Below are 57,671 nucleotides of genomic sequence, written 5' to 3'. Positions count from 1 at the left end.
GAGCTGGCGGCCACGGTGGCGCACGAGATCAAAAATCCCCTGGCGGGAGTCAGCGGGGCCGTCCAGGTGCTCCGGGACACGATGCCGGCGGACGATCCGCGCCGGGACATCGTGGGGGAGATTCTGGAGCAGATCGGCCGGCTGGACCGCATCGTCCGGGATCTTCTGGTCTTCGCCCGGCCGGCCGTTCCGCTGCGGCAGGAGATCGATCTCGAAGGCTCGCTGGCGCGCGCCTGGGCGGCGGCGGAGCCGCGGGGGGCCGCCCAAGGAATCCGGTTTTCCGTCGAGGGGGCGGAGGGGGTGCGCGTGTCGGCCGACGCGCGGCTTCTGGAACAGGTGTGGATCAACCTCTTCCAGAACGCCGTCGAGGCGATGCCGGACGGGGGCGAGCTTCAGGTGCGCGTCCGGCCGGAGCGGGATTGGCTCCGAGTGGAGGTTCAGGATTCCGGAAGCGGCGTCGATCCGGCGCATGTGCGCGACGTCTTCCGGCCGTTCTTCACGACCAAGACGCGCGGAACGGGATTGGGGCTGGCGATCAGCCGGAAGATCGTGGAGGCGCACGGGGGGACGATCGATTTGGAGAGCGTTCCCGGGAGGGGCACGAAGGTGACCGTGGAGATTCCCCGATGAGCCACATTCTGGTGATCGACGACGAGAAACTCATCCGCTGGTCGCTTCGCGAGCGCCTGACGCGCGAGGGACACGCCGTCGCGGAAGCCGAAGACGGCCGGTCGGCGGCCGCCGCGCTGGAGCGCCAGCCGCCGGACCTGGTGCTTCTGGATCTGAAGCTTCCCGATACGGACGGTCTGACGATCCTGCGGAACCTTCAGGCGGAGCGTCCCGATCTTCCGGTCGTTCTCATCACCGCCTATTCGACGGTGGAGACCGCGGTGGCCGCCATGAAACTCGGCGCGTACGATTACATCGCCAAGCCGTTCAACATGGACGAGCTGGCCTTGACGGTGAAGCGCGCGCTGGAGGCGTCGACGCTGCGGCGGATGGTCGCCGAACAGGCGCGCGAGCGCAAGGCTCAATTCGGCGCGCACACCCTTGTGGGGCGATCGAAGGCCATGCAGGAGATCGCGGCGCTCGTCCGCAAGGTGGCGGCCAGCCAGGCGACGACGGTTCTCGTCCGCGGAGAAAGCGGCACGGGCAAGGACGTCGTCGCCAAGGCGATTCATTACGAATCCTCGCGGGCGGACCGACCCTTCATGAACATCACCTGCACGGCTCTGCAGGACACGCTCCTGGAGAGCGAGCTTTTCGGTCACGAGAAAGGCGCCTTCACGGACGCCAAGGCCCAGAAGAAGGGGCTTTTCGAGCTGGCCGACGGAGGCACCGTCTTTCTCGACGAAATCGGAGACATGTCCGCCACGCTTCAGGCCAAGCTTCTGCGCGTCCTCGAAGAGAAGACCTTTCGGCGCATCGGGGGGACGCAGGACATCCGGGTCGATGTGCGGGTCATCGCCGCCACGAACCGCAACCTGGAGAAGGCGATCGAGGAAAAAAGTTTCCGGGAAGATCTGTACTACCGCCTCAACGTGATTACCCTGGACCTTCCGCCCTTGCGGGAGCGGCGGGAGGACATTGCGCCGCTCGTCGAGCACTTCCTGAGGCACTTCGGGACGGATTTCCGGCGCGGGACCCTGCGCGTGACGCCGGAGGCGTTGCGGAAGCTCGAGGCGTACGACTGGCCGGGGAACGTGCGCGAGCTGCGCAACGTCGTCGAGCGCGCGGTTCTTCTGGGTTCGGGCCCGGACATCGGCGAAGACGACGTCGTCGTCGGACGGGGAGCCGCCTCACCGGAGACCGGCCGGCGGGCATTCGTTCTGCCGCCCAAGGGGATTCGATTCGACGATCTGGAGCGGGATCTGGTGGTCCAGGCTCTCGAGCGCACCGGTGGAAATCAGACGCGGGCGGGCGAGTTGCTCGGAATGACGCGGGACCAGATTCACTACCGGATGGTGAAGTTCGGCTTGGTGAAGGGGGAGGCCCCCTCGACGTCCTGAGGGCGTCCCCCGGGGCGCGGAATTTCACGCCTACCGGGCGATCTTTTCCGCGACCCGGGAGGCGAAGGCTGCCGGACGCCGCGTGGCCGGCCGATTGCTTCTGTTCCCTTTGTGAACGGCACGGCGACCGCCCTTCCGCGGAACGAGCACGAAGATCTTCGGGCTCTCTTGGATTGGTTGGAAGCGGCCCTGCAGCCCCTGGACCTCCGGGAGCTGCGATGGGCGATGGGGGCGCTCGAGATCGCCCTCGATCGCCATCGTCGGACGGCATGCGAAACGGTTTCGCCCGCGGGGCGGAGTCTGTCCCTTCCGGAAGCGTATGCGGAGGCGATCCGGACGCTTCTGGAGGTGGTGCGCCGCGAGGGGGAAGTCTCGGTTCTTCCGCTTGTTCACGCCTGTCGCGCGTTCATCGCCTGCTGTCGCCGGCATGTCCGCGAGGAGGAGCGGCGTTTTCCGGCCGCCGTGAAGGCGGCGACGTTCAGGCCGGAGGGCGGGGAATTCCAGGGGCTCTTGTAGGGGAGGCACGATATGTTCGTTCGCGACTGGATGTCGGCTCCCGTGGTGACGGTGTTGGGAGGCGTTTCGGCCCCGGAGGCGCTCGATCTCATGGATTGCCGAAGAGTGCGGCGGCTTCCGGTGGTCGAGGGCGGAAGGCTCGTGGGGATCGTGACGCGCAGCGACCTGCAGGCGGCCCTGGGGCCGGCGGCGGCGCGCGGCCGCGGGCTGCGGGTAAGCGACGTGATGACGCCGGATCCGGTGACCGTCGAGCGGGACGAGACGCTCGAGGGGGCGGCTCAGCTCATGTTGCGGCGGAAGATCTCCGGCCTTCCGGTGGTCGCCGGCGGCCGGGTCGTCGGGATCATCACGGAATCCGATCTTTTCCGCGCCCTTTGCGGAATGCTGGGAATCGGCCAGCGGGGCGCCCGCCTGACGATGACGGTGGGAGACGAGGCGGATCTTCTCGAGGCGCTGCGTCGCCGGTTGCGGGGACTGGCGCTGCGGAGCCTGGTCACGGTCCGGGACGAAGGTCGCCGGAGGTGGAACGTCGTGCTCCGGGTGCGGGGACGCGCGCCGGCGGGGGCGGCGACGGACGTTCGGGATTCCGCGTCGCAGGGCGAAAGGGACTCTTATCCCCCGCGGTAAGGGCTCCGGCTCAGACCGGATCCGGCGGACGCGGTCCGCAGGGCTCTTCGCCGCGCCTCCACGGCGCGCGCACGGAGGGGGCGGCTCCGGAGCTGGGCCGTCGAGCGCACCACGAGGAGGGGCACCCGGCTTTTCCGCAGGATCGCCTCCGTGATGCTTCCGTAGCGCCAGCGGTTCAGACCGGTCCGCCCGTGCGTCGCCAGGGCGATCAGATCGGCCGCGCGGCTTTCGGCAAAACGGAGGATTTCGTTCACCGGGTCGCCGAAGAGAACCGCCAGCTCCACGCTCAGGCCGCGGCGCTCGAGAGCCTTCTGCCGGGAGAACAGCGTCCGGGCGGCGGTTTCCACGGGCAGTTCTTCGGGATCCGTGGGAGAGACCACCGTGACGAAGGAAACCCGGGCGCCGGCCGCCTGGGCCAGATCCGCCACCGGCTCCAGAACGGCCGCGGAGCGATGCGATCCGTCCAGGGGAACCACGATCGTCCGGGGCGCGGACGGCGGCGGGGAGCCCTCGGGCGAAGGGGCGGTCACGAAGACCGGCACGGGGGTACGCCGCAGGATCTCCTCCGCCACGCTTCCCAGGACGATGCGCCGAAGCCCCTTCTTGCGACGGCTCGAAAGCGCCAGGAGGCCGTAACGCCCCTTCTCGAGAGCCTCCAGGATCTTATCGGCGGGCTTTCCGCACGCGACCGCCGTCTCGACGAACACTCCTTTCTGTCGAAGCGGGCGCGCCAGCGATTCGAGGTAGGAGCGGGCCTGGGCCTCGTCGCCGACCGAGGCGCGGGGAAGGACGCGCAGAAGCGTGACATCGGCGTCGATGAGCTTCAAGAGGGAGCTTACATGCGAAAGGACCGATTCCGACGGCCGGGTTCCATCCAAGGCCACGAGCATCTTTTGCGGCATGGAGCGCTCTCCCAAAATGGGTTCGAGGGGGAATTCGCAAGCGGCGGGCCACGCCGCCGGCTCGGCCGGCGCTTCGAAGGGAAGCGGGGCGGGTGCGGATTTTTGCGCGGCGGCGCGGACTTTTTCGGACGCGAAGGACCGAGGGCAGTGGGTCGGTTCCGGTCGGCGGGTCTAGTGCTTGCGGTCGAGGAAAGTCAGGATCGACAGAACGACCGTAAGCGCCGTCAGGACGAGGAAGGCGGCCCACGTCGGAAGGCTCATGCATCACCTCTCGGATGTGTTCTCAAAGGATCTCAGCAAGACCGATGCCGGGCGAAAATCGGCGGCTGCGGCACGGTTCTTGCGAAGAAAAAGCCGGCGGTATGGCCCGGAGGGGCCGGGAGAAGATGCGGATGAAAACGGCGACGATGGCCCGGGACCTTATGACGCGGCCGGTGTTTACGCTTCCGGCGAGCGCTTCGGTACCGGAGGCGGCGCGGCTCCTTTTGTCCTGGAGGGTCAGCGGGGCTCCGGTGGTGGACCGGCACGGGCGGGCGATCGGGGTGTTCAGCCTCAAGGATCTGGCCCGCTATGTGCGGGATCGGGCGGATGGACTGATTCCCCAGGAAGACATTACGCTGGAGCGCCGCGCCTCGGCGAGAACGCGCTGGCCTTGGGAGCTTCTGGAAGGGGCCGTCGTGAGCGATCTTATGACGTACGGCATGGTGACGGCCTTTCCGGAATCGCCGATCCGGGACGTGGTCCACAGCATGATGGCGCTGGGAATTCACCGCGTGATCGTGGTGGGGGACGGCGGGAGGGTGGAAGGGATCATCACGTCCATGGACGTTCTGCGCTGGCTGGACGACCGCCTGCGCCAGGAGGGGGCGGAGGCGGAGCCTTCGACCCATCGGAGCTGAGGACGGGGACATGAAGCGGACGCTTCTGGAGCTCATGGGGGTGCACGAGAGTCTCCGCGAGCGTTTTGCGGAGCATCGGGACCTCGTGGTCGGCCTGGAATTCGGGAAGGCGCTGGAGAGTCTGGAGGTCTTCGAGCGGGAACTCGTGGACCACATGAGGGCGGAGGAGAAACACATTCTCCCGCTTTATGAGCGGCGGGTCGGGCGCATTCCCGGCGGGGATCCGCAGTTCTTCCATCTGGAGCACAGGAATCTGCTGCGGAACCTCTCCGCGCTCAAGGAGGCCTTGGGCCGGCTGGCGGGCGATCGCGGCGCGGGGCGGCGTCAGGCGCATGAGTTTCTGCACCGGGAGGCGCTGTTCCTGCACCTCCTCGAACATCATGACGGGCGGGAGAAGAATATACTGTATCCCAGTCTTGATCGGGTCCTCACCGACGGCGAGCGGGAAGCGTTGCTGGCCGTCTGCGGGGCGCAGGCAAAAAGGGGGAGTTCCGGCCCATGATCCGTGAGAGGAAGCTTTGGATCGGACTTGGAGTTGTTCTGGCCGGGTCGTTCGCCGTTCTGGGCTACTACGGCCGGGAGATCTACCGCGAGGCGCCGCCGATTCCCGGGCGGGTGATCACCGCCGACGGCCGGGTTCTCATGACGGGGGAGGACATCCGGAACGGTCAGAATGTCTGGCAGTCGCTCGGGGGGCATCAACTCGGGAGCATCTGGGGGCATGGGGCCTATGTGGCTCCGGACTGGTCGGCGGACTGGCTGCACCGGGAGGCGGTGGCGTTGGCGAACCTGTGGGCGGGAGGGGACTATCGCGGACTGGATTCGGAGAAACAGGCGGCGCTGAAGGCGAGGCTGCGGAGGGAGCTCCGGACGAACACGTATGATCCGATCCGCGGGGAACTTCGCGTGTCGCCGGACCGGGCCCGCGCGATCGAGGAGGTCGGTCGTCACTACGCGGGGCTTTTCGGGGACGATCCCGCCTTCGAATCCTTGCGCGACGCCTACGCGCTTCCCCGGGGAAGCCTGCGGGATGCCGAGCGGATGAGGGCGCTCAACGCCTTTTTCTTCTGGACGGCGTGGTCGTGCGTCACCGAACGTCCCGGGAAGGCGATCACGTACACGAACAATTGGCCGCCGGACGAGCTCGTGGGCAACGCGCCGGGCGGCCAGGTGGTCGTGTGGTCGGTCATCAGCTTTGTGCTGCTGCTGGCGGGGATCGGGGGTCTGGCCTGGTACCATGCGGTGCTCAGCCGAAAACCCGAGGAGCCTTGCGAGCATCCCCGCCGGGATCCTCTTTTGGCGCTCGACCCGACCCCCTCGATGAAGGCCACGCTCAAGTATTTCTGGGTGGTGGCGGCGCTCATTGTGGTGCAGGTGGGCCTGGGGGCCGTCACGGCGCACTACGGCGTCGAAGGCTCGGGCTTCTACGGCCTGCCCTTGGCGGAGTGGCTGCCGTACAGCGTGGCCCGGACGTGGCACACTCAGCTGGGCATCTTCTGGATCGCGACGGCGTGGCTGGCGACGGGGCTTTTTGTGGCGCCGGCGGTTTCGGGTCATGAGCCTTGGGGCCAGCGCGCCGGCGTCAATTTTCTTTTCGTCTGCCTGCTCGTCATCGTGGGCGGGTCGCTGGCCGGCCAATGGCTCGGCGTCCGGCAGAAGCTCGGTTTGGAGACGAACTTCTGGTTCGGTCACCAGGGGTACGAATACATCGATCTGGGGCGGTTCTGGCAGACGTTCCTTTTGGTGGGTCTTTTCCTGTGGCTGGGGCTCATGATCCGGGCGCTGGCGCCCGCGCTGCGGAGACCGGGGGAGCATCGATCGCTCCTGGCGCTCTTTCTTCTGGCCTCGGCCGCCATCGCTCTTTTTTACGCCGCCGGGATGATGTGGGGCCGGCGGACGCACCTGGCGGTCGTGGAGTACTGGCGGTGGTGGGTGGTCCATCTGTGGGTGGAGGGCTTCTTCGAGGTCTTCGCCACGGTGGTGATCGCGTTCCTCTTCACGCGGATGGGACTCCTGCGCGTGAAGGCGGCGACCTCGGCGGTCCTTTTTTCGACCATCGTGTTTCTGGCCGGGGGCATCATCGGAACGTTCCACCACCTCTATTTCACGGGGACTCCGACGGCGGTTCTGGCGCTCGGAGCCGTGTTCAGCGCGCTCGAGGTCGTTCCTCTCGTTCTGATCGGATTCGAAGCGTATGAGAATCTGAGCCTGAGCCGGGCCCGCCCCTGGGTGCGGGCGTACCGCTGGCCGATTTACTGCTTCGTGGCGGTCGCCTTCTGGAATCTCGTGGGAGCCGGATTGTTCGGATTTCTCATCAATCCGCCGATCGCGCTCTACTACATGCAGGGGCTGAATACCACGCCGGTGCACGGACATACGGCCCTCTTCGGAGTGTACGGGATGCTCGGAATCGGTCTCATGCTGTTCTGTCTGAGGGGGCTGGCGGGCCGCGCCGTCTGGAAGACCAAGGTTCTGGCGTTCTCGTTCTGGGCGATCAACCTCGGTCTGGCGCTGATGGTCCTTCTGAGTCTCCTGCCGGTCGGACTTCTGCAGACGTGGGCCAGCGTCGAGCACGGCATGTGGTACGCGCGGTCGGCGGAATTCCTTCAGACGGATACAATGAACACCCTGCGCTGGCTGCGCGTGGTGGGAGACACGATTTTCGCGGCGGGGGTTCTGGCGCTCGGGTGGTTCGTGCTGGGATTGAAGACCGGCTGGTCCGTAGGCAAGGATTCGGAAGAGGCCTTCCAGGAGCCGTAGGGAAGGGGCGCCTCCCGGGGGAGCGCCGGTCCGGGCTCGGGCCGAGTCTAGCCCTTCCGCGTGCCGACCGCGCCGGCGGGCCGCGCCGAACCGATCCACGCGCAGCGGGCGTTGCCCACCAGGAGAGGAATGGACGCCCCCCGGAGGACCTTTTCCGTCACGCTTCCCAGAGCCCAGCGGGAGGGGCCCGAGCGTCCGTGGGTGGTCATGGCGATCAGATCCGCGCGCTCCGAGTGAGCCGTTTCGAGGATTTCGGAGGCCGCGTCCCCCTTCCGGAGGAGGGGTTCGACGGCGATTCCGTGCCCGCGGAGCTCGTGGTACGCGCGCGCGAGAGAGGGAACCGGAACGCTGTACGAGCCGCCTTCCGGCAGAACGTGCACGAGCCGGACTTCAAGACCCTCATGGAGCCGCGCGACATCCACGATTGCCGGGAGGATTGCGAGGGACGCCTCTTCATGGATGGGAACGAGAACCGTCCGGACCGGTCCTGAATCCTCCGCGGGAGCGCCCTGGTCGTCGAACGACCGGGTCACCCACACGGGAACCGGGCTGGCGCGGAGCACTTTCTCGGTGACGCTTCCGAGGATCCAGCGGGCGATGCCGCTGCGCCCGTGCGTGGTCATAACGATGAGGCTCGCCCGTTCGTCGTCCGCCGCGGAGAGGAGCGTTTCAGCCGCGGGCCCTCGGCGTACCACCCGGCGGACCCGCGCTCCCTCGTCGGACAGCGAGCGTTCTACGCCGGCGAGGTAGCGATCGGCCTCCTCCTCGAGGGATTCCGCAAGAGTGTAGAAATCGCCGGCGACCGCGGGCGGTTCCACCGCTCGGATCAGAACGGCTTCCGCGTCGGCACGGCGCAGGATCCGGCGGACCTGCCCGAGCGCCTTTTCGGCCAGAGGGGATCCGTCGAGGGGGACCAGGATTCTTTCGAAAAGCGACATGGCGTCTTCCTTAGGCTGCATCGACTCTCTTCCCGCAAAGAGCGGGCCAAAGGCGGTTCCGGCGAAAACGGCCGAAAGGCGGCGTAATTTTGCGCGGGCGGCGGGGAAAACTCGGCGCGGGAGCGGGGAAAACTCGGCGCGGGAGCGGGGATTGCCGATCGTCGACGAGACCCTTTGGAAAAACGCGCCCTTCCGGGGAATTGTCCGCGCGCCCGCGCGGATCCGGTGCACGGGACTCCGTTCGCTTCCGCGGCACGCGGGTTGCTTGATGTACCTGCGATGACGGAAAAGAAAAGTCCCGGCGCTTCGCTTCGAATCCTGGTGCCCTCGGATGGATCGCCGGAATCCGCGGCCGCCTTGGCGACGGTGGCCGTCTGGTCGGTTTCGTGCAGGCCGGAGGTCCTCGTTCTGTACGTCGTCGAACCCGGCCGCGCCCGGAAGGACGAGGCGGACGTTCGCCGGATCTGCGAGGACCAGCGGCTTCGGTCTTTGGATCTTCGGATCCTCACGGCGCAGGGACGCCCGGCGGAGGCCATTCGAGCCGCAGCCCGGGAGCAAAGGGTCGATCTGATCGCCATGACCACCCACGGACGCACGGGTATCCGCCGTCTGGTGCTTGGAAGCGTGACGGAACAGGTGATTCGGCGCTCCGATATTCCTGTCCTCGTCTCCCGCTCGGAAGGCGCATTGCCGCCCGAGGGACGGATTCTGGTTCCTCTGGACGGCTCGCGGGTCGCCGAGGGGATTCTGCCCGACGCGATTCGGGCCGCGCGGATCCTTCATACGACGTTGGAGGTGGTTCAGGTCGTGCCCGAAGAGGTGCTTCCGGGCGCAGCGGGCTTTCATCCCCCGGTGCGGGATCCGATGCCCTATCTGAAAGGCCTTTGCGCCGGCGTGGAGGGGCAGGGGGTCGAAGCGTCCGCGGCTGTTTTGAAGGGGCCCGTGGTGGCGTCTCTTTTGGAGCATGCCCGCTCGCGACGCGTCCGGCTGATCTGCGCCGCCACCTATGGACGGCGGGGGCTCGCCCGGTGGGTGATGGGCAGCTCGGCCGAGGAGCTTTTGCGGGAATCCCCTTGTCCCGTGCTGGTTCATCGACTCGAGTCGTATGCCTCCCGGTTCCCGCGCCGGGATCGGCTCCGTTCAGGAGGACTCTCATGAAGACGATCGTTCCCGCCGTCGCGCGGCGCGTGCTGGTGGTGGATCCGAGTCCGGAGGGGCGCGAGCGGTGCATCCGGATTCTCGAAGAGGTCGGCTACGAGGCCCAGTCCGCCACCTCCGTCCGGGAGGCCCTTCGGACGCTGGCGGAAGAGCCCTGCGGGACGGTCCTCGTCGAAGAACGGCTTCCCGACGCCCCGGGGATGTCGCTGGTCCGCTGGATGCGGCGTTACAAACCCGAGGTCGCCGTCATCGTCTACAGTGGCGGGGCGGATTGGGATCTCTACGAGCGGGCGCGGCGCGCCGGAGCCCGCGATGTGGTGTCGAAGCTCTCGCCGCCCGCCGAGCTGGTCCGCAGCGTCGGGCGGCGCCCGGCGCCGGAATCCCGGTGACCTGGCAAGTTCCGAAGGATCTCTGAGAGGCGTGAAGATGAAGGCTTTCGTCATGCGGCGCATCGGGGAAGTGGGGATGGCGGAAAAACCGCTTCCCGAGATCGGCCCCAATGACGCCCTGATCCGGACGACGGCGGCCCTGATCTGCACATCGGATACCCACACGGTCGCCGGCGCGATCGGGGAGCGGCGGGATCTGACGCTGGGTCACGAGGCGGTGGGCGTGATCGCCAGGTTGGGCGGCGCGGTGCGCGGCTTCAAGGAGGGCGATCGCGTGGCGGTGGGGGCCATCACCCCGGACTTCACCTGCGAGAACTGCCAGAGAGGATTTCCCTCCCAGTGTACGCAGATGCTGGGCGGGTGGCGGTTCGCCAACGTCAAGGACGGCACTCTGGCGGAATATTTCCACGTCAATAACGCGCAGGCCAACCTGGCGCTTCTTCCTCCGGACCTGCCGGACGAGAAGGCGGTCTATGTCGCCGACATGCTGTCGACGGGGTTCATGGCGGCGGAGCACGGAGCGATCCCTCTCGGAGGGACGGTCGCCGTCTTCGCTCAAGGCCCCGTGGGGCTCATGGCGACCGCCGGAGCGAAGCTTCTGGGGGCGGCGACCGTCATCGCCGTCGAAAGCGTTCCTCAGCGCAAGGAGCTGGCCCGGCGGTTCGGAGCCGACCACGTGGTGGACTTCACCGAACGGGACCCCGTCGCCGCGATCCTGGATCTGACGGAAGGTCAAGGGGTCGACACGGCCATCGAGGCGCTCGGCTCGGAAGAAACGCTGATGGCGTGCATCAAAGTGACCCGACCGGGAGGCACGATTTCGAACGTGGGATACTACGGTCATGGCGACTTCGTTCGGATTCCGCGTCTGGACTGGGGGGTGGGGATGAGCGACAAGACGCTCCGAACCGGTCTTTGTCCCGGCGGGTCGGAACGATTGAAGCGACTGATCCGGCTTCTTCGGGCGGGGCGGGTGGATCCCTCCCCCTTGACGACGCACCGGTTCGGCTTCGATCAGGTCGAACGGGCTTTCCGCATGATGCAGACGAAGGAGGATGGAATCCTCAAGCCGTTGATCACCTTCCCCTGAGGGCGGAGCTTCCTTCCGGGGTCATGCCCCCAAAGGGCGCGGCCTCTTACGGGAAAGAGGACCGCCATGTCCGATGGATTGAAGTTTCCTTCCCCCAGCCGCCCGCATGCAGGAGGCGCGGCCGGCGGGTGGACAGCGCCGGGCAGCAGGCCCTGGCGTTCTTCCTGTATCGAGTATCGGACAACGGCCGAGTGTCCAAGGAAATCGGGTGCGCTATACTATTTCCAATCCAGCCAAGCCCGTGCTTCTTGTCCTCCGATTTCTTCAAGGCTTTCGCGGACGGCGCTGCGCAGAGAATCGTCCTGAAGCTCCATGAGCAATGGCCCAAGGCTCGCGACGGCATCCTTATCCCGGGCATTGCCAAGAAGACTTAGAATGGCCCTGAGCCGTTCAGGATTGTCGACTTCCCGCTGTCGCATCGCTTCCAGCTCTCTTCGGAGATGCGGAAGGATTCGGCGGTCTCCTATCTCGACAAGCACACTCGCGGCCGACATGTTCACCTCATTGTCTCCGAACGCCTGCGGAAGGATTTGGGTTGCGATTTCTTCGCGCCCCATACCTCCTTGCAAAAGAGCCTGGACGATGTCTCGCCTTAGCATCGCCTGTTTCTCAAGCAGAAGGAGCTCGAGAAGGACCGGCTTCGCGTCTGGATGATTGACTCGGGAGAGCGCGCTGATGATGGCTTCCCGTGCTTGTCCCTTTTCCTGGAGGAGGTAGGCGCGCCGAAGATGCGGCACCGCTTGAGGTATCTTGGCGAGGCTGACGATTTGAGCGGAAAGCCACGCGATGTCCTTGGATTTGGATGCAACGCCTTCAAGGGCGGCATCGAGTGCGACGAACCTTTGACGCTCGGCTAGTACGAGTCCGATTTCGAGCGAGACCTGCTCGTCTTGCGCCTTTACTTGCCGGTAGAACTGCTCCAAGTCACTTGCAACTGTGGGGTCACGGGCATTTCTTGCCAAAGTTAACGCCGTCCCGAGGATTGGAATGAAGTAGCTCTCGGAATCGCTCGCCGAAGGTGCGATTTCGAAGTCTCCGTGGGAGAGGTAGTACTCCAAGGCCCGTAAAGACCGATCTCTGGGTACAAGCGCGTGAACCTTATTTCCGTAGAACAATGCTGACTCGGTGGCTTTCATGGCAACCAGGAAGTCTGTGTCATTTACGAGTTCCAAGACATCGTTTTCAAATTGGGTAGTGCCATTTTGTCGATCTTGTGCAACCATCCAAGTCAGTGCCGCCACGCGCTGCTCGCGCGTGCCGCGACTCAACAGGTCCCGGAGGATCTCGGGGCGCGTATGGTATCCCAGCTTCGTGACGTTGGTGCGCGAGACTGACTGTGAAGCGACGGGGCGTTCCAATTCGGCGTGAGGAGCGGCAGATGGTTGGTCAGTTCGGGGAAGTCTGACCTGGCGGGAACCTTCTCGTGGCGAACGCATGACAAAGACCCCGCCCAGGGCGAGCAGCAATACCACTGCCACCCGATGAACTGCCCGCAACTCAATCCCCCCTCTTTCGGCGACAGTTCCAAACTGCGGATGAAATCTTGTGGCAACTGCGCCTCGTTATCCTCATACGGCTGACTCGAGAGCGTACTCGTCAGCGGATAGCCGGTACAAATCCTCTTTAATGCAGAGGTCCGAGGGGGAGTATACGCGGTGGGGGCGGGAGGGGGGAAGATGTCCGGGTGTGTTTGCGGGCGGCCCGCCCCTTCTGAGCCGGTCTTCGCGCGTGCCGGCGCGCCTGGAGGGCGCGGCGGGACGCGCGCGGACAAACGCCGAACAGGCGACGTCGGCGAGGGGCGTTCGTCAGGCCGTGGCGCGACCTTCTTCTGAACTTCTGCAGGTTTTTGAAGTCGGTGCTGAAGTTCCGGTAGATGGAGGGGATAGTCGTTGCAAAGGGGGCGGAAGGGCATGAGGGGAAGAGGGGGGAAGAGCGGAGAGGGAGAGGACTTGAGCGGGTGTTGCTTACAAAGCGGCCCGCGCCGCAGCGGGGGTGTACCTCTGGCGCACAAAATTGAGGGCGGGGCCGTGGGGGAGCCCGGCGGCGTCAGGGGGGACCCGCGGCGTTCTCACTGGAAGCGAGCGCTCGGGCAACCCCGCATAAGCAGATCTCCTGCGACGAGTGCCCGCCCGACCCATCCGTGGTGCAGCCGTTCGCATATGAACTGAAGTTTCACGTAGTAGGAGACGACTTTTCACGTTTTAGGACTATCACGCTACCTTGCCGTCCCGAATGCGCAGGACAATGGGCGGTGAATCCATGAAAGTTAGCCGAATGCTATCCCTTCCGACTTCAGCGGCTGTGATGACGTCCTTGCCAAAATCCCAAAGACGTTGTCCCTCCTCGGACAGCGCCAAGATTCCAATCTCATGTAGGGCCATCACGATGCGATGGTCCACGGCGTGGTAAAAAGAATGAAACACCGTCTCCAACTCGTGCTCGAAAGCTTGCTTATGAGTCCGAAGGTCAACCCCCACAACGCGACGATCGAATCCCACCATCACCCTATCAGTGCCGGGAATAGGGAACATGTGGGGAACTGCGCCGTGAGCTTGCGATAGCACCCCAATCCTGAACTTCGCCCTTTCCGCCGTACAGCCAAACACGTCCACCTCGAAAAGAAGCGTTGCTTCTGAACGGGATTCACAAAGTAAAAGATCCGCCGTCGAAGCGGTATCGAGCAGTTCCTTGCGCTCCATGTGAACCGGATGGCTGCGCAGTTCCATGCACCATTCGCGGAACGAGAGACGCATGCCTCATCCTCCAAACAGCATTACGGTAACCAGCTTGGTACCCTCCCACACGCTCTGCACCTTGAGCCCGCCAAGCGGCCCCATCCACAAGGCCTCCCTCACCACGCGGCCGTTTGCTTGCTGGGCCGCAATATTCGTGGAATCGTTTAACACCCTTTCGAAGAAGGTCTGGAGATACGCGCGCCTCCGTGGAACGTCGGAGATGCCGATCCTGTGAAGTTGGGCGAGCATCGCTCGACTCCGGTCTATGTTCTGTTGGCTCCCTGTGGCATTGTCAAAGAGAAACTCTAGTTTTTGACCTAACGCCGGGATTAGCCTCGCTGCTCGTTGCCCGGCCGGACTTGCGGCGGCAGTGCCCCACGTTCCAGCACCCCAGAGGACCGGGTTCCACCCCAGACTCTTGCCCAAAGTAGCGACGGCCAACGCGGCTTGGGCTGTCCTCCATGACCAGATGCCAACCTCAATTGCGGGTTCATCCTGATAATCCGCGGGAGCCTGGCGGATAGCCGGTACAAATCCCCTTTAATGCAGAGGTCCGAGGGGGAGTATACGCGGTGGGGGCGGGAGGAGGGAAGATGTCCGGGTGTGTTTTCGGGCGTCCCGCTCCTTCTGATCCGGTCTTCGCGCGTGCCGGCGCCTGGAGGGCGCGGCGGGACGCGCGCGGACAAACGCCGAACAGGCGACGTCGGCGAGGGGCGTTCGTCAGGCCGTGGCGCGACCTTCTTCTTGGATGGTGCGCAGCGTATTCATTCAATGCCTCCCATCTGCTGCCTCTTCTGCAGTGGCTGAACTGCCCAGCCCCGACCGTCAGCCGCGCTTCAGCGCGTCGGCTGTCTGCCCTTGTTGGGCGGTTTCATTCCCTTGGCGCGCATGAGCGCGAGCACGCCATTGGGGATAGGGCGACAGCCGCAGACCTGTGCATGTTCGAGATGCCACGCGATTCGTTGATCATCGGTGGCCCGCTCCGGCATGCGGTGTTCTTGGTGCCAGCGTCTATCCGGTCCCTTCATCTATTCGGTCCTTTCGCCATGTGCCGCAAATGTTTCGATGGCTTTGGCCATCTCGTCCGGCACTTCGTACATGGGAAAGTGGCTGCGCGCTTCCAGCTTCGACACCTGGAACCATCGATGTGCGGCCGCAAACGATTGCTGCGCAGCCAAGTATCCGGGATCGTCCGGCTGGGCGTATAGATGCAATACCGGCACCGCTGCGTCCAAGGTTGCGAGCGCCTGGAGGGGGCTCCCGGCCTTGGCATAGGCCTCACCGATCTCGCGGCCCGCGCGCGCCCACATTTCGAACGGATACGAACCCATGTCCTCCCGTACATAGTGGGCCAGCTTGGGGAGGGCCAATCCGTGGAGCCACATGGAGAAGAGTTGTTCGCGCGTCTGCTGCCACTGTGCTGGATCCTGAAGCGACCGCAGTGCCGCGAGGAAGGGCGGTGGGGCGTCCAGGACGATCCAGTCGAGCAACACAAGCTTTCGGATACGATGGCCGAGTCTGCGGCGGAGCTCGATCGCGACCCAACCCGCATGGGACAGCGCAACCGGTACGACCTGCTGTGCCCGGCTCGCCTGGATGACGGCGAGGGCGTCGTTCGCCAGGTCGCTCGCGCCGAAATCATCCGCGGGCCGCTCCGACTGTCCATGCCCGCGCCAGTCGAGGGTCAGGGTGCGCCGCCGTACGGCGCAGCGTGGGGCGAGCTCGTCAAAGACCTTGCGGCTGCCGCACCAGCCGGGCATGAAAAGCAGTACCGGCTCTCCCTGCCCGCGGTCGTCATAGCTGATTTGTATCCCGTGCGACGCAACCGTTGGCATCTGAGAGATCTCCTTTCACACCTGACACCCGGCGCGAGCCGCGAGCAAAGGCGCTCCGCCTTTGCGAGTCGGGTACGCGCCGCGTGCAGACTCGAAACGGTTGTCAGAGCGCATCGCGCTAGTACCGAGACACTGCGGACAATCGATCCTGAGCCTCGCCATTCAGGGCGGCGGCTTGGCACGGAGCGCTAAGAAAGCGGCCTTCAGAGGATCCGGCCCTCGGTATGTGCGCACAGCTTCTACAAGACGTGTCAACAAAGGCCAAGCACGCACCAACTCGTCTACTCGACTCGGCGCGAATGCGGCGTTGACGGCGGATCCGGCAAGTTTAACGCCCCATTCGATTCGATCGCCAGGGGTGGGCATCGCCATGCGCGAATCCATGGCCACGTCTCTACGTTGCAACGCTCGTCGCGCGCTTTTCAAGGCGCTGAAACGGCGGATAGCCGGTACAAATCCCCTTTAATGGGGAGGTCCGAGGGGGAGTATACGCGGTGGGGCCGGGAGGAGGGAAGATGTCCGGGTGTGTTTTCGGGCGGCCCGCGGGCGGACAAACGCCGAACAGGCGACGTCGGCGAGGGGCGCTCGTCATGCCGTGGCGCGACCTTCTTCTTGAGCTGAGACCCTCCTCTCCCGTATCGAGCAGCCGCTGCCTTAGCGGCGCCGCCGCGACAACCCGTAGCTCACCAGGACATACAGCGCTGCGCCGGCAAGGCCGCTGTAGACGCAGAACTTGTGCAGCGCCTCCACCGAGACCAGCCCGAGCAAATCGTTCGCAGCGGAGAACGGAAAATACGGCTCCACGTCCGCATGCATGAGGCTGTCGAGCACGACGTGGCTGTAGCTGCCGACGAAACCGCTCAATAGCGCCACCCACCAAGCGATGGGCGTGCCCTTCGAGCCTGCCCCGAGCAACATCGACAGCGCGAGCTGAGATACGTACTTGCCGGTCACCGCGGAGAACGCCCCAATCAGCGTGGCGCCGAGATAGGTATGCGTAAAGCCATGCAGATGCCCTTTCCCGGTGAGCAGCACGATGAGCGGTTGGATATCCATCACGATTTGCGCCCAGCCGAATACCATCAGGCTGAAGCTGCCTTGCAGCACGGCCTTGAGAAAGATTCCCGGACCCATATGGAAAGGCGTGAACGGCATGGCTCCTCCTGCTTATTCTCCCACGCCGGCGAGTATCGCGCTTACGCCGTCAGGGTCCGTATTTTCCGTCGGCGCCCCGAGAAGGTTCGTTGACGGACAACGGCGGCCCGTCCGGATATATCGGACCGGTCCTCGTACCGCCCATGTCGTGGGACTCGAACCGCTGCACGCCGACCTACGTGCGCTTCGGCGGACCGCAAGAGACGTCGGCCTGCTCGAGCAGTATCCGCCTACCGACGAACTTTACCAACTGGAATTCGCGCAGGCCGGCACGATCCCCCTCCACGCCGGACAACTGCATGAGCAGCCGCGGGCGGCGATTGTCGGTGAACTTCCTGTGGACAGGAAAAATGAAACCCTGCCAAGACGAGGAGGTCAGGGGAGAGGAGGACGTGGGAAAGAGTGGGCGGATGGGTGGAGCGGTGCGCGGACAAACGCCGGACAGGCGACGCCGGGGAGGGGCGTTCGTTTTTTGTGGAGATAAGCCCGAGCAGGGCCCAGCGGGTGGAACAGGAGGAATTGCCGCTGGGGAAGGCGGTGGAACTCTTGGACTGTAAAATCGGCAGGGGAACCCGACTGGGGGCGGCTATTCGTTTTGGCCCTTCGGCGGCCGCGGGCGGCGGGCCGCCTGGTGCACTGCTGCGATCGTGAATCCGCCGACCAGCTTCCCCTGCGGGTCCATGAAGCACCAGTCGTTCAGCTCGGCGACGGGGACCGAAACCTTCGAGCCCAGGCGCAAGGGGCCGAGGTTGGCGGGCTCGTTATTCAGTTCGCCGTAGATACGTTCGCCCTCCAGGCGGGTGACGGAAATCCAGATGAACTCGGTGTTGCCGGAATGGCTCACCGGCGCCTTGACGGAAAAGAAGGTGCCGGCCTGAGCCTCGAAGGCGGCCACGAACCGCGGCCAGTCGGCACGCGCCCGGGCTACGGCTTGCTGCATGAACGGGTCGTCGGCCGGCACCTCGATCAACGGCACCGTCAAGGTTTCCTGCAAGGACCGGATCGGATCCTCCGAGCGGAGTGCCTGTTCCGTCTCCTCGTTGATCGGGTAGACCATGTTCGAGTCAGGGAGGAAGATGAGCAGGCAGTTGTCGTCCAGCAGCTCGGCGAATAGCTTTCCGAGGCGGCGGCACCAGTCGCGGACCTCGTTGTCGGGCGCGCGGGGGTCCACGTCGGTGGCGTCGCAGGAGAACCAGGCCTGGTGCTGGGCAAAGAGCGAGCGAATGCGCAGGTCGGCGATGTCGGCGGCGGCCTGCTCGGGATTGTCCACGTAGGGGCGGGGCAGGCTGTGGACAAGGACCCATCGGCCCTGGTAGCAGATGGCGTTGAGCATGCCGGCGCCGACCACGAAACCGTCCGCTCCTTCGGAATTGCCGTCGCCCAGGTCGGCCCGCCAGACCTTGCCGGCCAGGCGGGCGAGCACGGTCGGGTCGATGCTGGCCGGCTTACGGAGCAAGGCGACGAAGGAGATGAGGCGCGTCTGCTTCTGCTGCTTGCGCCGCCGCCACCACCAGCAGGCGGCGCCGATCGCGAGGACCAGCCCCGCTGCCGCCACGATCCAGAACATGACTCGCCCCCCGGCGAATAGGAAAATTAAACCCTGCTTAAGACGAGGAGGTCAAGGGAGCGGGGGACGGGAGTTCGTGGACCAGGGGGGCGCTCCGGCCGGAAGGGGACTACGGGGTCTTGCGACCGGCCGAGCGGGGGACCAAGGTGCTCCGGTCGCTCGAGACGGCCGCCCTGCACGAGGTCGAAGTCGAGCGCCGGCCCTCCGTCCGGCGCGGTCGCCGGCCGAGGTAGGCGGCGGGGGCTGCGGGGGAGGCGGCGTTGAGGGCGAAGGGGGGTCGCGAATCGACCCTGTGGCTGGATCTGACCTGTTCCGTCAGCTCTTCGAGTTCCTCTTCCGACCGATCCTGCGCGGCAAGGCGCAAGGGGCGCGGCTCGCGAGGCTTGCCGCGCCAAGGGAACGGCGAGCCATCCTGGGACGCCACCTTGACCCGTCGCCTCTCGCGGCTGTCGAAGTCGTCGCGGAGCGCCTGGGCGGTGTATCCCCACAGTTATTGCCCCCAACGGGATTCGAACCCGTGTTGCCGACTTGAAAAGCCGGTGTCCTAGGCCTCTAGACGATGGGGGCGTCTCGCCGGCCGCCGGCGCCGAAAGTGTAGCGGATCGGCCGCGCCAGGGGCAGGTTTTTTTTCCGTTCCGCCGGCCCTCCTTGCCCGCGGCGGCCCCCCATGTTATAAACCGCCTCCATGGCGCGCAACCCCGACGTCCTCGTCGTGGGCGGCGGAATCGTCGGTGCCGCCGTCGCCTTCCGGCTGGCCCTCGAGAAACTCCGCGTGGTTCTCCTCGAACGCGGCGACCTCGGGCGCGAAGCCTCCTGGGCCGCCGGCGGAATCCTCACCCCCATTCATCTTTCGGAATATCCCACCCCGCTGGCCGCTCTTTGCTCGGCCAGCATGAAGCTCTATCCGGGACTCCTGGAGCAGCTCCGGGCGCTGTCCCCCATCGACCCCGAGTACCGCGTCACGGGGCTCCTGCTCGTCTGGCGCGACGAGGCCGGCGAGAACGCCGCCCGGGCGCTCGAGGAATGGAAGCGCCGACACGACCAGCCCGTCGAACGCCTTTCCCGCGAGCAAGCTCTCGCCCGCCAGCCGGGCCTGAATCCCCAGGTGCGCGGGGCGCTTTTTCTTCCCGACATCGCGCAGGTCCGCAACCACCGGCTGACCGCGGCGCTCGCGGAAGCCGCCGCGCGGCTCGGCGCCGAACTCCGCCCCGCCACCCCCGTCACGGGATTCCTCCGCGTCCCCGGCCGTGTCACCGGCGTCAAGACCCCCCGCGGCGATCTTTATGCCGGAACGGTCATCCTCGCCGCCGGCGCGTGGTCCGGCGAGCCGGCCCGTTCCGTGGGCCTGGATCTGCGCGTCTTTCCGGTCAAGGGCCAGATGCTTCTGGCCCAGGCCGCGCCCGGCTTCTGCCCCCATGTGCTCCTCGAGGGGGAAACCTACTTCGTGCCGCGCGCCGACGGACGTCTCCTCATCGGAAGCACCCTCGAGGACGCGGGATTCGACAAGACGGTTACGCTTCAGGGCGTGGGCGATCTCGCCCGACGCGCCGCCGAGATCCTTCCGGAATCGCGCCGGCTGCCGCTCGTCCAGTCGTGGGCGGGGCTGCGGCCGGCCACTCCCGACCGCCTCCCCTACCTCGGACGCGCGCCGCTCGAGGGGCTTCTGGTCGCCACGGGCCACTTCCGCAACGGCATCCTCCTGGCCCCCGTGACGGCGGAAATCGTGGCGGATCTCCTGACCGGCCGGCCCCCCCGGATTCCCCTGGAGCCCTTCAGCCCTTCGCGCCACGCCGGCGGCTAAACGGGCTCCTCGGCCTGCCGCCGCCCCTTCTCCACGTCCACGCAGGCCAGCAGCGCCGCCCCCGCCGCGAAGAAAACGGCCAGCGCCAGAATCCCCGGCCGCGGATCCCCGCCTCCGCTCCAGATCGCCCCCAGGAGAAACGGCCCGACGATTCCGGCGAACTTCTCGACCGTGCTGAAAAGCCCGAAGAACTCCGCCGTCCGCCCCCGCGGCACGAGAAGCGCGAAAAGCGACCGGCTGAGCGCCTGCGTGCCCCCCTGCACCACCCCCACGCCCGCCGCCAGGGCGTAGAAGTGCCACGGCCGGCGGATGCCCCAGGCCAGAAGACATACCGCCCCGTACCCCGCCAGGCCGATCAGAATCGCCCGCTGGGCCCCTACGCGCCCCGCCAGCCGCCCGAACGCGAGCGAGCAGGGGACCCCGATCACCTGGGGGATCACCAGCGCCAGAAGCAGATCCTTCTGGTCGAGCTTCAGCATGTAGCCGAACCCGGCCGCCAGCTTGATGATCGTTCCGATCCCGTCCGCGTAAATCCAGAAGGCCGCCAGGAAGAGAAGAAGCGACCGGAAGCGCACGAGATCCCGCGCCGCCCGGAGCAGGCCCGGCCGCCCCGCCGCGGCCGGAGGCTCGGGCACCCCCCGCAGCAGCGGAATCGTGAAAAGCCCCCACCAGACCGCCACGCTCACGAACGCCAGCCGCACCGCCGTCCCGCGATCGGGGATTCCGAAAAGGCCGGGCTTGAGGTAAACGAGAACGTTGACGAGGAAGAGGACGACGCTTCCCGCATACCCGAGCGCGTAGCCGAGCGACGAAACGCGGTCGAGGTCCTCGGCCCGCGCGACGGCGGGCAGAAGCGCGTCGTAGAAGATCAGGCTGCCGGCCACGCCCACCGTCCCGAGCGCGTAGAGCGCCGCCGCGGTCCGCCAGCCTCCGGGGGGGATGAAGAACATGAGCGCGCTGGCGGCGATTCCGAGCGCGGCGAAGGCGGCGAGGAACTTTTTTTTCGACGCCGTGCGGTCCGCGACGATGCCCAGGAACGGACCCAGGATCGCCACCGCCGCCATCGCGGTTCCGGCCGTAAATCCCAGCGCCGCGCCGCCCCGCCGGCGGAGGTCCGCCTCCGCCGCCGCGTCCGCCGGGCCGTGCGCCTGGACGTAGAGATCGATGAAAAAAAACTGAAAAAAAGAGGAGACGACCGTGAGATAGAAGGCGGAGTTGGCCACGTCGTAGAGGGCCCACGCCCAGACGCGCCGGCGGTGAAGCCGGGCGTCGGGTCCCTCGGGGAGGCGCATGGGGCTCCAGCCTGCCACAAAGGCCGCGCGCGCGACAAGAGAATCGTGCCGAGGTACAATCCTGGCGTGGCCGACGAGATCGCCGTCCGCCAACGCGTCGCGCTCGCCGCGCCGCCCGAGGAGGTCTGGGCGTTCCTGGCCGACACCGACCGGCTTAACCGCGCCGTGGGCCTGCCGCCGGTGCGGTTTGTCCCGTGGCCCGATCCGTCCCGCCGCGGCCACTACCGTGCCGAGGCGCGGTTCCTGGGTCTCGCCTGGCGCTACGAAGAATTCCCGTTCGACTGGGTGGAAGGCCGCCGCTACTCCGTGCGCCGCCGCTTCGAGGGAGGGCCGATGGAAACGGTGGACGCCGGGATCCTCCTGGCCGCCGGTCGCGAGGGAGGCGCGGATCTCGAAATCTTCGCGGTCGCCCGGCTCCGCGCCGGGTGGCCCGCCTGGCTGGTGCGCCTCGCCCTCCGAAAGAGCGTCGGCGACGTCCTGGCCTTCGTGCGGGCCTGGGAGCGCCACCGGCAGGATCCGGCCGGTCGTCCCGACCCGGCCCTTCCTCCGGACCGGCTCGTCTCCGAGGACATCCTCGAGGCGCGCCTGCGCGCGCTGGGGGAGGGACCGCTCGTCGATCGCCTGAAGGAACACCTGCGGACCGGATCGGATCTCGAAGTGACGTCGCTGCGGCCCTATGAGCTCGCCGATCGATGGGGATTCGAACGGACGGAGACGTTGCGCTTTTTCCTGCGGGCCGTGGCGGAGGGGGTTCTGGAGCTGGTGTGGAGCGTGCTGTGTCCGCACTGCCACGCCCCAAGCCGGAAGGCGAGCGCGCTGGAGGACCTGCGCTCGGAGGCGCACTGCCCGACCTGCCGGATCGATTTTGGAACGGATCTGGCCGCTTCGGTGGAAGCCCGCTTTGCGGTGCATCCCGCGGTCCGCCGGGCGCGCGCGGAGACCTACTGCATCGGCGGGCCGGCCAACACGCCGTACATCGCCGCGCAGTTTCGCCTCGAACCGGGCGAACGGCGCCGCGAGGAGGTTCTTCTGCGGCCCGGGACGGTTCGGATCCGATGCTACCCGACGATGGGATTCTTTTCCCGCCGGTTGGCGGGTTCCGGCGGAGGTCGCCTGCGGATTCACTGCAGTCCCGAGGGGCTCCGCGTGGAGGGGGACAGCCCCCGCGCGGGCGAAGTGCTTCTCGAAATCGAGAACGCCTCGAACGCGGAAGCGCTTCTGGTCCTCGAGCGCGAAAGCTGGCGGGAAGCCGCGGCCACCGGTCTTGAACTTCTTGCCCTTCAGGACTTTAGGCATCTTTTCCCCGGCCAGGCGCCCGCGCCGGGGGAGCGGCTGGCGGTTTCTTCGTTGGCGGTGCTCTTCACGGACCTGAGGGGTTCCACGGAGCTTTACCGGCGGGTGGGGGACGGCCGGGCGTTCGCGTTCGTGCGGGAACACTTCCGGTATCTGGAGGGGTGTGTTTCGCGGCGCCGGGGGAGCGTCGTCAAGACGATGGGGGACGCGGTCCTGGCGTGTTTCGCGCGGGGGCGGGACGCGCTAGAGGCGGCCGTGGAGATGCAGGCAAATTGGGACGCGTTTCTGCGGGGACGGGACGTGGGCGCCTCGGTGCGGCTCAAGGTGGGGGTCCATCAGGGCCCGTCGATTGCGATCCGCAACGCGGACGCGCTCGATTACTTCGGGACCACGGTGAACCTGGCGGCGCGGGTCCAGGGCCAGTCGGAGGGGGACGACGTGGTCTTCACCCGCTCGATGGAGGAGGATGCGGAGGTTCGCGCGTGGCTGGCGGGGCTCGAGTTTCCCCGCGAGGAGTTCGTTGCCTCGCTCAAGGGTCTGGAGGGGAATCACGCGCTCTGCCGGCTCCGGCCGCTGGGGCGTCCGGCGCCCGCGTAACCGCCCGGGCTTCCGGACTTTGTTGAACCGCGTCCCTTGCGCAGGGGCATACGGTAAGGTACAATTCTCACGCCATGAAGCCCTTGGCGCTGGCCGTACGTCCGCTGCCGGTGCGGCCGCGCCCATCCGTCACGCTGCCGTTCCCCGAGGGAGGCGTTCAGCCCCCCAAGCTTCGCGCCCTGCGGGACCGGCTGTACCGGGAAGGAAAACATGACCTCGCGCTGGCGGCGGCCCAGGAGGTCGTGCGCCGGGACCCGGGCCGCGAGAGCTTCTTCTTCCTGGGATTTCTCTACCGCGAGGTGGGCCGCTATCGCGAGGCGCTCAAGACGCTGCGGGACGCGCTGCGCTTCCGGACGGGTCCGGCCTATCTCGTGCCCGAGATCCATCTCCACATCGCCTACACGTGGTTCCTCATGGGCCGGCGCAAGGAGATGAGCGAGCACCTGCGGAAGGCCTATTCGATGCGCTGGAAGCCCCGCTCGGCGGCGAAGTTCCACCACATGCTCGGCAACGATCATTTCGCCCACCGCCGCTACCGCCAGGCGCTCGAGGAGTACGCCCGGGCGGAGGAGGCCTACGGGGACGACCATCTGGGCCGAGGGCGGACGGCGAGCAATCAAAGTCTCGTGTGCATTCGCCTGGGGGATTTTCCCGCCGCCCGGGCCCATCTGGATCGCGCGATCGCCATCCACAAGCGCCATCGTCATAAGGCGGAGCTGGCGTGGGCGCGGTGGCGGCGCGGGGAGCTGCATTTCGACGAAGGCCAGTATCCCCGGGCCTACGGCATGTTCGTCCGCGCGGCGCGGGCGTTTCGCGAACTGGGCAAGAGGGACCAAGAGGCGGCCACGCTTCTGAGCGCCGGCTATGCCGCCGTGTGCCGCGAGGCCTGGCCCCAGGCCAAAGCGGCGCTCGACCGGGCGATCCAGGTGGGAGCCGGGACGGGACGATGGGATGTCCTGTGCCGGGCGTACGCCTGCCGCGCCATCGCGCTCGCTTGCTCGGGAGACCCTACGTCCGCGGGTGAGGATCTGGAACGGGCCCAGCGCCTGCTTCGCGGGAAGCGCAACTGGATCTGCAGTCTTCACGTGTACCGCGCTCAGGCGCGGATTGCCGCTCGGGCGGAGGACTGGAAAGCCGCCTGGCGGTGGGCCCGCCGGGCCGAACGCCTGGCGCGCAAGGTGAACGATCTGCCGCGGGTCGTGGAATTCCGCACGCTCCGGGCCGAGGCGGAGGCCAGGCTCGGGAGGCGGCGCGCCGCGGTCCATGCCCGCAAGGCCGCCGAGCGGCTCGAGGACGTTCGCTCCAGGGCGACCGCAAGCGAAGTCCAGGAGCGCGCCGCGAAGCTCGCGCGGTCCTCGTTGCCTCTTCTTCTTGCAGGAGAGAGCGGCACGGGGAAGACCCACCTGGCGCGCGAGATCCACACGCTCAGCAGCCGTTCGCGGGGACCGTTGGTCGTGGCTCCCTGCGAACAAATGGCGTTCCCGGCCAGCGATCTCTGCGGCCATGTGCCGGGGGCCTGGAGCGGCGCCCGGGAGGCTTCGGGCGGATACGTGGCGCAGGCCGAGGGCGGCACGCTCGTTCTGGACCGGGTGGACGAGCTTTCGCCTGAGAACCAGCGGATCCTGCCGCGGCTTCTGGACGGATGGGTTCGTCCCGTGGGCGGACCGGAGGAGCGGAAGGTGGACGTCCGGATCGTGGCGACGTGCCGGTCCGCCGATCGACTGATTCCCGAACTCCGGCGGCGTTTCGAGGGAGCCACGATCATGCTTCCGCCGCTGCGGGATCGCCGCCGTGAGATTCCCGCCCTGATCGAGCGGATGCTGGCCGGTCGCCGAATCACGCCGGAGGCCGTGGCCGAGCTGGCGGCCCTTCCCTGGGACGGGAACCTTACGGAGCTTCGTTCCATTTTGGAGCGCCTGGCGGCCCATTCCCAGGGCTCCATCGGAGTCCGGCTGGTCCGCCGCCTGGTCAAGAGGCCCGATTTGTGTCGACTTAAGCGTCTTGTCGACAAAAAGCGTCAGTTGGCCGAAATGGCCTCGGCGCTCGCATAAAACGCGCCGAAACCTGTCACCGCACCCCTGAAAAGACGCCCATTTCCGGCCAAAAAGAAGGTCGCTCTCCCTCCCTGCGAAACGGCGTCCATGGGGGTTCTAGAGCCCGAAAAAGGGGCTTTTTCGCGTTTCCGAAAAGTTTGGATCGCCCCTTGCACTTCTTTCTCCCAGCGATCGGGGACCCCGGGCGTGTCGCCCGGGGGACCAGGTGCGGAAGGGAGAAGGCAGGATGGCGGCAAAGAAAGCGATCGGGGCGTGCGCGGCCTTGGGGCTCTTCTTGGCGGGGGCTTCGATTTCGGAGGCTCAAGTGGGATCGGATCCCACCGGCCCCACCGCCATCTGCGGCGGCCAGACGTCCTGTACCGTCACGGCGACCGTGACCGCCTCGTCGACCTTCTATTTCTGGGTGAGGGTTTGGCAGAACGGAAACATCCGGCATGATGGGAGGACCTACTATTACCTGCCCAACGGCGGCACGGTGAACGCCGAGCGCTTCGTGGACATGAGCGGGTGGAACGTGGTCGTGGGAGACCAGCTCCGCTTCTGGACGCGGCCGTATTTGGCCCTCAACATCATGGTCTACGACTTGGATCAATGGTACGTCACCGCCAGCGATTGCGGAGGCGGCGGAGGCGGCGGGACCTTCATCATGCCGGATCGTGATCGCGTCCGCGAGCGGACCGGGGTGGACCTGGCGTGAAACACCTCGCGCTCGGCGTGGGGATTTTGATCGTGGCCGCTGCGGCGGTCATGGCGCCGGCCCCGGCTTCGCTCGCCTCCCGGGAGCGGACGCAGACGCGGGAAGCGGGCGGTCTCCGAAAGGAAGAGGCGCGCCCGGTCGCTTCGGAAGCGGCGCCCGGGACGCCCTTCGTGCGAGTGGAAAACCAGCGGGTCCAGACGGACCCCGTTGCGCCCGCGGCCGTTTCCGGCGCTCCGCGGCCGCCTTCGGCCGGGGACCCGAGGCGATTGGGGGACGTGCTGGCGCGCGAGCTTGAGCTGTCGTCCGCGCAACAGACCCAGGTGGCCGAGATTCTCCGGCAGCGCCAGGAAGCGGTCGAAGCGTATCACCGGGAGCTTCGGGCGTCGGGCGTCTTTCGGCCGAGGGACTACGATCGGCGGGTGGGGACCATCGTGGATCTTTCGTACACGAGGATCGCCCAGGTTCTCGATGCGGCCCAGAACCGGAAATTTGCGGAGCTGGTCCGGACGGGTCGGCTGGGTGACGCGGTTCCGTTCGACATCGAGCCCCACATGGTGGTGCTGGAGTGAACCAATCCATACACCCTATAACCCCGGTCGCGTGTGGTGTGGGGGACCCGGCCTTCGCCGGTGCTCCCCCCACCACCCGCCCCTTACGGAGGACGGCATGTACACGGACCGTTTGACGCTGGTGGATCGGGTGACGGCGCTCCTGGGTTATTCGGAGCTGCTCCTGGAGGGAACGTACGGGTCGCTGACTCCGGAACAGGAAGAGGTGCTCCGCAAGATTGTGGAGGCCGCCTACGACGTTCGGGACATCGTCCGCCGGGAGGGGGCGAGCCTTTCGTACGATTAGCTGACGAGATCTCTCCCCGAAAGGAGGGGCGAAAGAGGGCCCCTCCGGTCGCACCTGGAAGAGGCGGGGGGCCGGGCACTCCGGCCCCCTTGCCTCGTTTTTATTACCTCTACAGGTCGAGCGCCCAGGTGTCGTTCAGAGGTATCAAGTTCTCATCAAAACCGCCGAAGATCACCATCCGCCGGTTGAGCTCGTCGTAAATCGCGCTGTGGCCCCATCTTCCCGCCGGCGGCCCTCCGGAAACCGCCGGCGTGCTCCAGGAGGAGGAGCCGAGGATCCACACGGCGTTGTCCATGGGGACCGTCGTGTCGTCGCCTCCGAACACCGTAAGCCGCCCGTGGAGCGGGTCGAAGATGCCCGCGGCGCCGTAACGAGGAAACGGCGGATTGGAGGCCGCCAGGAGCGTCCATTGGAGGGGGGAGAACCCCAGGGCCCACGTGGCGTCGGTGTAGGGGTCGCTGCCCGCGTTGCCGTCGTTGCCCCCGAAGGTAAGGATCCGCGCGTTTGCGGCATCGTACACGAGCACATGTCGATCCCGGACGCCGGGGGAATCGGTGGGGGAAAGCTGCGTCCACGTGGGCGTCCCTGAGGCCGGAAGCGTCAGCTGCCAGACGTCAGCCATGGAGGTACTGAGGTCGTAGCCTCCGTAAATGACCATGCGGGGATTCGACGGATCGGGAACATAGACCGCCCCATGGTAAAGTCGTCCGGGGGGAGGCGTCCCCGACACCGCGAGCGTGCTCCAGGAAGCGGGATTGGTATCGAGCCTCAAGGCGTGAACGGCCGTGGGAAGCGGCGACGTTCCGTCGTCTCCTCCGAAGACGATCATTCGCTTGCCGATCGGGTCGTAGATCGCGCTGTGTCCCGAGCGGGCCGAAGGGGGCGTGCCGGAAGGCGTGAGCTGGGTCCAGGCGGGGGATCCCGAGGAGGGCAGCGTCAGTTCCCAGACGTCGTTGGTTGCGCCGGAGGCGGTGAATCCCCCGAAGAGAATCATTCGTTGCCCGACCGGGTCGTAGATCGCGGCGTGGTGAAGGCGCGCCGAAGGCCCCGTGGGAAGGGAGGTCCAGGCGCGCGCGCGGGTCGTGGCCGAGGCGGGTCCCGCCCAGGCGCTTGCGCCGCCGGAGTTGACGGCGCGGACGCGGTATGAATAAGCGGCTCCCGGCGTCAGCCCGAGGTCGGCGTAGGACGTGGTGTTGGCCGGAGGCCGGGCGATTTCGGTCCACGTGGCGCCGCCGTCGGCGCTGCGTTCGATGCGGAACTCGGCCTCGTTGTCGGCGTTGTCGGTCCAGGAGAGATCGATCCGCTCGGAGCTCAGCGCCGTGGCGGCGAGGCCGGTGGGGGCCTGGGGCGGGGGCGGGGGCGGGTCGTTGGGATCGTCGCCCGTGCAGCTGTCGCACCCGGCCGCCAGCAGCGGAAGAACGACCAGAAAACCCGTTACCCCGGTCTTCACCCGGCCCTACCGTTCCCGCTTCGAGCGAATCCCCCTCCCACCGTAGGGATTGTACCCCCTTTTGGAAGAACGGCAACGCGGCCGGATCGACTTCAGTCCGGCCGGAGAAACGGCCGGCGCGAGAGCTCCTCCCGGCTCCAAAGCGCCATCCCCACCCGCGTCCCCACGATCTCGACGACCAGCACGGCGTCCGGGTCGTCGAAGCGCACGCGCGCCGTCCGGCCCGACCGCGCCAGGGCGTCCAGCGCCGCCCCGGCCAGGCGGCGTTCCTCCTCGAGCGAAGACAGGCGCGCCCGGAGGCCCCGCCGGCGCACGCGCACGTAGAAGGCCCGGTCGGCCAGCCGGGGCGCCCATCCTTCGGCGATCCGGGCGGACCGCTCGCGGTACTCGGCCACGGAAGCGAACGAGAACGCCTCCTGGGCGGGCGAGACGCGGCTCAGGATCTCGAGCGCCTCGGGGCGCCCGGCCGCGCCGCGCTCCAGATCCTCCAGGAACCGGCCGGGATCCTCGACCCGCAACGTGAGCAGATTGAAGAACGGCGTCCGCTCGAGCCGTCCGAAGGAGGCCAAAAACCGCCGCGCCTCGTTGAAGCGCCCTTCGCGGACGCTGACGACGACGTTCCAGTCCCCCGCCGGCGCCGCCTCCGGCAGGGGAGGAGTCGCCTTTCCCGTCCGGCGGAGTTCCACCACCGCTTCCAGGTGCGGCGTGCCGGGGAAGAGATCGAAAAGCGCCGCCCCCGCCAGCCCGTATCCCTCCAGCGCCGGAAGGTCCTCGCGCATCCGGTCGGGATTGCAGGACACATAGACGATCGTCTCCGGAGCCCGATGGCGGAGCGCCTCGAGAAGGCGCGGGGAGACGCCCCCTCGCGGGGGATCGACGAGCACGTGAAGCGGGCCGCGGACGTCCAGCGTGCCGAGCGCCTCGGCGGCGTCCGCCCGCACGGCCCGGACGTGGCGCGCCCCGGCGGCGGCGGCGTTCCGTTCGGCGCATTCGACCGCGGGCCCGTAGGCCTCGACGAGCACGACCTCCCGGAAAAGATCCGCCGCGGAAATGCCGAACGTGCCGACGCCCGCGTAGAGGTCCGACAGCGCCGCGTCCCGCACGTCCCGCCGCTCCCAGATCCCCCGCACGTGCCGGAGCATCTCCTCGGCCATCGCGCGGTTGTTCTGAAAGAAGCCCTGGACGGGGAACTCGAACGTCCGGTCCAGCAGCCGCTCCCGGAGCCGGTCGCGCCCCTTGAGGACGACATAATCTTCCGAGACGCTCGCGTCGCGTTCGGGGGGAACGAACGTCGCCAGAACATGCGTGGCCGACGCGCGGGGAGCCCACGCGCGCACCCGTTCGAGCGCCGCGTCGCGCCCGGGGGATTCCGGATTGAGGACGATGGAAACGCTCGACTCCTCGCGCGTCGCGCGCAGGACGGCATACCGGTAGGTTCCCGCGTGGCGGCGCGGGTCGAAGGCGTCCGCCCCGCGGAACGCCTCCCGGACTTCGACCAGAAGCTCGTTGATGCGGGGTTCGGCCAGAGGGGAATGGGTGACGTCCTCGATCTCCCGCCAGCTTCCCGGCCGGCGAAGCCCCAGTCCTCCGGGATGGAACACGAAGTCCATGCGCGTCCGCGTTCCGGCCGGGGGCCCGGCGCGGACGAGGACGGGGAAGCCGCCGAGGAGGCCTTCGAGGCGCCGGCGCTTCTCCTCGAGTTCGCGGGGCAGGGACATCCGGGCGCGCCCCCTTGGGGGACCCCTGGAAGGGTCCGCCTTATTCGATGAACTCCGGCTCCACGCGGACGGGGATGACGCCCGCTTCGTGCCCGAGGCGGAAGAGATGGGCCACGGCGTCCTCCCCGCGCTTGCCGAGCTCGAGCGTGAAGGCGTTCACGTACATGCCCACGAAACGTTCCGCCCGGGCGGCGTCGAGTCCGCGCGCGTAGCGAAGCGCGTACTCGAGCGCCTCCTTCCGGTGTTCCAGCGCGTAGCGGACGGAGTCGCGCAGGACGTCGCAGCAGGCCAGGGCGGTGCGGCGGTCGAGATCCCGCCGGATCGCGTTGCCCCCGAGGGGCAGCGGAAGGCCCGTCCCGAGCTTCCACCACTCGCCGAGGTCCTGGATCCGGTGGAGCTTCTGGTCGCGGTAGGAAAGCTGTCCTTCGTGAATGAGCAGCCCCGCGTCGATGTCCCCGCGGGCCACGGCGTCCTGGATGCGGTCGAAGGGCATCACCTTCCACCGGGCCAGGGGCGCATAAAGGCGCAGGACGAGAAAGGCGGTGGTCAGCTCCCCCGGCACGGCGACGGTGGCTTCATCCAGGTCCTGGCGCGAGAGCGGCCGGCGGGAAACCAGGATCGGTCCGTATCCGTCCCCCACGGAGGCGCCGCACCCCATCAGGACGTACTTGTCGCGGATCCGCCAGTAGGCGTGGAAGGAAACGGCGGTGACGTCGTAGACCCCGCGGATCGCCTTCTCGTTGAGCGTCTGGATGTCCTCGAGGACGTGGCGGAACTCCAGGCCCCGCGTGTCCACCTTCCCGTGGGCGAGCGCGTAGAACATGAACGCGTCGTCGGAGTCCGGGCTGTGCGCGAGGGTGATCGTTCGGGCCATGGCGTGGGGAAGTGTAACAGCCGACCGGGCGATTTGCAAAGGCGGACGATCACTCCTCCGGCGCGCCGGCCAGCGGCAGCTCCAGTTCCGCCTCGCCGCCGCGGCGGAGGATCGAAAGCTTCGCCGAGCCCTGGGGGCGCGCCGCCCGGAGCGCCTCGCGGAGATCCTCGGGCGTGCGGACGGGCTTTCCGCCGGCGGCGCGGATCAGATCGCCCGTCCGCAGTCCCGCCCGCGCGGCCGCTCCGGAAGGGTCGACCGACTCCACGCGCACGCCCCCCGCTCCCCGGGCCGGAGCGAACCCCAGCGCCGCGAAAAAGCCGCGTGTGCGGATCCGCTCGGGATCTCCGAGGAACACGCGCAGCTCCTTGCGCTCCGCCCCCCGCCGCACCGAAACGCGCAGCGTCTCCCCCTGCGGCCATCCGCTCACCAGACCGTGGAAGCGGTTCGCGTTGTAAACCCGGCGGCCCTCGATCTCGAAGATGATGTCCCCCGTCTCGAAGCCCGCCGCCTCGGCGGGCGTCCCCGACGTGACCCCCGCCACGAAGACGCCGTCCCCGTACCGGCCCACGTTTTCGTAGCGCGGGTCCCCGCACTCCCCGATCGTGAGGCCCTCGACGTACCCCTCGTCCACCCGTCCGCCCGCCCGCAGCGCCGGCAGGTACCGCCGGATCTGGTTGGACGGGATCGCGTAGCCGATCCCGGTGTTGACCCGGCTCATGAAACGGCGGATGTCGATCCGGCCGTTGATGCCGACGACCTTGCCGTCCAGGGTCAGAAGGGGACCCCCCGAATTGCCGGGATTGATCGCCGCGTCCGTCTGGATCGCGTCGAAATACCCCGGATTGTCCATATACCGGTGAAGCGCCGAGACGACCCCGTAGGTCAGCGTCGGTTCCCAGCTCCCGCGGCCCACGAGAAACGGGTTCCCGAGGGCGACCACGGGCTGCCCCACGGCGAGGCGGTCGGAATCCCCCAGCTCCAGATGCGGCAGATCCTTCGCCTCCCGCAGCCGGCAAAGCGCGATATCGCCGTGCGGCTCCCATCCCACGACGTCCGCGACGAAAACCCGGCCTCCCGCCAGCCGCACGCGCTGGCCGTCCCGGTCCCCCGAGACGTGGAAGTTCGTCAGCACCCACCCGTCCGGAGAAATGCACACGCCGGATCCGTTGCCGAAGAAGACGAAGGCCGGCCGGATCCGGTCGGCCAGGGCGCGAAGGTCGCGCTCGAAGGCCTCCAGCCGCCGGAGGTCCTCGTCCGGAGCCGCCTGCGCCGCCAGCAGGAGCGCCGCCAGGAGCGTCACCGCCCGGCCCTCCCTTCGAGCTTCACGCGGAACTCCCGGTCCTCGTGCTCGTCCCCGCCGCGGGGACGCCGGACCTTCACCCTCAGTTCATCCCCCGCCTTCTTCCGGGAGAGAATCTCGTCGAGCGCTTCGACGTCGGGAACTTTCTCCCCGTCGATCTCCATGAGGATGTCCCCGGGTTTGAGGCCCGCGCGGTCGGCCGGCGACCCGGGGACGACGAGCGCGACGGGGACCCCCTCCCCCTCGGGGTTCCCTTCGCCGGGTTCGATCCCCAGGTAGGGGCGCGGCTCGGCGGCGATCCGCTCGCGCGCCTTGAGACGGGCCAGCACCCGGTCGATCTCGGAGGCCTTGCAGGCGAAGCCCACGCCGCCGGACTGGCCCCACGGGTTGCGCGGCCGGATGTGCGCGGCCACGCCCACCAGCTCCCCGCGCAGCGTGACGAGCGCCCCGCCGGCGTTCCCGTAATTCATCCGCGCGTCCGTCTGGACGGCCGTTCCGTTCATGCGCTCCAGGGCGCTCAGGATTCCCGGCGTCACCGTCAGGCGCGCCTTGTCCGGCGAGCGGCCGAAAAGAGCCACCAGGGTCCCCTGGCTGAGCGAAGCCGGATCGGCCTTGGGCAGGACGGGCAGTCCCGCGGCCTCGATCTTGAGAAGCGCCACGTCCCGCCCCTCGTCCACGCCCAGAAGCTCCGCGGGGAACTCCCGGCCGTCGGACAGCGTCACGCGGATCCCGCGCGGGCGCAGCTCCCCGGACACGTTGAACGCGCTCGTGACGATGTAGCCGTCGGGCTCGTAGACGACGCCCGAGCAGGGGCCGGGCGGACGGTTGAAGTAGTCGGCGTGGGCGGCCAGGTGGCCCCGCGCGATGCGGCCCTCCGGATCGTTTTCGCGCTCGACCTCGATCGCGACGATCGAAGGGCCCGCGGTCTCGGCCAGGATCCGGAGCCGGCGCCCGAGCGCGTCGGCCGGCAGACCCTCGCCCGCCTGGGCTCCGAGGAACGCTCCCGCGACCGCCGCGGCGAGGATCATTTCTTCGCCTCCAGCGTCACGCGGACCGTTTCCTCCCGGCCGGCGATTTCCGCCCGGATCCAGACGACGGCGCCGGGCTCCAGGCCCTTGAGGCGCTCGGCCAGCTCGCGGGCCGACCGCAGCCGCGCGCCGGCGACTTCGATGAGCACGTCTCCGGGCGCCAGCCCCGCCTGCGCGGCGGGTCCGTCCGGACGCACTTCCGCCACGACCACCTTGCCCTGCTCGTCGCGCGCCTTGAGCCCCAGGTCCGCCTCGCCCGTCGCGGGCGGAAGATCCTCCGCCGCGGCGGCCGGGCGCGCCCGCAGGCGATCGAGGGCCGGGCGGATCTCGTCGATGGGAATGGCGGCTCCGAGGAAGCGGTTGGGGGAATAGTTGGGGGTCATGAGTCCCACCCCGCGGCCCGCCGCGTCCAGGAGCGGCGCGCCTTCCATGCCCACGTTCATGGCCGCGGTCGTCTCAAAGACCCGGCCCGTGTAGGACGCCCCCGCTCGCGGCTCGGCCAGCCGGTAGATTCCGCTGACGACGCCCGCGTGAAACGACGGCTGGTCGTCGTGGATGATCGCGTTGGCGGCGTTCCCGATCGTGTAGACGGGATCGCCGACGCGGACGTCGGCGGAGCGTCCGAGCTCGAGGGGCTTGAGCCCGCCCGGCGCGCGGACCCGCAGGAGCGCGATCTCCTCCTTCGGCGCGGCGGCCACGAGCTCGGCTTCGTAGAGCCGGGGACCGGCGGTCCAGATCCGGATCGAGCCCGACCCTTCGGGGCAGACGGCATAGCTCGTCAGCACGAGGCCGTCGGCGGAAAGGACGATGCCGGTGCCCGAACGCTCGCCCAGCGGCGCCAGCGCCCGGACCGCCACGATCGATTCGCGGACTTTCTCGTAGACCGCCCGGGGGGAGGCCGGGTCCTGAGCCCCGGCGGGGGAGGCCAGAAGGAGCGCCCAGAACCACGGCTTTCCTCGGAGAGGCATCTTCACTATTATACGGGCCGCGTCGTTTCCGGCGAACTCCCTCGGGGGGGACGGTGTCTTAACGTCGGAGGCGTTCGAAGGAGGTACGATGAAAACGCTGCTGGTCGCGGGCGTCGCGGCGGGGCTTCTCGGCCTGGTCCAGGACGAAAAAGTCGAGCTTCGCTACCGGTTCGCCCCGGGGGACAAGTTTCCGCTCAAGATCCGCCAGTCGCTGAGCGTCAAACTGGATCAGGTTCCGGAGGCGCTCCAGGGGATTCTGACGGCGGATCCGGTGGAGCTCAAGATCGAGGCCCTGCTGGACATGGAGGTGAAGGAGGCGGGGGCGGAGGGCGCCGCGCGCCTCGAGGGCCGCTGGCGGCGGATCGCGGCCAAGGGGCGGCTGCTGGTGCAGGAGGTCGATTACGTCTACGACGCCGACGGCGGCGGCAAGGCGCGCGCCCCGGAGGCCGCTCCCGGAGGCGATCCGCTCCAGGGGCTGATGCATCTGGAGGAGCGACTGGACAAACTGGTCCGGGAGCCGCTTCGCCTTTCCGTGGACCGCCTGGGAAAGGTCCGGCTCGAGGGCGGATCGAGCCGTCGCGTGGAGGAGATCCAGACGGTGTTCCTGTCGCTGCACGGCCTGATGGGCGCGCTGCCGGAGGCGCGGGTGGGCCGTGGGGATTCCTGGAAGGGGGAAGTGGATCTCGGCGTGCCGGGCCTGGCGGGCGCGGTGGGGTTCAAGATCCGCAGCGAGAACACGTACGCCGAGGACGGGACGGCGGGCGGGGCCGCCTGCGCGGTGATCCGCTCGAAGTTCACCGTGGCCGACGGCGAGCGGGACGGCCGCCCTCTCGAGATTCCCGTCAAGACGACGGGCGACGGAGAGGGAAAGGTCTACTTCCGGGTCAAAGACGGACGTCCCGCCCGGGCGGAGAACCGCCTGAACGTGCGGCTGGAGGTGACGGCTCCGGATCCGGGCGGCGGGGACCCCTTCGAGATCAAAGGCACGATCCGGATCGACCAGGTTCAGGAGCTGTCGTAGGAGGGCTTCGATTCCGTCCGGGCGGCCGGGTGCGACGGGGGCGGAGAGGATCGCCGCGGTTCGGAAGCGCCTCCGCACGTTTGCGGATCTCAAGGAGACTCCGGACGGCGGGAGGCGGCACGAGATCCCGGAGAGGGGACCTTCAGGGGACTCCGCCGCCGCGCCCGCCGTGGCGCCGGAACGCTTGCCGCCTCCCCCGGGCTGTGCTATAACCGCGAAACCGATGCGGTGGACCCGTACCTTCATCCCGACGCTCCGCGAAGCGCCCTCGGAGGCCGAAAGCCCCAGTCACAAGCTCATGGTCCGGGCGGGCCTGGTGCGGCAGCTTTCGGCGGGAAGCTACAGCTATCTTCCCCTGGGCTACCGGAGCCTGAGGAAGGTGGAAGCCCTCGTGCGGGAGGAGATGGAACGCGCGGGGGCGGTCGAGCTTCTGATGCCGGCGCTTCATCCGGTGGAGCTCTGGCAGGAGACGGGGCGGTTCCAGGCCTTCGGGGACACCCTCATGAAGGTGAAAGACCGCCGGGGGACGCTCAACGTTCTCGGGCCCACCCATGAGGAGGTCGTCACCCACATCGTCCGGAACGAAGTCAAGTCCTACCGGCAGCTCCCCCTGACGCTCTACCAGATTCAGGGGAAATTCCGGGACGAGCCGCGTCCCCGGCACGGCATCATCCGGACGCGGGAATTCCTGATGAAGGACGCCTACTCGTTCGACGTGGACGAGAAGGGAATGGCGCGCTCGTATCAGGCGATGTACGACGCGTACGTGCGGATTTTCCGCCGGGCGGAGCTCAAGTTTCTTCCCGTGGAGGCGGACACGGGGCTCATGGGCGGGGACGTCTCGCACGAGTTCATGGCGGTGTCCCCCTTCGGCGAGGATTCGGTCGTCACCTGCGCGCGTTGCGGGTATGCCGCCAACAAGGAGAAGGCGGAGTGTCCGCCTTCGGCCGGGGACGGGTTCAGCGGCCTGGAGACGAAGGAGCTTCTGCCCCTCGAGGAGGTCGCCACCCCCGGCGCCTCCACGATCGAAGAGGTCAGCCGGTTCCTCAAGGTCCCGCCCCGCCAGCTCGTCAAGACGCTGATTTACCGGACTTCTTCGGGCTTCCTGGCGGCCCTGGTGCGGGGCGATCACGAGGTGAACGAGGCCAAGCTCCGGCGCGCGGCGCAGGCCGAAGCGCTCGAGTTGGCCACGCCGGAGGAGATCCGGCGCGAAACGGGCGGACCCCTGGGCTTTTCGGGCCCCGTGGGGCTCCGGATGCGCACGATCGCCGACCACGCCGTCGTGGGCCTGGTCAACTTCGTCACCGGCGCCAACAAGGCGGATGCCCACCTGATCAACGTCAACCTGGGGCGCGATGTGCAGCCGACGCTGACGGCGGACATCCGGATGGCGCTTCCGGGGGACCCGTGCCCGCGCTGCGGGGGCCCGCTCGGGTTCACCCAGGGCATCGAGGTCGGCCATGTCTTCAAGCTCGGCACGCGCTACTCCGCCCGGATGAACTGCGCGTATCTCGACGAAAAGGGGCAGCTCCGGCCCATGGTCATGGGCTGCTACGGGATCGGAATCAACCGGATCCTCGCGGCGGCGGTGGAGAATCACCACGACGAGGCGGGGATCGTGTGGCCCCGGGAGCTCGCCCCCTACGCCGTCGAGATCGTCACGATCGACCACAAGAAGCCCCAGATCGTGGAGACGGGCGAGAAGCTCCACGACGCGCTGGCCTCCGCGGGGATCGAGGTGCTCTGGGACGACCGCGACGCGGCGCCCGGCGTCAAGTTCGCCGACGGGGATCTCGTGGGCTTCCCGCTCCGGGTGACGGTGGGCAAGCGGACGCTGGAAGCCGGAACCGTGGATCTCAAGGTCCGTTCGCGCAAGGAGCAGAAAAGCGTGCCCCTGTCGGGGATCGTCGAGGCGGTTCGGGATGAGCTGGCGGCGTACCGTCTTCTGTAGCGCGCTTGTCGTCCTCGGGGCCTGCGCCGGGGGGGGCGGCGGCCGCGCGGGAGAGACGGAGGGCGGCGGCGAGGCCGCGGTCCTGAAGATCTCGCACTTCCGGGCGTTCGAGAATCCGCGCACGAAGAAACTGGAGCCGACCTACCGGGTGGTGATCTCGGAGTCCTGGAGGGATCGCGTGGGCGAAGGAGTGCGGGAGCCGTTTCCCCGCGCGGCGCCCGGCAACATCTATCGAGGCATCGCTCCCGACGCCCGCCTGCGCCACTACGTGCAGAAGCTGCGCGAGTACGGGCTCGACGACCTCGTCGCCCGGAACCCCGACGATTTCCGTCCCGAGGAGCTTCGGCGGCTCGCCGAGAATCCGCAGGAGTCGAGCTATACGCGCATCTTCACGGTGGGGACCGACAAGGGCGCCCGCAGCTACTACTACCGCGACCAGCAGAAGAGCGAGGATCTCATCAAGAAGTTTTTCCGCTGCGAGGCGTACGTCCTGAGCATCATGAACGGCCATACGATCCGGGTGCAGACGGGCGCCGAACCCTTCCTCGAGCGCAATCCGTGACGGAGTCCCCGATGGTCGTGGATTCGCACGCGCACCTCGACGATCCCGCCTTCGCCGAAGATCTGGAGGCGGTTCTCGCGCGCGCCCGCGCCGCCGGGGTGGAGCGCATCGTCACGATCGGGACGAGCCTGGAATCCTCCCGCCGGGCGCGGGACATCGCCGCCGCCCGCGAGGGGGTGGCCTTCGCCGCGGGGATCCATCCGCACGAGGCGGATCATCCGGGCCCCGTGGAGGAACTGCGGGGGCTTCTGGCCGACCCCCGCGCCGTGGCGGTCGGGGAAACGGGCCTCGACTACGTGAAGCGGTACGCCTCCGTGAGCGCGCAGAAGGAGCTTTTCGTGCGGCACCTGGAGCTGGCGCTGGAGACGGGCAAGCCCCTTTCGATTCACTGCCGCGAGGCGCACGGAGACGCGCGGGCGATCCTGCGGGCGCACGCGCCGCTGCGGGGGGTGGTTCACTGCTTCTCGGGGACCGCGGAGGACGTGGAAGCGTACCTGGCTCTGGGATTTTATCTTTCGATCGCGGGGCCCGTGACGTATCCGAACGCGGAGCGGCTTCGGGAGACGGTGCGGGAGATCCCCCTGGAGAACCTGCTGGTGGAGACGGACTGTCCGCTTCTGGCGCCGCAGGCGCACCGCGGGAAGCGCAACGAGCCGGCGTATGTCCGCCACGTGGTCGAGGCGGTCGCGCGCGTCCAGGGCCGCGCCCCCGAGGAGGTGGCGGCCGCGTCGGCGCGCAACGCGCGGAGGCTTTTCGGGCTCTAGGCGCCCGGGGGAGCTCGGATGGGGACGCCGCTGGACGTCGTGACGGGCGGGGCCGGGTTCATCGGCTCGCATCTCGTCGAGGCGCTTCTGGCGGCGGGGCGCCGGGTCCGCGTGGTGGACGATCTTTCGACGGGCCGGCGCGAGCGGGTGCCGGCCGGGGCGGAGTTTCTCCCGGCGGACGTGAACGACGCCGCCGGCGCCGCGGTGCGCGGCGCGGAGGTGGTCTACCATCTGGCGGCGCTGCCGTCGGTGCCGCGCTCGGTGGAGCGGCCGCTGGAGAGCCACCGGGCGACGGCCCAGGGGACGATGGCGATCCTCGAGGCGTCGGCGCGGGCGGGCGTGCGGCGGGTCGTCTTCGCCGGTTCGTCCTCGGTGTACGGGGACACCGCGACGCTTCCCAAGCGGGAGGACATGCCTCCGCGGCCGCTTTCGCCGTACGCGGCGGCCAAGCTCGCCGGCGAGATGTACGCGCGGGCGTTCGCCGCGCTGGGGCGGGTGGAGGCGGTGTGCCTGCGTTTCTTCAACGTGTACGGGCCGCGGCAGGATCCGGACTCCCCGTACGCGGCGGTGATCCCGGTTTTCCTGCGCCGCGCGCGCGAGGGGCGGCCCTTTCCGATCTACGGCGACGGGCTTCAGACGCGGGACTTCACGTTCGTGGGGGACGTGGTGGAAGGAATCCTGGCGGCGGGCCGCGCTCCGGGGGTTTCCGGCCGCGTGTACAACATCGCGGCGGGCCGCCCGGTTTCCGTGAGGGATCTGGCCCGGGTCCTGGCGGCGATCCTGGGGGTGCCGGACGCCGTGGAGGCGCGGCCGCCGCGGCCGGGGGACATCCGGGATTCCTGGGCGGACGTCTCGGCCGCGCGCCGGGACCTGGGGTTCGCCCCGCGCGTGCCGCTCGAGGAAGGGCTGCGCCGGACGGCGCAGGCGCTGGAGCCGTGAAGCGGCACGCCGTCCTGATCGTGGACGACCAGCCGGAGAACGTCAACCTTCTGGCCAATCTTCTGGGCGACCGCTACACCCTCTTCAAGGCGCGGGACGGCGCCTCGGCGCTGGAGATCCTGCGGCGGCACGACGTGCACCTCATCCTGACGGACCAGCGCATGCCCGGGATGACGGGGGTGGAGCTTCTCGAGAAGGCGCGGCGGATCCGCCCGGACTGCGTCCGGATGCTCGTGACCGCCTACCCGGACGTCCAGAACGCGATCGAGGCCATCAACCGGGGGCACGTGAGCCGGTACATCACCAAGCCCTTCGATCCCGACGCCCTGCGGGTGGAAATCGCGCGCGAGCTGGAGCACCTGGACGTGGTGCGGGCGAACCGCCGGCTTCAGGAGGAAATGGCCCGGATGGTGGACGAGCTTTTCCGGGCCAACCAGGAGCTTCGGGATCTCAACCGGATGAAGGACCAGTTTCTGGCCAACTGTTCTCACGAGCTCAAAACCCCGCTCGTGTCCGGGATGGGATACATCGACCTTCTGCTTTCGGGAGGGATGGGGCGCCTGGAACCCCGGCAGGAGAAGGGACTGCGGATCGCGCACCGGAATCTCGAGCGCCTGCTGGGACTGATCGAGAATCTTCTGGCGATGGCGCGGGCGCGCTACCGGCCGGACGAGCTGCGGGTGACGCGGTTCGACCTGAAGTCCCTCGTGGACGAGTGCGTGGCGTCGCTGCGGGCCCGGGCGCGCAAGAAGCGGCTGCGGGTCCGGGTGGTCTGGCCGCGGCGGCGGCCCGTCGTCGAAGCCGACGAACGCAAGATCCACAGTGTCCTGACGAACGTTCTTTCGAACGCCGAGAAGTTCACGCCGGACGACGCCCGGATCGAGATCCGGATTTCGGCCGGGCGGGACGGCCGGTGCCGCGTCACGGTGACGGACAACGGAACCGGACCGGAGCGGGACCCCTCGGAGATCCGGCTGTTCCAGACGAGCGCGGATCCCCGGTATTCCGGCCTGGGGATCGGGCTCATGCTGGCGCGGCAGATTCTGCGGGCCCACGGGTGCGACATCACGCTGGCGCGGCGCCGCGGCGGGGGAGCAAAGGTGCGTTTCGAGCTGCCGCTGGCCCGCCGGCGCTTTCCTTCCGGGGCGCGCGCGATTAAAATTCGAAGCCCATGAGCGATTCCGGGGCGCGGTCTTTCGACGACCTCCTTTTCGCGGAGGCGCCGTTCGGCGTTCTCGTGGCGGACGGGGACTCCGGCCTCGTGGAAGAGGCCAATCCGCAGGCCGTCCGGATTCTGGCGGAGGCCTTCGACGCGCTCCGGGGGCGGCGCCTGGACGAGGTGCTCGAGAGGGCCCGAGGGGAGGGGCGCTCGCCGGTGAGGGTCCGGGAAGCGCGGGGGCTTCGCGGCGGGCGGCCGGTGCGCCTGGCGTTCCTCGAGGACGCCGGGGAGGTCGAGCGCCTGCGCGGGGAACTGGGCGAGGTTCGGGCGCTCCTGGAACGGATCCGGGACGGCGCCAACGACGGGATGGCGCTCCTGGACGAGCGGGGGGTGTACGTCTGGGTGAACCGCAAGCAGCTCGAGATCAGCGGCCGCCGGCGGGAGGACTACGTGGGGCGGAGTTATCTCGAGCTGGCGCCGCCGGAAACGCACGAGGCCTACCGGGCGTATTTCGCGCGCCTGCTGGCCGGCGAGTCCCTGCGGATGCAGGCGCGCCTGCGGACGCCCGCGGGCGAAGAGCGCATCGTGGACGTGAGTTCCGCGCCGATCCGGCAGGGGGAACGGACGTACGTCCTGGCGATCGTGCGCGACGTGACGGAGGAAGCGCGGGCGGCCGCGGCGCTTCAGGCGGAGATCGCGGAACGCCGGCAGGCGGAGGCCATGTGGCGTTCGCTCGTGGAGAACGCGCCGGGGTTCATCCTGACGGCCGACCGGTCCGGCCGGATTCTTTTCATCAACCGGACGGTTCCGGGCCTGGATCCTCGGAGCGTTCCCGGGCGCCCCGTGGAGGTGTTCGTGCCTCCGGCCTCGCGCGCCCTGGTGCGGAACGCGATGGACCGGGTTTTCCGGACGGGGCGGCCGGAAGGCTACGTGGTGGAGTCCGTGGGGCCGAACGGCGGGACGGCGTGGTACTCGGTTCGGCTGGGGCCCGTGATCCGGGACGGGGAGGTGGCCGAGGTCATCTTCATCGCCACGGACATCAGCGCGCAGAAGCGGTTCGAGGAGGATCTCCGGCTCTATCGCGAGGTGTTCCGCCACGCGCCGCTGGGCATTCTCATCGTGGAGCCGGACGGGACGTTCCGCGAACAGAACGAGGCGCACCGGCGGATGCTGGGATACGGGGACGAGGAGCTTCGGGGCCGGACGCCGGACCTGTACGCGGAGGGGGATTTCGGGCGCCGCCTGGCGGAGGCGCTGGGCCGGGGCCACTTTCGCGGGGTGGTGCCGCATCGCCGGCGGGACGGAACGGTGCGGGAGATGGATCTGGTGGCCTTTCCGGTGCGGGACCTCCACGGGCGGGTTCTCTGCGCCGCCGTGCTCAAGCAGGACATCACGGAGCGCCTGAGAGCCGAGCGGCGCACGGCCGTGGAGCACGCGGTGACGCGGATTCTGGCGGAGTCTTCTTCTCTGGGGGAGGCGGCTCCGAAAATCCTGGAGACGGTGTGCGAGGGGCTGGACTGGGAGGTGGGGGCGCTCTGGGAGGTGGACGAAGAGGCGGGGCTTCTTCGGTGCCGGGAGTTCGCGGCGCGGGGGGAGTTCCTCCGGTTCGAGCGGGACACGCGCCGGAGGGCGTTCGGTTCCGGCGAAGGGCTGCCGGGGCGCGTCTGGGCCTGCGGCGAACCGCGGTGGATCGAGGACGTCACGGAGGATCCCAATTTCCCCCGCGCCCCGTCGGCGCGGGCGGATGGGCTGCGCGGGGCGTTCGCCTTTCCCGTGCGGACGGGCGCCGGCGTCCTGGGGGTCGTGGAGTTCTTCAGCCGGGAGGTGCGGCGGCCCGACGGGGAGCTTCTGCGGCTGGTGGCCTCCGTGGGGGCGCAGATCGGGCAGTTCGTGGAGCGCACGCGGGCGCAGGAGGAGCTTCGGTTCCGGACGACGCTTCTGGAGGCCCAAAGCGAGGCGAGCATCGAAGGGATCCTCGTGGTTTCGGCCGACGGGCGCATGATCTCGTTCAACCGCCGCTTCGTGGAGATGTGGGAGATTCCGGAGCGGGTCGTCCGTTCGCGTTCCGACGAGGAGGCGATCCAGGCGGTGCTCGAGAAGGTGGCCGATCCGAAGGCCTTCGTGGAGCGCGTCCGGTCCATCTATGAGCGTCCGGAAGGGACTCATCGGGACGAGATCGCGCTCAAGGACGGGCGGGTCTTCGACCGCTACAGCGCGCCGATCCGGAGCGCGGAGGGGGTGTATTACGGGCGGGTGTGGTTCTTCCGGGACGTGACGGGCCGCAAGCGCACGGAGGAGGAGCTGCGCCGGGCGGCCGACGAGACGCGGCGGGCGTACGAGGATCTGAAGCGGGCGCAGGCGCAGCTCATCCGGTCGGAGAAGCTGGCGTCGATCGGGATGCTGGTCTCGGGCGTGGCGCACGAGATCAACAATCCGCTCAACGTCATCTACGGGAACCTCCGGCTTCTGTCGGACGAAGGCGCGGGTCTGGGCCGCAAGATGCGGGGGATGGTTCGGGACGCGCTCAAGGCGGCGGAGCACGCGCGCCGGATCGTGGAGGAATTCCGGAATTTCGCCCGGGACACGCGCACGGCGGAACCGGTGGACGTGAACGACTGCCTCGAGGAGACGGTGGCGGTTTTTCAGAGGGAGCTGGATCCGCGCCTGACGATCGAGAAGCGTCTAGGGCGCGTGCCGCCGGTGCGGTGTTTCCGGGGGCAGATGAATCAGGTGTTTCTCAATCTGCTCAAGAACGCCGCCGAGGCGATCGAGGGGGACGGCCGGATCGTGCTCCGGAGCGGCCGCCGGGGCGGGGACGTTTTCGTGGAGGTGGCCGACACGGGCCGGGGCATTTCCGAGGAGGTGCGGGAGAAGCTTTTCGAGCCGTTCTTCACGACCAAGCCGGTAGGGCGGGGGCTGGGCCTGGGGCTTTCGATCAGCGCGATGATCGTGCACAACCACGGGGGCCGCATCTCGGTCCGCAGCCGGCCGGGGCGGGGCGCGACCTTCCGGGTGGAGCTGCCGGCGGAGCCGGCGGCGCGCGGCCGGTCGGGGCGCCGGCTTTCGAATTTTCCTTGACGGAGTTGAAGTATACTCTGTATACTTTGGATACTTTATGAAACGGCGGCGAGCCTACACGACCGGCGAGGTCGCCCGCATCTGCCAGGTGACCAAGCGCACCGTCATCAAGTGGATCGACAGCGGGCGCCTCCCCGGATACGTCATCCCCGGCTCCCGCCATCGCCGCGTTCCCGCCGACGCCCTGCGGAAGTTCCTCCGCGCCCACAAAATGCCGGATTATACCTGCTCCCTCCGGCGGCGCGTCCTTATCGTGGACGACGACGCTGATCTCCTCGAGCTTCTCAAGGACGCCCTCCGCGACGAATACGACGTCGAAGTGGCCGGCAGCGCCCTCGAGGCCGCGTCGCGGCTGCCCGTCTTTCAGCCGGACCTCGTCCTTCTGGACATCCGCCTGCCCGACGTCTCCGGCCTGGAGGTCTGCCGGCACTTCCAGAGCTACCGGAAGACCCGGAAGGCCCCCATCGTCACCATGTCCGCCTACGGCGGAGAAATCGACCCCGCCGAAGTCCGCCGCAGCGGCGCGGACGCGTTCCTGCCCAAGCCGCTGAAAATGTCCGAGCTCAAGAAACGCATCGAATCCATGGTCGGTTAGCACCTTTGAGAGGAGGCTCCCGTGTCCAACTTCGGTGACCTGGTGAAGCGGCTCCGGAAGGAGCGCGGCATGACCCTCGAGCAGGTGGCCCGCAAGATCGGCTCCCACAAGGGCTACGTGTCCGGGATCGAAAACGACAAGGTCAATCCGCCCTCCGTCAAGATCATCAAGAAGTTCGCCAAGCTCTTCGGGCAGGACGAGCGCCGCCTCGTCCGCATCGCCTGGGCGGACAAGGCCCCCACCCTCATCCGCGAGGAGGCCAAGCGCTTCATGGAGCAGTACGAAACCGCCGGCGGCTCGGGCTCGATCGACCTCGTCCGCCTCCCTCTTCTCAATACCGTCAGCACCGGCTACGCGGCCGAACTCGGTCCCGACGGGCGCCCCAAGCCTCTGGTCGACGCTCCCCTCGTCCTGCCCAAGTCCCGCGTTCCGGCCGAGTTCGCCGTCACCGTCTGCGACGATTCCATGGAACAGGCCTCGCCGCCGGGCTTCTCCCGGGGCGACATCGTCCTCGTGGCCCGCGAGGAGAAGATCCGCAACGGGGCGGTCGTCTTCATCATCTACAGCGTCCGGCAGAAGCGCCAGGGCGCCCTCCGGCAGGTCATGCTGGAGCAGGGCGATCACCTCGTCCTGCAGCCCCTCAACAAGGAATACCCCCTCGAATTCCTGACCCAGGACGACGTGGACGCCGTCTACCGCGTGGTGGGAAAGATCGAGATGTTCGACGCCGCCCCGGTGGACCTCAAGGTCTGACGGGACGCGCGGGGAAAGTTCCTTTTCCTCCCTCTCTCGATGCCGCCGGCTCGGCCCCGGCCGCGCCGGCGGCATTCCTTTCGGGCTTCGGTCACTCCTCCTCCGGATGCCGGCCGAGCCGCACGGGAACCTCTTCCTCCCGGCCGTCCCTCCGCACCGCCAGCCGCACGACCGTCCCGGGCGCGCGCCGCCAGATCTGCGCGTTGAGCTCGTCGCGCCGCGTCACCCGCCGCCCCTCCACCCGAAGGATCGCGTCCCCCTCCCGCAGGCCCGCCGCGTCCGCCGGCGATCCCGGCCGCACGTCCCGCACGACGACCTCGCCCCCTTCCTCCTCCACGTACACCCCCAGGTACGCGCTCCCCCGGGGCCGCTCCGGAGGACGAGGCACCAGGGGGAACGGAAGCGCCAGGCCCTCCGGCTGGTACCGGTCCAGACGCACGCGGACCTCCCGCTCCTCCGCTCCGCGCCGCACGCGGACCGCCACCTCGCGGCCCATGGGATAGGTGCCGATGACCCCCAGGAACCGGGCGGCGCTCGGAATCGCGTACCCGTTCACCCCGACGATGAGATCGCCTTTTTCGAACCCCGCCCGCTCCGCCGCCGTCCCCGGAACCACGCGGACCACCCGCGCGCCCCCCGCGCCCTCGGGCGCCAGGACCAGCCCCGTCACCTGCCCGTGGTGGATGCGGCCGTCTTCGCCCCCTTTCATCATCTCCGGAAGGAAGTTCCGGATCTGGGCGGACGAAATCGCGTACCCCACCCCGGAGTTCACCCGGTTCAGGTAGCGCGTGGCGATCCGCCCGTTGATCCCCACGAGCCGGCCGTCGAGCGTCACGAGCGGCCCTCCGGAATTGCCCGGGTTCACCGCCGCGTCCGTCTGAATGCAGTCGAAATAATCCCCCTGCCTCCGGTGGAGGGCCGAGACGATTCCCAGCGTCACCGTGGGATACATCTTCCGGTCTTCGGCCGGAAGGGCGATCCCGAAGGGATTTCCGCAGGCCAGCACGTACTGGCCCACCTCCAGCCGGTCGGAATCGCCGAACTCGAGGTAGGGAAAGCTTTCGCCCTCCTCCCCTTCGATCTTGAAGAGCGCCAGGTCTCCCCGTTCGTCCGTGCAGATCCGCCGAGCGAAGTACTGCCGCCCGCTGTGCAGCGTCACCCGCGCTCGGGGGAGCTCCCCGGCCACATGGTGGTTCGTCAGGCAGTAGCCGTCCGCGGAGATGAGCGCCCCGGAACCGCCGCCGAAGAAGACGAAGCGCTCCGTCACGTGGCGGGCGCATTCCTCCACGCGCTTCTGGAGCCGCTCCGCCGGCGACTCCTGCGCCGCCGCCGAAAGCGCCCACACCAGGATCGCCGCCTTCATCGCGCTACTCCCCCGGCGCCCAGCCCAGCTCGCATTCCAGCTCCAGCTCCTCACCCCGGCGGCGCACCCGCACCTGCACCCGGTCGCCGGGCGAACGCGCCAGGATCGCCTCCTTGAGCTGCTCGAAAAACTGCGTCCGCTTGCCGTCGAACGCGACGATCACGTCCCCCGGCCGCAGACCCGCCCGCTCCGCGGCGCTGCCCGCCTGGACGGCCGCCAGCTCCACGCCGTCGGTCACGGAACTCTTGGCGTTGTGCTCGATTCCGAGGAACGGGCGCCGCGCTTCCTCCACGCGGCGTCCGCTCCGGAGGGCTCCCAGAAGCTCCCCGTAGAGGCGGTCGTGCGCGAGGGCGAATCCCACGCCGGAGTTCTGCCCCCGCGTGCTCGAGATCCCGGGCTTGGTGTCCACCTTGCAGGTGATTCCCAGGAGCCGCCCCCGCGCGTCCACGAGCGGGCCCCCGACGTTTCCGAAATTCAACCGCGCGTCCGTCTGGAGCGCCCGCCCCGCCAGGCGCGAGGAGGCGCTCACGATCCCGGGGTTCACCGTCAGGGCCCGGCCGTCCGGCGCGCGCCCCAGGGCCAGGACCGCCTGCCCCGGCCGGAGCGCCTCCAGCGGAGCGCGCTCGAGGACCGGCAGTCCCTCCGCCTCCACCCGGATCGCCGCCAAGTCGCACGTCGCGTCCGACCCGAGCAGCGTTCCGGGCAGCTCCCGCCCGTCCGGCAGCCGCACGACGATCGACCGCACCCGGCCCGCCACGTTGAAGCAGGTCGTGACGATCACCCCCGCGGGATCGACGATGGTCCCCGTGCACCACGCCCCCGCCGGTCGGCGGGCGAAGACGTCCTCCGCTCCGGCGAACCGGCCGGGCGTCGCCGGCGCGCGGGGCGGCGCGGGGGCCGTCGGACGCGCGGCCTCGGGCTCGCGGTCCACCTTGATCGCCACGACGCAGGGGGCGGCGCGCTCGGCCGCCTTCTGATAGAGATCCTCGAGGATCGCCGCCGGCTCTTCTGCGCTTGAGGAGGCCGGAGTCTCCTGGGCGGCGGAGCCGCCGGCGGCCGCCGCGGCGAGGGCCGCCAGCGCCAGGAACGCCCGCTTCAGACGCATCGTCGGATCTCCCCCGTCAGTAAAGCGGCCGGCGGCCGAGCGTGAGCGTCACGTCCCGGCGCTCGCCGGCCCGGATCACGGTGAGGGTCACCCGGTCTCCGGGCTCCTTGCCCGCCAGCGCCCGATGAAATTCCTCCTCGGTGGCCGCCGCGGCGCCGTTCACGGCGGTGACGCGGTCGCCCCGGACCAGTCCCGCCCGCTCCGCGGGACCATTGCGGAAAACCCGCGTCACCTCGAGCCCCCCGGCCGAGGCGCGGACTTCCGCCCCCGGCCAGCCGGCCACCGCGGGCGCGCCGGCGGCGCGCGGCGGCGCTTCGGCTTCCCGGAGGATCCGCTCGAGGTGAGGTTTGATCTCATTGATCGGGATCGCCAGGCCCGTGAATTTCGCGTCGTCGTAACTCAGGGTCACGAGCCCCAGGACCCGCCCCTCGCGGTCGAGGAGCGGTCCTCCGTCCTGATGGGGATTCACGGCCGCCGAGGTTTCGAGCACCTTTCCGCGGTACGGGCTCTCCTGGACGCGTCCGGTGAAGGGGTTGAGGATCTTGAGCGGGCGTTCGGAGGACACCTCGTAAGTTCCCGAGAGGACCCCCACGGAGAGGGCGGGCTGGCCGTCCACGCGGAGGCTGTCGTAGCTGTCGCCCAGGACGTAGGCGAGCCGGCCGGGACGGACGGCGTCGGAATCGCCGAGCTCGAGGAAGGGGAACTCCCGGTCGGCCTCGAGGCGGACGACCGCCAGCTCCTTTTCGGGCACGCGGCCCAGGACGCGGCCGGAGTAGCGGGTCCCGTCGGGGGTGATGACCGTTACGGTGCGCGCGGAGGCGCCGCAGGCGGTGGGGGAGGTCAGGAGGATCCCGCGCCGGTCCACAAGGACGCCCGAGCCCCGCTCGCGGCCGCCTTCCACGGCGACGACGGCGGGGGCGGCCTTGCGGTAGAGACGCGCGTGGACCTTGTCGATCTCCTCCTGGGGGGCGGCCAGGAGGGGGAGGATCGCCGCGAGGATGCCGGTCATTCGGGCTCCCGTCGAACGGAAGGCCGCGCCCCTCTCCCGCGCGGCCTACCCGTATAATATACGATGCACGCCGGGCGAATCCATGACGCTTCCGGCGCGGGATCGGAGCGTCCGGCGGATCCGACGTCGGGAGAGGGCGATCGATGAACGTTTTTCTGGGTCTTCTTATGGCCGCGGCCGGCGGCGGGGACGGGGAGGCGGAGCGCCGGCCCGCGCGCACGCTTCCGCTTTCGGTCCGAGAGGCGGTGGCGCTGTCGCTCAACCACAACCTGGAGCTCGAGGTGGCGCGCTATCAGCCGTGGATCGAGGAGCAGAACGTCTACGCCGCCCGGGCGCCGTGGGACCACGTGCTGTACGCGGTGGCGGACGGCGGAGAGCGCATCTCGCAGCCGGCCAACGTGCTGATCGATTCGACCCGTCCGGAGGCGGACACGGCGGACGTGACCCTGGGGTTGCGGAAGCTTCTGCCCTGGGGGGCGAGCTACGACGTCTTCGCGCGGTCGTCGCGGCTTCTGACGAACAATCCCTTCGCGCCCTTCAATCCGCGCTGGACGCAGTCGGCGGGGGTGGCGGTGACGCTGCCGCTCCTGAGGGGCGGCTCGTACGAGGCCAACACGGCCACGCTCGTCGTGGCGCGGCGCGCGCGCGACGCGTCGGTGGACGCGTTCGAGAAGGCGCTGACGGATTCGGTGTTTCAGGTGACGCAGGCCTACTGGGACCTGGTCTTCGCGATCGAGAACAAGAAGGTCCGGGATCAGTCCCTGGAGGTGGCGGTGCGGCTTCTGGAGGACAACCGCCGGCGGTTCGAGCGCGGCGTGGTTCCGCGGATCGACGTGACGCAGGCGGAGGCGGGCGTGGCGGCCCAGCGGGAAGGGATTCTGACGGCGGAGGCGGCGGTGCTCAACGCGGAGGACCGCCTGAAGCGCCTGGTGGACCCGGCGCTTCTGCGGGAAGACGTGGGGATCGTGCCGGTCGAGGCGCCGCGGGGACTGGAGGGGGAGCTTGACGAGCGGGCGGCCGTGGACCGGGCGGCGGCCGAGGCGCTCGGGCGGCGGCCGGAGCTGAGGCAGATCCGGCTCCAGCTCGAGGCGCAGCGGGCGGTCCTGGCGCAGGCGGCCAACGAGGGGCTCCCGCGCCTGGACCTGACGGGCCGGGCGGAGATCTTCGGCACGGAGGAGACGCCCGAGGGGGCGTCGCACGAGGCGAGCTCCACGGATTTCCGCGATCTGTCCGTGGGGTTCGTCTTCGAATGGCCGCTCGAGGGGAGCGCGGCGCGGGGGGCGTACCGCCGCGCCGAGCTCGAGGAGCGCCGGCTCCGCCTTCAGGAGCGCAACCTCGAGAATCAGATTTTCGTCGAGGTGCGGGAGGCGGTGCGCGCGATCAAGACGAACGAAAAGCGGATCGAGGCGACGCGCCGGGCGCGGATCCTCGCGCAGGAGCAGCTCGAGGGCGAGATGGTGCGGCGCGAGCAGGGCCTTTCGACGACGTTCCGGGTGCTGGACGTGCAGGAAGATCTGGCCGTGGCGCGGACGAACGAGCTCAAGGCGCTCATCGACTACAACCTGTCGCTTCACCGTCTGGACCAGGTGACGGGGACGCTGCTCGAGAAGCACGGGATCCGGCTGAAGGATCACCTCGAGCCGCGCGTGGCGGTGCGGTAGGCGGCCGGACGCGCCCGGCGAGGCGGGCGCGTCCGGCGCGCGCGGTACCGACCCTATCGGGACCCGGCCGCGTGGGTGGCCACGTCGAGGGGGCGCGTGGCGCGCTTGAGGAAGAGGATCGCAAAACAGGTGTCCACGGTTCCGTCCCCCCAGGAGCCGTCGGCCTTCTGGGATTCGATGAGGACCTTGGCTCCCTCGGGGTACCACTCGTGGGTGCCGACGGTTTCCGTGCCGTAGAGCATGCCGGCCCGCTCGAGCGCGTAGAGGAAGTAATAGTAGTGGTGCTGAGAGTTCTCGGCGAAGTTGCCGTGCTCGTACGGGCCGGGGTTGTAGGTCACCGAAAAGTTCGCGGCCAGCCAGGCGAGCCCTTCGTGCACGTCCTTATCGCGCCGCCAGGAGCGCTTCTTGCCGCCGTCGTTGTCCTTGATGTAGAGGTAGATCGCCAGGCTTCCCACCGCCCCCGCGGTCATCGAGCCGTACGCCTTGTGGTCGTGCCGGCCGTAACACCAGCCCTGGGGTTCGGCGGTGACGGCGTCCATGACGCTCGTCCCGCTGGCGCCCGAGATGGGTTTGCCCTGGGCGTCCTTGAAGTCCAGGCGCACGGGCTGGCCGTCGGTCGCCTTTTGAGTGCCGCGCCACCAGGCGATGGCCTTGTCGATCACGGCGGGGGGGAGGTCGATGCCCGCGTCGTGACAGGCGCGCAGGCCCAGCGCCGCGTACTGGGAATTCGAGTTGTCGTTGGGGTTGCCGTCCTTCTTTTTTTCCACCTTGAGGCGGCGCTTGACCGGAGGCTTCGTGCGGGTGCCGGGCGGAGGAAGGGTTTCGCCGGGCTTCAGCCGCCGGATCTGGCCGCCGCCGCTGGCGACGTCGCGGGGGACGCTCGTCGTCGGGACGGGCGGATCCTCGGCGAAGATCGTGGGGTCGCCGTATCCCCAGTAGCCGTCCGCGCTCTGGTTGTCCACGAGGAACTGGGCGCACTGCCAGATGCGGCCCTGGTATTTCACCCGCTCGACCTCCTCCAGGACCATGGCCTGGAGCGCCACGCAGTAGGTGGCCTCGAGCCGGCGGGCCATCATGTCGTCGAAAAGCTGCTTGAAGGCGGGATCGGTTTCGGGGACGCCGGCGTGGACGTAGGTCCACAGCACCAGCTCACAGTTCTGCATCTGGCGGCCGATGTGCTCGAACCGCCGGAGGTGGTCGGCGTTGCGGGACTTGAGGTAGGCGATCCCTTTTTCGATCGCCCGGTCGACTTTGACCTGGTCGACTTTGAAGGGCGGAAAGGGAGGGGGTTGTCCCTGACCCTGCTGCGCGGCATGGGCGGGCAGCGCCGCCAGAACCGAAACCACGAGCCAACGCGCCATAGTTCGCCTCCTCGTCTCGCGTCGTTCCCGCCCGCCGGATTCGGCCGGTGGAAGGCGGACCCGAAGCGATCCCATGGCTCGCCCCTGAAGCTTACGTTCCCGGAAGGTCCTGGCGTTACGGCTTTCGCGCGGGACGGGTGGCTACGTCCTCGAGGGGACGCGTGGCCCGCCGCAAAAACAGGATCGCGAAGCAGGTATCCCAGACCGGGTTGGCCCCGTCCTGGTTGGCCCAGGAGCCGTCGGGCCGCTGGTCCTTCAGGAGCTGCTCCGCCCCCGCGGGGTACCACTCGTGGACCCCGAACGTCTCCGTCCCGTACAGGACCCCCGCCCGCTCCAACGCATACATATAGTAATAGTACTGGTGCTGGGAGTCCACTTTTCCGTCGCCGTGCTCGTAGGGTCCGGGGTTGAAGCTTACGGCGAAGAAGCGCGTCAGCCAGTCCAGGCCGATCTGGATTTCCCGGTCGCGCTTCCAATCCTTCTCGAGAATGTAATTCAGGATGGCCAGGCTGCCGACGGCGCCCGCCGTCATCGATCCGTATCCCTTGTGGCCGTGGCTGCGCGGGCCGTAGCACCAGCCTTCGCTGGCCAGAGGATTCCGCCGCGCCGCGGCGGGGTCGTCGGGGGGATGCAGCGCGTCCCGCCACCACTGCGCGGCCAGCTCGATCGATTCCTTGGGCAGAAGGACCCCGGCGTCGTGGCAGGCGCGAAGCCCCAGCGCCGCGTATTGCGAATTGGAATTGTCGCCGGAGGCGGGGCCGTCCTTCTTCTTCCTGACGGAGACTTTCTTGACGACCTTGGGCTTCTGGCGCTGGGTGACCGGAAGGGCCGGGTCGTATTCGCGGATCCGGACGTCTCCCTTTCCGCCCGTGGCCACGTCCCGGCCGCCTTCGCCGCCGGTGGGAACGGGGATGTCGTTCACGTAGATGGAGGGTTCCCCGTAGCTCCACTGGCCGTTCCGGCACTGGTTGTCCACGAGGAACTGGGCGCACTGCTGGATCCGCGCCTGGTAGCGGACGCGGTGCATCTCCTCCAGGATCATCGCCTGCAGCGCGACCTTGTAGGTTTTCTCGAGCGGTGCCTGCATCATGTTCCGGAAGAGCTGCTGGAAGCGGGGGTCGGTCTCGGGCACGCCCGCGTGGACGAACGTCCAGAGGACAAGCTCGTCCGAGTTGGCGATGCCCTGATGGGCGCCCGGGGAACCCGCGCCCTTGAGGAACGCGATGCCCTTGCGGATGGCCTCGTCGACGCGGCGCTGGTCCACCTTGGGATGCGCCTGGAACGGATCCTTTTTCTCCTGGGGGGCGGCCAGGAGCAGAAGGCACGCGGTCGCGAGGGCGGAGCTCATGAGGACTTCCCCGGCGCGTTGGGCTTCTCGTCCTGGGGTTTGGGCTTCTCCTCGGGCGGCTTGGGCTTCTGCGGCGCGGCGCCGCGAATCTCCGTTTCCAGAAGATCCAGATCCGCGGGCGCCGCCTTCTGGAGACGCTCGGCGTAGGGCGCCACTCCCGCGTGCGCGGCGTTCGCCTTCAGGACGTCCTCCAGGGCCGAAGAGAGCTTGCCCTCGGTTCGCCGGAGGTCTTTGACCACCCAGAGCGCGAACTCGCGGCCGGCCAGCGAGGGGACCTCTTCGACGTACCGGCGCAGGTTTTCGAACGTGAAATCCTCCTCCCGGTGGGTCTTCACCTTCTGGTTCTCGGCGTGGTACGAGCGGCCCCCGGCGAACTTTCCGTTTTCCCAGACGAAAAGATCCGATGTGCCCCGGATCGAACGGACGGTGTAATAAAGCTGGCTCATGGAAGCGGGGAAAACCGTCTTGAGGTCCTGCTTCTCGCCTTCGATTTTGGCCATGAGCTTGACCACCTCTTTGTTGAGCTCCTTGGCCTGGGAGTCCCAGGAGGCCTTGGAGACGCACGCTTTTTCGATGCGCCCGATGAGTTCCAAGGTCTCGGCCGCCAGCTGGTCGATCTCCGGCAGCTTGCCGAGCTGGGTTCCCAGCTCATCCCCCCAGGCGGCGAACTGGAAGGTCCATTCCTTGCGGGGCGGGTGCTTTTTGAGGGACTCCCGCAACGGCTCCAGCTGGCTGTCGAGGTTGAACTCCACGCGGATGAGGTAGTGGCCCGGCCCTTCGAACAGGGGCTCGTAGACGAACTTGCGGTTGCGGACCTCGACGAAGCCGCCGCTGCCTCCGATCGAAGTGGGCAGGATGCGCCCGCCCGCCCACATCTCGAACTGCCGCGCCAGGTGGAGGCGCAGGACGGTGCGGTCGGGATAGGCGGCCGTTCCGTCCAGGCGCAGGCGCGGGATCCGCGCCCGCGCCGCGGGCGGCTTGCAGAGGAGCGTGACCGCGGGCTCTTCCTGATCGGCCGCGGCCGGCCCCAGGAGCGCCGCCGCGAACGCCGCCGCCAGCATCGTCGTCGGTTTCTTCATGGCTAGAAGATCCTGTTGTCGAAAGTATACGAGAGAAGGTGCGATCCCGCGTCGTCGTAATAGAGCGTCACGTCATCGAGGACCGGAGTGGCCAGGAGGATCGTCTGAAGCTGCGCGCCTTCCAGGCCGAAGTGCGCGAAGTACCGCACCTGGCGGGGATCCTGGATCACCGGCACCGTTCCGTCCGGGGCCCGCACCGCCGAGAAGGCGTCGTCCTCGAAGGGGCCGTACGTGAGCTGTCCGTCCCGGATCCCGAGCTTCAGCGTCGGACGCACGTCGTCCACCGCGATGCCCAGCGTGGGATCGTTGTAGTCGAAAAGCTGCGGGCGGCCCGTCTCCGGGTCCACATCCTCCGCGAACCACGTCCAGGAGATTCCCAGAACCCTCACCTTCTGGACGTTGGCCGTCTGGATCGAGCCGTCCTGCACGCGGCCGCCCATTCCCGGCGGCACGGCGGTGGAGGGCGGCGGCAGGAGCCGGGCGAACGAGGGCAGCAGGGAAATCGGCTGGGAGACGAAGCGCCCTTCGCCGTAGGCGGTTTCGAGCGGCTTGTAGTACCGTCCCCGCTGCCAGAGCACCAGGGGATCGCCTTCACCCTCGCTCTTCCAGACGTAAAGCTCGTCGACCGTATGGTCGCCCGAGAAATTTCCCCGGAAGCCGCCGGTTTCGCCGGCGACGGCCGCCTTGGCGATCCTCGAAGGAGCCCCAAGGCGCATCTGGTTGTATTCGCCGCCGTCGTGCTTGTCGAAGTAGTTGATGCGATCCACGCCTTCCGCCCAGCTCGTCATCGTCGAGTAGGTGTACGGTACGTACGGCGAGCTCGGGCCGGAGGCGACCCCGTTGATGTACATTTTGGAGTACATCAGTCCCGACGTATCGCTCCCGCCCAAGAGGTTCCACGAGAAGGTCGTGTGGAGCCAGCGATGCGCGCGCAGCGGACTCGGCTTGACCCGTGGGTTCAGGCGGTTGAGCTTCACGCATTCCTCGTGACCGAGGTGGTTCAGGCAGACCGTCATCTTGCCGAAGGAATGCGCCTTATTGGTTCCATCGATGGGTCCGTTCTGGGAACCGTGCCACTGCTTGCTGCCCCAGACCATCGAGCACGGCTGATACTGGCCCAGATCGTTGTGGGAGTACTTGGGGCCGGTGTTTTCGGAGATGCCGGAGGCGCCGGCCTGGTAATTCGAAGGGTAGAACCACTGCGCGAAGGGCCAAACGTAGACCTGAGCCCCGCACGGCGTGTGGAACCGGGACATGTCCCAGAAGGCCCGGATCTTGCCCGTCAGATCGGGGAAGAAGGAGGGCTTGATCCAGAAGCTGACCATGCCGGTGGCGCGCTCCTGGTTGAAGTTCCAGATCGCCCCGCCGCGCTGGACGAAATAGGCCGGCGCCGCGTGGCGTTCCACGTAGCCGCCGTCGATCCGGAGATCGGAGGGCGCGTACGGCATGAGTCCCGGCGCCGACACCGTCCCGGACATCGGGTTGTAGTTGAGGCGGAAACTCCGCGCCAGCCGGTGAATCGGCGTTCCCCCGGGCGCCGCTCCTCCGGGTCCCGAGGGGGGGGCATACGGCCCCCCGTAGGGCAGGATCTGGTTGTACACGACGTCGCCATAGTTTTCGATCGGATCGTCGGGCCCGGCCTCGAGGCTTCCGATCTCGGATCGGTCGAGCGTCGAATGATGCAGGTGGAAATCCAGGGTGAAGTGCCCGTGCATGGCCGCATTGAGGTGCGGCGCGTTGGGAAGGCTCAGAGTGCTCACGAGCGTGTTCTTCGATTTCCGCGAAGCGCCGTGTCCGCCGAAGACGCCCCCCACCGTGGGGAAGGCGATGTACCCGTCCCATTCGTTGTCGGGATCCCCCGGGGCGCCGAGGTTGCCGGGGAAGATGCCGTTATCGGGTTCGGGGCCGATCTCGAGCGAATAGTCGTTGTTGGTTTCGAACGAGCCTGACCGCGGCGGAAGCTCCCCGGCATAGAACTGCTTCTGGTTGGTTTCCCGGTAGAGATCGTAGATCTTGTAGGTCGCCGTGGCCTTGGCCTGCGCGACGATCTCGCAGTCGTGAAGATAGGCGTCCGCGTCCTTCTGGTCGGAATCCGCCGGCCGCACGATCCGGCCCAGGGCCTCGATCTCGAAGTACCCCGTGGGGACGAAGCAGAATTCGGTGGAATTGACGATGAGATCGGTCTTGTCCACCCGCAGGAAGAGGTTTTCGTCGGGGTTGAGCTCGTTGAGATGCAGGTTCGGGTTAAAGTTGGCCTTGATCACGTCGGCGATCGCCCGCACGGCGTGCCGGCGCTGGGCCGGGCTGTCCACGAGCGGACCGTGGCCCGTCGGGTCCGGAACCTCCTCGGCGTAGTCCTTGTGAATGGGCCGGGGATCTTCAAGCACGCCCGCGCCGCCCTCGCTCTTGGGAACGGCGAGGTTGTCCACGAACTGGTAGAACTGCCGCCACGTCTTGAACGGCCCCGACCAGGGGACCGTCGCGTAGTTGAAGTTCTTGGAGGATCGGCGGGAACGGCAGGCGATGATTTCCTCAGCGATCACGTAGGCGGAAATGCCTTCGGTGGCGGTTCCCCCGGGACCCACGATCGGCACCGTCTCCATGAGGAACCCGTACTCGTCCCCGTCGGTGCGGTCGGGCGAGTACGTGCACTGGTGTTTGAAGGAAAGGTACTTGTCCCCCCGCCAGTTCGGGTTGTTGCGGCGCCGATCGGCCAAGAAGAAACCCTTCAGATCCGTCAGAAGCGCCACGAGCACCTCGAGAGGGGCGCTGTTGACGTTGACCGGGGCGCGCGAGACGACCTCGATCCATTGAGGGTTGAGCGTATCCAGGCCGTAAACCCGGATCGCGGGATTGTCGTGGTTGCCTCCAGGGCAGACGTTCGGACAGGTGTTCAGGCCCCCGGGGACCTGGACGGCCTCACCCCGCGCGTCGCGCCCGGAGATGTAGCTTCCGTGCCGATACACCGGCGGATTGCCCCGGTAGTACTGCACCGGATAGTCCGAAAGCTTCGCCGCCGAAAGCGGGACGGGGTTGGCCACGTTGGGGTCCACCCAGGCGTAGACCGTTACGAAATCGCGGAAGCGCGCCCAGAGCGCTTCGTCATAACCCACCGCTTTCAGCAGCTCCTGCGGATGGCGGTATCCATAGGGCGGACGGTTGGCCAGGATCCGGTCCCCCAGCTGGGGAACCTGAACGAGCTGGCCCAGGATGTTGAGGATCCTCTTGAGGTTCTGGGAGACGGAGCCTTGAGGGCCGCCGTCGATGCCGTCGTTGACGTAGATGCGGCCGGAGAGGTCGTTGATCTTGAGCACATAGTGGTCGCCGTGGCGCATGTAGGTGCCGCCCTGGACGCCCGAGAGGCCCAGTTCGCGGCGCTTGCCGCCCTTGCGGATCCAGATCGTCTGGGGCTCCAC

General features: G+C 68.2%; 47 protein-coding genes and 1 tRNA gene (1 of these 48 running past the window's edge). 26 read left to right on the top strand and 22 right to left on the bottom strand.

The features are described 5' to 3' along the window. The 4 genes from VNO22_01740 to VNO22_01725 form a co-directional block, all read left to right on the top strand. Positions 1 to 630 carry the 3' end of an ATP-binding protein gene (locus tag VNO22_01740; protein HXG60070.1) on the top strand. It extends 963 nt beyond the left edge of the window, so only the last 630 of its 1,593 coding nucleotides appear in the window; the start codon falls outside the window, past its left edge; it ends in the stop codon at positions 628 to 630. Next, the gene (locus VNO22_01735) at positions 627 to 2,009 is read left to right on the top strand and encodes a sigma-54 dependent transcriptional regulator (GenBank protein ID HXG60069.1); all 1,383 of its coding nucleotides are present in this window, start codon (positions 627 to 629) and stop codon (positions 2,007 to 2,009) included. The genes VNO22_01740 and VNO22_01735 overlap by 4 nt, the downstream gene beginning before the upstream one ends. A 168-nt stretch (positions 2,010 to 2,177) precedes the next feature. Beyond that, on the top strand, positions 2,178 to 2,525 hold the full coding sequence (locus VNO22_01730; protein HXG60068.1) for a hypothetical protein: 348 nt from the start codon (positions 2,178 to 2,180) through the stop codon (positions 2,523 to 2,525). A 12-nt stretch (positions 2,526 to 2,537) separates the two neighbouring features. Then, a complete protein-coding gene (locus tag VNO22_01725) occupies positions 2,538 to 3,152 on the top strand; it encodes a CBS domain-containing protein (GenBank protein HXG60067.1) in 615 nt (204 codons plus the stop codon). Here the strand turns inward: VNO22_01725 and VNO22_01720 are convergent. Beyond that, positions 3,137 to 4,054, bottom strand: a complete 918-nt coding sequence (locus VNO22_01720; protein ID HXG60066.1) for a universal stress protein — start codon at positions 4,052 to 4,054, stop codon at positions 3,137 to 3,139. The genes VNO22_01725 and VNO22_01720 overlap by 16 nt on opposite strands. A gap of 392 nt (positions 4,055 to 4,446) precedes the next feature. On the opposite strand from VNO22_01720, the gene VNO22_01715 reads away from it, so the two are divergent. The 3 genes from VNO22_01715 to VNO22_01705 are packed head-to-tail and all read left to right on the top strand — an operon-like array spanning position 4,447 to position 7,713. Continuing rightward, complete coding sequence (locus tag VNO22_01715; GenBank protein ID HXG60065.1) at positions 4,447 to 4,953, top strand: CBS domain-containing protein; 507 nt, start codon at positions 4,447 to 4,449, stop codon at positions 4,951 to 4,953. 10 nt (positions 4,954 to 4,963) lie between these two features. Next, positions 4,964 to 5,455: a hemerythrin domain-containing protein gene (locus VNO22_01710; protein HXG60064.1), complete on the top strand. Its 492-nt coding sequence runs from the start codon at positions 4,964 to 4,966 to the stop codon at positions 5,453 to 5,455. Next, positions 5,455 to 7,713: a nitric-oxide reductase large subunit gene (locus tag VNO22_01705; protein ID HXG60063.1), complete on the top strand. Its 2,259-nt coding sequence runs from the start codon at positions 5,455 to 5,457 to the stop codon at positions 7,711 to 7,713. The genes VNO22_01710 and VNO22_01705 overlap by 1 nt, the downstream gene beginning before the upstream one ends. Before the next feature lie 47 nt (positions 7,714 to 7,760). On the opposite strand, the gene VNO22_01700 is transcribed toward VNO22_01705, so the two are convergent. After that, entirely contained in the window at positions 7,761 to 8,651 is an 891-nt protein-coding gene (locus VNO22_01700; GenBank protein ID HXG60062.1) for a universal stress protein, read from the bottom strand. A 279-nt stretch (positions 8,652 to 8,930) separates the two neighbouring features. Here VNO22_01700 and VNO22_01695 point away from each other — a divergent pair, with 279 nt between their 5' ends. Genes VNO22_01695 through VNO22_01685 form a run of 3 tightly spaced genes read left to right on the top strand, consistent with a single transcriptional unit; the run spans position 8,931 to position 11,288 of the window. Beyond that, complete coding sequence (locus tag VNO22_01695) at positions 8,931 to 9,809, top strand: universal stress protein (GenBank protein ID HXG60061.1); 879 nt, start codon at positions 8,931 to 8,933, stop codon at positions 9,807 to 9,809. Beyond that, positions 9,806 to 10,198: a response regulator gene (locus VNO22_01690; protein HXG60060.1), complete on the top strand. Its 393-nt coding sequence runs from the start codon at positions 9,806 to 9,808 to the stop codon at positions 10,196 to 10,198. The genes VNO22_01695 and VNO22_01690 overlap by 4 nt, the downstream gene beginning before the upstream one ends. Before the next feature lie 37 nt (positions 10,199 to 10,235). After that, positions 10,236 to 11,288, top strand: coding sequence for an NAD(P)-dependent alcohol dehydrogenase (locus VNO22_01685; GenBank protein ID HXG60059.1), 1,053 nt, complete (start codon positions 10,236 to 10,238; stop codon positions 11,286 to 11,288). Between the two features lie 218 nt (positions 11,289 to 11,506). On the opposite strand, the gene VNO22_01680 is transcribed toward VNO22_01685, so the two are convergent. The 6 genes from VNO22_01680 to VNO22_01655 all read right to left on the bottom strand — a co-directional run bounded on the left by VNO22_01680 (position 11,507) and on the right by VNO22_01655 (position 19,147). After that, complete coding sequence (locus VNO22_01680; GenBank protein HXG60058.1) at positions 11,507 to 12,754, bottom strand: hypothetical protein; 1,248 nt, start codon at positions 12,752 to 12,754, stop codon at positions 11,507 to 11,509. 744 nt (positions 12,755 to 13,498) lie between these two features. After that, entirely contained in the window at positions 13,499 to 14,041 is a 543-nt protein-coding gene (locus VNO22_01675) for a hypothetical protein (GenBank protein HXG60057.1), read from the bottom strand. A 1,010-nt stretch (positions 14,042 to 15,051) separates the two neighbouring features. Next, positions 15,052 to 15,858 carry an alpha/beta hydrolase gene (locus tag VNO22_01670; GenBank protein ID HXG60056.1) on the bottom strand — a complete coding sequence of 269 codons (807 nt, stop codon included), beginning with the start codon at positions 15,856 to 15,858 and terminating at the stop codon, positions 15,052 to 15,054. Positions 15,859 to 16,512: 654 nt separating this feature from the next. Further along, the gene (locus VNO22_01665) at positions 16,513 to 17,013 is read right to left on the bottom strand and encodes a metal-dependent hydrolase (protein ID HXG60055.1); all 501 of its coding nucleotides are present in this window, start codon (positions 17,011 to 17,013) and stop codon (positions 16,513 to 16,515) included. 586 nt (positions 17,014 to 17,599) lie between these two features. Next, positions 17,600 to 18,580: a DUF2314 domain-containing protein gene (locus VNO22_01660; GenBank protein ID HXG60054.1), complete on the bottom strand. Its 981-nt coding sequence runs from the start codon at positions 18,578 to 18,580 to the stop codon at positions 17,600 to 17,602. A gap of 494 nt (positions 18,581 to 19,074) precedes the next feature. Then, positions 19,075 to 19,147, bottom strand: a tRNA-Glu gene (locus VNO22_01655). Positions 19,148 to 19,265: 118 nt separating this feature from the next. On the opposite strand from VNO22_01655, the gene thiO reads away from it, so the two are divergent. Beyond that, positions 19,266 to 20,381 (top strand): glycine oxidase ThiO, encoded by a 1,116-nt coding sequence (gene thiO / locus VNO22_01650; protein HXG60053.1) that lies wholly within the window; start codon positions 19,266 to 19,268, stop codon positions 20,379 to 20,381. On the opposite strand, the gene VNO22_01645 is transcribed toward thiO, so the two are convergent. Next, positions 20,378 to 21,673, bottom strand: coding sequence for an MFS transporter (locus tag VNO22_01645; GenBank protein ID HXG60052.1), 1,296 nt, complete (start codon positions 21,671 to 21,673; stop codon positions 20,378 to 20,380). The two genes, thiO and VNO22_01645, sit on opposite strands and share 4 nt — an antisense overlap. Positions 21,674 to 21,739: 66 nt before the next feature. On the opposite strand from VNO22_01645, the gene VNO22_01640 reads away from it, so the two are divergent. From VNO22_01640 to VNO22_01620, 5 genes are all read left to right on the top strand, one after another. After that, complete coding sequence (locus VNO22_01640; GenBank protein ID HXG60051.1) at positions 21,740 to 23,563, top strand: DUF5939 domain-containing protein; 1,824 nt, start codon at positions 21,740 to 21,742, stop codon at positions 23,561 to 23,563. 74 nt (positions 23,564 to 23,637) lie between these two features. Further along, the gene (locus VNO22_01635) at positions 23,638 to 25,614 is read left to right on the top strand and encodes a sigma 54-interacting transcriptional regulator (protein HXG60050.1); all 1,977 of its coding nucleotides are present in this window, start codon (positions 23,638 to 23,640) and stop codon (positions 25,612 to 25,614) included. Positions 25,615 to 25,843: 229 nt separating this feature from the next. Continuing rightward, on the top strand, positions 25,844 to 26,314 hold the full coding sequence (locus VNO22_01630; protein HXG60049.1) for a hypothetical protein: 471 nt from the start codon (positions 25,844 to 25,846) through the stop codon (positions 26,312 to 26,314). Continuing rightward, the gene (locus tag VNO22_01625) at positions 26,311 to 26,883 is read left to right on the top strand and encodes a hypothetical protein (GenBank protein HXG60048.1); all 573 of its coding nucleotides are present in this window, start codon (positions 26,311 to 26,313) and stop codon (positions 26,881 to 26,883) included. Before VNO22_01630 ends, VNO22_01625 begins: the two co-directional genes overlap by 4 nt. Before the next feature lie 97 nt (positions 26,884 to 26,980). Beyond that, entirely contained in the window at positions 26,981 to 27,169 is a 189-nt protein-coding gene (locus VNO22_01620; GenBank protein HXG60047.1) for a hypothetical protein, read from the top strand. A gap of 109 nt (positions 27,170 to 27,278) precedes the next feature. Here VNO22_01620 and VNO22_01615 read toward each other — a convergent pair whose 3' ends face one another. The 6 genes from VNO22_01615 to VNO22_01590 form a co-directional block, all read right to left on the bottom strand. Continuing rightward, entirely contained in the window at positions 27,279 to 28,619 is a 1,341-nt protein-coding gene (locus VNO22_01615) for a kelch repeat-containing protein (protein ID HXG60046.1), read from the bottom strand. A 92-nt stretch (positions 28,620 to 28,711) separates the two neighbouring features. Beyond that, positions 28,712 to 30,337, bottom strand: coding sequence for a THUMP domain-containing protein (locus tag VNO22_01610; GenBank protein ID HXG60045.1), 1,626 nt, complete (start codon positions 30,335 to 30,337; stop codon positions 28,712 to 28,714). Positions 30,338 to 30,377: 40 nt separating this feature from the next. Further along, positions 30,378 to 31,211 carry an MqnA/MqnD/SBP family protein gene (locus VNO22_01605; protein ID HXG60044.1) on the bottom strand — a complete coding sequence of 278 codons (834 nt, stop codon included), beginning with the start codon at positions 31,209 to 31,211 and terminating at the stop codon, positions 30,378 to 30,380. 49 nt (positions 31,212 to 31,260) lie between these two features. Further along, entirely contained in the window at positions 31,261 to 32,511 is a 1,251-nt protein-coding gene (locus tag VNO22_01600; protein ID HXG60043.1) for a trypsin-like peptidase domain-containing protein, read from the bottom strand. Further along, positions 32,508 to 33,539, bottom strand: coding sequence for a trypsin-like peptidase domain-containing protein (locus tag VNO22_01595; protein ID HXG60042.1), 1,032 nt, complete (start codon positions 33,537 to 33,539; stop codon positions 32,508 to 32,510). Before VNO22_01595 ends, VNO22_01600 begins: the two co-directional genes overlap by 4 nt. Further along, positions 33,536 to 34,507, bottom strand: a complete 972-nt coding sequence (locus tag VNO22_01590; GenBank protein ID HXG60041.1) for a S1C family serine protease — start codon at positions 34,505 to 34,507, stop codon at positions 33,536 to 33,538. The genes VNO22_01595 and VNO22_01590 overlap by 4 nt, the downstream gene beginning before the upstream one ends. An 88-nt stretch (positions 34,508 to 34,595) precedes the next feature. Here VNO22_01590 and VNO22_01585 point away from each other — a divergent pair, with 88 nt between their 5' ends. The 9 genes from VNO22_01585 (at position 34,596) to VNO22_01545 (ending at position 45,329) form a co-directional block, all read left to right on the top strand. Further along, positions 34,596 to 35,528, top strand: a complete 933-nt coding sequence (locus VNO22_01585; protein HXG60040.1) for a hypothetical protein — start codon at positions 34,596 to 34,598, stop codon at positions 35,526 to 35,528. A 223-nt stretch (positions 35,529 to 35,751) separates the two neighbouring features. Beyond that, entirely contained in the window at positions 35,752 to 37,479 is a 1,728-nt protein-coding gene (locus tag VNO22_01580; protein ID HXG60039.1) for a proline--tRNA ligase, read from the top strand. Next, positions 37,451 to 38,041, top strand: a complete 591-nt coding sequence (locus VNO22_01575; GenBank protein ID HXG60038.1) for a hypothetical protein — start codon at positions 37,451 to 37,453, stop codon at positions 38,039 to 38,041. Before VNO22_01580 ends, VNO22_01575 begins: the two co-directional genes overlap by 29 nt. An 11-nt stretch (positions 38,042 to 38,052) precedes the next feature. Then, complete coding sequence (locus VNO22_01570) at positions 38,053 to 38,805, top strand: TatD family hydrolase (protein ID HXG60037.1); 753 nt, start codon at positions 38,053 to 38,055, stop codon at positions 38,803 to 38,805. Positions 38,806 to 38,823: 18 nt separating this feature from the next. Continuing rightward, positions 38,824 to 39,744, top strand: coding sequence for an NAD-dependent epimerase/dehydratase family protein (locus tag VNO22_01565; GenBank protein ID HXG60036.1), 921 nt, complete (start codon positions 38,824 to 38,826; stop codon positions 39,742 to 39,744). Then, entirely contained in the window at positions 39,741 to 40,919 is a 1,179-nt protein-coding gene (locus VNO22_01560) for a hybrid sensor histidine kinase/response regulator (GenBank protein ID HXG60035.1), read from the top strand. The genes VNO22_01565 and VNO22_01560 overlap by 4 nt, the downstream gene beginning before the upstream one ends. Then, positions 40,916 to 43,981: a PAS domain S-box protein gene (locus VNO22_01555; protein HXG60034.1), complete on the top strand. Its 3,066-nt coding sequence runs from the start codon at positions 40,916 to 40,918 to the stop codon at positions 43,979 to 43,981. Before VNO22_01560 ends, VNO22_01555 begins: the two co-directional genes overlap by 4 nt. A gap of 37 nt (positions 43,982 to 44,018) precedes the next feature. Further along, positions 44,019 to 44,576, top strand: coding sequence for a response regulator (locus VNO22_01550; GenBank protein HXG60033.1), 558 nt, complete (start codon positions 44,019 to 44,021; stop codon positions 44,574 to 44,576). Between the two features lie 21 nt (positions 44,577 to 44,597). Then, positions 44,598 to 45,329, top strand: a complete 732-nt coding sequence (locus tag VNO22_01545) for a helix-turn-helix domain-containing protein (protein HXG60032.1) — start codon at positions 44,598 to 44,600, stop codon at positions 45,327 to 45,329. A 91-nt stretch (positions 45,330 to 45,420) separates the two neighbouring features. Here the strand turns inward: VNO22_01545 and VNO22_01540 are convergent, their stop codons facing one another. From VNO22_01540 to VNO22_01530, 3 genes are read right to left on the bottom strand one after another with little or no spacing between them, the layout of a single operon-like run. Beyond that, positions 45,421 to 46,692, bottom strand: a complete 1,272-nt coding sequence (locus VNO22_01540) for a PDZ domain-containing protein (GenBank protein HXG60031.1) — start codon at positions 46,690 to 46,692, stop codon at positions 45,421 to 45,423. A gap of 4 nt (positions 46,693 to 46,696) precedes the next feature. Further along, positions 46,697 to 47,797: a trypsin-like peptidase domain-containing protein gene (locus VNO22_01535; protein ID HXG60030.1), complete on the bottom strand. Its 1,101-nt coding sequence runs from the start codon at positions 47,795 to 47,797 to the stop codon at positions 46,697 to 46,699. 16 nt (positions 47,798 to 47,813) lie between these two features. Then, positions 47,814 to 48,806: a S1C family serine protease gene (locus VNO22_01530; protein ID HXG60029.1), complete on the bottom strand. Its 993-nt coding sequence runs from the start codon at positions 48,804 to 48,806 to the stop codon at positions 47,814 to 47,816. Positions 48,807 to 48,949: 143 nt separating this feature from the next. Here VNO22_01530 and VNO22_01525 point away from each other — a divergent pair, with 143 nt between their 5' ends. Next, positions 48,950 to 50,467: a TolC family protein gene (locus tag VNO22_01525; GenBank protein ID HXG60028.1), complete on the top strand. Its 1,518-nt coding sequence runs from the start codon at positions 48,950 to 48,952 to the stop codon at positions 50,465 to 50,467. 53 nt (positions 50,468 to 50,520) lie between these two features. Here the strand turns inward: VNO22_01525 and VNO22_01520 are convergent, their stop codons facing one another. From VNO22_01520 to VNO22_01505, 4 genes are all read right to left on the bottom strand, one after another. After that, positions 50,521 to 51,828, bottom strand: coding sequence for a hypothetical protein (locus tag VNO22_01520; GenBank protein HXG60027.1), 1,308 nt, complete (start codon positions 51,826 to 51,828; stop codon positions 50,521 to 50,523). A 115-nt stretch (positions 51,829 to 51,943) separates the two neighbouring features. Beyond that, positions 51,944 to 53,176: a prenyltransferase/squalene oxidase repeat-containing protein gene (locus tag VNO22_01515; GenBank protein ID HXG60026.1), complete on the bottom strand. Its 1,233-nt coding sequence runs from the start codon at positions 53,174 to 53,176 to the stop codon at positions 51,944 to 51,946. Further along, positions 53,173 to 54,255 carry a hypothetical protein gene (locus VNO22_01510; GenBank protein HXG60025.1) on the bottom strand — a complete coding sequence of 361 codons (1,083 nt, stop codon included), beginning with the start codon at positions 54,253 to 54,255 and terminating at the stop codon, positions 53,173 to 53,175. The genes VNO22_01515 and VNO22_01510 overlap by 4 nt, the downstream gene beginning before the upstream one ends. A gap of 2 nt (positions 54,256 to 54,257) precedes the next feature. Then, the coding region (locus tag VNO22_01505) for a hypothetical protein (GenBank protein ID HXG60024.1) at positions 54,258 to 57,671 on the bottom strand (3,414 nt) is incomplete at its 5' end.

This window comes from Planctomycetota bacterium (assembly GCA_035574235.1).
Classification (GTDB): domain Bacteria; phylum Planctomycetota; class MHYJ01; order MHYJ01; family JACPRB01; genus DATLZA01.
The sequence above is the reverse complement of the archived record's forward strand: the minus strand, read 5'-3'. Positions and strand labels throughout refer to the sequence as shown.

Coding starts and splice junctions, on each gene's coding strand:
- VNO22_01725 (HXG60067.1), top strand. CDS start 2,538: ATGTTCGTTCGCGACTGGATGTCGGCTCCCGTGGTGACGGTGTTGGGA.
- VNO22_01720 (HXG60066.1), bottom strand. CDS start 4,054: ATGCCGCAAAAGATGCTCGTGGCCTTGGATGGAACCCGGCCGTCGGAA.
- VNO22_01570 (HXG60037.1), top strand. CDS start 38,053: ATGGTCGTGGATTCGCACGCGCACCTCGACGATCCCGCCTTCGCCGAA.
- VNO22_01635 (HXG60050.1), top strand. CDS start 23,638: ATGAAGCCCTTGGCGCTGGCCGTACGTCCGCTGCCGGTGCGGCCGCGC.
- VNO22_01535 (HXG60030.1), bottom strand. CDS start 47,797: ATGCGTCTGAAGCGGGCGTTCCTGGCGCTGGCGGCCCTCGCCGCGGCG.
- VNO22_01605 (HXG60044.1), bottom strand. CDS start 31,211: ATGGCCCGAACGATCACCCTCGCGCACAGCCCGGACTCCGACGACGCG.
- VNO22_01585 (HXG60040.1), top strand. CDS start 34,596: ATGAAAACGCTGCTGGTCGCGGGCGTCGCGGCGGGGCTTCTCGGCCTG.
- VNO22_01645 (HXG60052.1), bottom strand. CDS start 21,673: ATGCGCCTCCCCGAGGGACCCGACGCCCGGCTTCACCGCCGGCGCGTC.
- VNO22_01530 (HXG60029.1), bottom strand. CDS start 48,806: ATGACCGGCATCCTCGCGGCGATCCTCCCCCTCCTGGCCGCCCCCCAG.
- VNO22_01685 (HXG60059.1), top strand. CDS start 10,236: ATGAAGGCTTTCGTCATGCGGCGCATCGGGGAAGTGGGGATGGCGGAA.
- VNO22_01610 (HXG60045.1), bottom strand. CDS start 30,337: ATGTCCCTGCCCCGCGAACTCGAGGAGAAGCGCCGGCGCCTCGAAGGC.
- VNO22_01690 (HXG60060.1), top strand. CDS start 9,806: ATGAAGACGATCGTTCCCGCCGTCGCGCGGCGCGTGCTGGTGGTGGAT.
- VNO22_01515 (HXG60026.1), bottom strand. CDS start 53,176: ATGAGCTCCGCCCTCGCGACCGCGTGCCTTCTGCTCCTGGCCGCCCCC.
- VNO22_01735 (HXG60069.1), top strand. CDS start 627: ATGAGCCACATTCTGGTGATCGACGACGAGAAACTCATCCGCTGGTCG.
- VNO22_01510 (HXG60025.1), bottom strand. CDS start 54,255: ATGAAGAAACCGACGACGATGCTGGCGGCGGCGTTCGCGGCGGCGCTC.
- VNO22_01565 (HXG60036.1), top strand. CDS start 38,824: ATGGGGACGCCGCTGGACGTCGTGACGGGCGGGGCCGGGTTCATCGGC.
- VNO22_01630 (HXG60049.1), top strand. CDS start 25,844: ATGGCGGCAAAGAAAGCGATCGGGGCGTGCGCGGCCTTGGGGCTCTTC.
- VNO22_01595 (HXG60042.1), bottom strand. CDS start 33,539: ATGATCCTCGCCGCGGCGGTCGCGGGAGCGTTCCTCGGAGCCCAGGCG.
- VNO22_01695 (HXG60061.1), top strand. CDS start 8,931: ATGACGGAAAAGAAAAGTCCCGGCGCTTCGCTTCGAATCCTGGTGCCC.
- VNO22_01525 (HXG60028.1), top strand. CDS start 48,950: ATGAACGTTTTTCTGGGTCTTCTTATGGCCGCGGCCGGCGGCGGGGAC.
- VNO22_01665 (HXG60055.1), bottom strand. CDS start 17,013: ATGCCGTTCACGCCTTTCCATATGGGTCCGGGAATCTTTCTCAAGGCC.
- VNO22_01675 (HXG60057.1), bottom strand. CDS start 14,041: ATGCGTCTCTCGTTCCGCGAATGGTGCATGGAACTGCGCAGCCATCCG.
- VNO22_01580 (HXG60039.1), top strand. CDS start 35,752: ATGCGGTGGACCCGTACCTTCATCCCGACGCTCCGCGAAGCGCCCTCG.
- VNO22_01555 (HXG60034.1), top strand. CDS start 40,916: ATGAGCGATTCCGGGGCGCGGTCTTTCGACGACCTCCTTTTCGCGGAG.
- VNO22_01575 (HXG60038.1), top strand. CDS start 37,451: ATGAGCTGGCGGCGTACCGTCTTCTGTAGCGCGCTTGTCGTCCTCGGG.
- VNO22_01520 (HXG60027.1), bottom strand. CDS start 51,828: ATGGCGCGTTGGCTCGTGGTTTCGGTTCTGGCGGCGCTGCCCGCCCAT.
- VNO22_01660 (HXG60054.1), bottom strand. CDS start 18,580: ATGTTCTGGATCGTGGCGGCAGCGGGGCTGGTCCTCGCGATCGGCGCC.
- VNO22_01590 (HXG60041.1), bottom strand. CDS start 34,507: ATGCCTCTCCGAGGAAAGCCGTGGTTCTGGGCGCTCCTTCTGGCCTCC.
- thiO (HXG60053.1), top strand. CDS start 19,266: ATGGCGCGCAACCCCGACGTCCTCGTCGTGGGCGGCGGAATCGTCGGT.
- VNO22_01700 (HXG60062.1), bottom strand. CDS start 8,651: ATGTCGCTTTTCGAAAGAATCCTGGTCCCCCTCGACGGATCCCCTCTG.
- VNO22_01710 (HXG60064.1), top strand. CDS start 4,964: ATGAAGCGGACGCTTCTGGAGCTCATGGGGGTGCACGAGAGTCTCCGC.
- VNO22_01715 (HXG60065.1), top strand. CDS start 4,447: ATGAAAACGGCGACGATGGCCCGGGACCTTATGACGCGGCCGGTGTTT.
- VNO22_01620 (HXG60047.1), top strand. CDS start 26,981: ATGTACACGGACCGTTTGACGCTGGTGGATCGGGTGACGGCGCTCCTG.
- VNO22_01670 (HXG60056.1), bottom strand. CDS start 15,858: ATGCCAACGGTTGCGTCGCACGGGATACAAATCAGCTATGACGACCGC.
- VNO22_01540 (HXG60031.1), bottom strand. CDS start 46,692: ATGAAGGCGGCGATCCTGGTGTGGGCGCTTTCGGCGGCGGCGCAGGAG.
- VNO22_01550 (HXG60033.1), top strand. CDS start 44,019: ATGAAACGGCGGCGAGCCTACACGACCGGCGAGGTCGCCCGCATCTGC.